Origin of the sequence: Microbacterium sp. 1.5R (assembly GCF_007667425.1) — a bacterium.
Classification (GTDB): Bacteria; Actinomycetota; Actinomycetes; order Actinomycetales; family Microbacteriaceae; genus Microbacterium.
Window position 1 is genome coordinate 620,796 of sequence record NZ_VDRC01000001.1, and the last position, 56,652, is coordinate 677,447.

Here is a 56,652-nt window from a genome sequence, read left to right on the forward strand (position 1 = left end):
GACATGCCACCGGTCGTCTTCGACCTTTGTGACGAGCGCCTCCAGACCTCTCATCGGGATCGCGAATTCCGGCGACTCCGCGAGTAAACGCTGAATGTCGAAATACTCAGTCATGGCGCACAAAATATCGAGGCGGGCGCTCGGGTGAACGCGGGTTCAGTTCTGGTGCCCGCGCGTGGTACGGTATGCGATCCACGCTCCGGAGATGCCGGAGCGGAGACGCCGGCCATACCTCCAGGCTTTCCTCGCAGTCTGGCTCCCGCGCGGGGGCGACATAGGGTGGCAGGATGCGTCAACCTCTCCTCCGCTTGTCCGTGCGGTCCCGGATGAGCATGGTGGGCGCCATCGCCGTAGTTCTCTTCTTCATCCTCTACCTGTTCTCAAACCACACGGTTGCCGGGCAATCGCTGGAGAACGGATGGGCGTGGACGTACGATCCTTTCGTCACCGTCGGCTACTGGCTTCGACAGCACGACTTGCCTCCCCTTTCCTATGACCGAGCCACGATCGTCGTCGGCACACTCCTCGCCGTCATCGTCGCCGCCGCCAGGCGGCACTGGCGTACAGCCGTCTGGGTTGCCGTAGCCACACCTGGGGCAGTGTTGGCATCCGAGGGTTTCAAGGCGGTCTTCGACCGCCCTGTGCTGGTCGAATCGCGGGACACCGCAGTCAGCTATCCGAGCGGGCACGCCGTCGCCGTACTCGCGGTAGCCGCTGCGCTGCTCATCGTGGTTCCGAAGCTCTGGACACGGTGGGTCGCTCCTGTCGTCGGGGTGTGGATGGCGCTCGCCACCTCGGCGATCACGGTGATCGGCAATCACCGCCCCAGCGAGATACTCGGCGCGACGCTGCTCACCGTCGCAGTCTTCACGCTCTCAGGCGTCGTTGCTCGCCTCGGCCGCCCGGGTCAGCCTTTGTCAACTGGGATGCACGGCCCGATGGCGGAGGAGCGGTCCCCCTCGCAGGTCTTCGACAGACCGTGGATGGCCCCTGCCTCGGTCGCCCTGGTCTTGGTAGCCGGTGTCGTCGCAGCATGGGGCGCTCCGCCCTGGGTTACAGCCATCGACGGCGTAGTGGGAGCAGTCGCATCTCTGCTCATCCTCCGCATCGTGTTCGCCATGCGATCATGGGCCACCCCTCTTCAGCACCGCGGGCCCACCGCGAATGCGCGCTCTGGCCCCTACCTCACCTGAGAGCCGGCGGAAGGCACCACGGTCGCGAACGACATCGCTAGCGCCGAATGACCACTTTGGCAACGCCCCTGGTCGACCTCGGTTGGCACCGTACCGTCAACCGGATGGACGAGCGCACCGAGGAACAGACCGAAGTGGCCGTCGACGGCACTAGCTACATACTCGCAACGACAGAGAGTGTGCAGGACCTGCAGGATCGGATCAGCGCGGCTGCTGCCACTACGGGCACGTTCGTCGACATCCAACTCAGCGGCGGGCACAGGACGAGTGTCCTGATCGGGCGCCGGAGTCGCGTGATCGTCGTGACGGAGACGGTCGACGCTGAACCCCGCATCCCTGCGCTGATCCTCAACTCAGCCGGAAGCTGGGACCTGCTGTAGCCCTAGGCGTCGACCTCGACGGGATCCAGACCCGGCTGCCCATCGGGATGCCTCCAGGACTCATGATGTGGGCAAAACGTGGGCAAGCCCCCGCCCGCATCCCCAGAAGTGAGGAGCAGACGAGGGCTTGAGGCACTCCGCAGCGCGATTCATTCGACGCTGCGGTCAGGCATTGTCAGAAGTCCCAGTCGTCGTCTTCCGTGGCCTCTGCCTTGCCGATGACGTACGACGAGCCCGACCCCGAGAAGAAGTCGTGATTCTCGTCGGCGTTCGGAGAGAGCGCCGACAGGATCGCCGGGTTCACGTTCGTCACGGTCGAGGGGAACATGGCCTCGTAGCCGAGGTTCATGAGCGCCTTGTTGGCGTTGTAGTGCAGGAACTTCTTGACGTCCTCGGTCAGGCCGACGCCGTCGTAGAGGTCCTGCGTGTACTGCACCTCGTTGTCGTAGAGCTCGAACAGCAGGTTGAAGGTGTAGTCCTTCAGCTCCTGACGGCGCTCCTCGGTCTCGGTCTCGAGACCCTTCTGGAACTTATAGCCGATGTAGTACCCGTGCACGGCCTCGTCGCGGATTATGAGGCGGATCAGGTCGGCCGTGTTGGTGAGCTTCGCCTTCGACGACCAGTAGATCGGCAGGTAGAAGCCCGAGTAGAACAGGAACGATTCGAGCAGGGTCGACGCGATCTTGCGCTTCAGGGGGTCGTCGCCCTGGTAGTAGTCCATGATGATCTGCGCCTTCTTCTGAAGGTTCGGATTCTCCGTGGACCAGCGGAACGCCTCGTCGATCTCCTTGGTCGACGCGAGCGTCGAGAAGATCGAGGAGTAGCTCTTCGCGTGCACCGACTCCATGAACGCGATGTTCGTGTAGACGGCCTCCTCGTGCGGGGTGATCGCATCGGGGATCAGCGACACGGCGCCGACGGTGCCCTGGATCGTGTCGAGCAGCGTCAGCCCGGTGAACACGCGCATCGTGAGCAGCTGCTCGTCGGGGGTGAGCGTGTTCCACGACTGGATGTCGTTCGACAGCGGCACCTTCTCGGGCAGCCAGAAGTTGTTCACCAGACGGTTCCAGACCTCGAGGTCCTTGTCGTCGATGATGCGGTTCCAGTTGATCGCCTGCACGCTGTCGACCAGCTTGATCGTGTGGGGAGTCATGTTCGTTCCTGGTTCTCGGTCACTGTCGCCGGGTCAGAGCATGCACGAGACGCACTCGGTCATGTCGGTGCCCTCGAGCGCCATCTGACGCAGACGGATGTAGTAGATCGTCTTGATGCCCTTGCGCCATGCGTAGATCTGCGCCTTGTTGATGTCGCGGGTCGTCGCGGTGTCCTTGAAGAACAGCGTCAGCGACAGGCCCTGGTCGACGTGCTGCGTCGCCGCGGCATACGTGTCGATGACCTTCTCGTAGCCGATCTCGTAGGCGTCCTGGTAGTACTCCAGGTTGTCGTTCGTCATGAACGCCGCCGGGTAGTAGACGCGACCCAGCTTGCCTTCCTTGCGGATCTCGATCTTCGACGCGATCGGGTGGATCGACGACGTCGAGTTGTTGATGTACGAGATCGAGCCGGTCGGCGGCACCGCCTGCAGGTTCTGGTTGTAGATGCCGTGCTCCTGGATCGACGCCTTCAGCGCCTTCCAGTCGTCCTGCGTCGGGATGTGCTTGCCGGCGAAGAGCTCCTTCACCTTCTCGGTGGCGGGGACCCAGGCCTGGTCGATGTACTTGTCGAAGAACTCCCCCGACGCGTAGGTCGAATCCTGGAAGCCCTCGAACGCCTGCTTGCGCTCGATCGCGAGGTTGTTCGAGGCACGCAGCGCGTGGAACAGCACGGTGTAGAAGTAGATGTTCGTGAAGTCGACGCCCTCTTCCGAGCCGTAGTACACGTGCTCGCGGGCGAGGTAGCCGTGCAGGTTCATCTGGCCGAGGCCGATCGCGTGCGACTTGTCGTTGCCGTCCTCGATCGAGCGCACCGAGCGGATGTGGCTCTGGTCGCTCACCGCGCTGAGCGCACGGATCGCCGTCTCGACGGTCTGGCCGAGGTCGTCGGCATCCATCGACAGCGCGATGTTCATCGAGCCCAGGTTGCAGGAGATGTCCTTGCCGATCTGGTCGTACGAGAGGTCGTCGTTGTACGTGGTCGGCGTGTTCACCTGCAGGATCTCGCTGCAGAGGTTCGACATGTTGATCCGACCCTTGATCGGGTTGGCCTTGTTCACCGTGTCCTCGAACATGATGTACGGGTAGCCCGACTCGAACTGGATCTCCGCGATGGTCTGGAAGAACTCGCGCGCGTTGATCTTCGTCTTCTTGATGCGCGGGTCGTCGACCATCTCGCGGTACTTCTCGGTGACCGAGATGTCGCCGAACGGCACGCCGTAGACCTTCTCGACGTCGTACGGCGAGAAGAGGTACATGTCCTCCCCGTTCTTCGCGAGCTCGAACGTGATGTCCGGCACGACGACGCCGAGCGACAGCGTCTTGATGCGGATCTTCTCGTCGGCGTTCTCACGCTTGGTGTCGAGGAAGCGCATGATGTCGGGGTGGTGCGCGTTGAGGTACACCGCGCCGGCGCCCTGACGTGCACCGAGCTGGTTCGCGTAGCTGAAGCTGTCTTCGAGGAGCTTCATGACCGGGATGATGCCGGACGACTGGTTCTCGATCTGCTTGATCGGTGCGCCCGCCTCGCGGATGTTCGAGAGCAGGAGCGCCACGCCGCCGCCGCGCTTGGAGAGCTGCAGCGCGGAGTTGATGCCGCGGGCGATCGACTCCATGTTGTCTTCGATGCGCAGCAGGAAGCAGCTGACGAGCTCGCCGCGCTGCGCCTTGCCGGCGTTGAGGAAGGTCGGGGTGGCCGGCTGGAAGCGACCCGAGATGATCTCCTCGACCAGAGCGGTCGCGAGCTTCTCGTCACCGTCGGCGAGTCCGAGGGCGGTCATGACGACACGGTCCTCGAAGCGCTCGAGGTAGCGCTTGCCGTCGAAGGTCTTGAGCGTGTAGCTCGTGTAGTACTTGAACGCCCCGAGGAAGGTCTCGAACCGGAACTTCTTCGAGTAGGCGAGGTCGTTGAGCTGCTGGATGAACTCGGGCGAGTAGGCCTCGATGACCGCCGGCTCGTAGTACTCCTTCTCGACCAGGTAGTCGAGGCGCTCCTTGAGGGAGTGGAAGAACACCGTGTTCTGGTTCACGTGCTGCAGGAAGTACTCCCGCGCCGCGCGCTTGTCGGCGTCGAACTGGATCTTCCCGTTCGCGTCGTACAGGTTCAGCATGGCGTTCAGGGCGTGATAGTCGAGCCCCTCGTAGCTGGGGTTCATCTTGAACGCCACCGTCTCGGTCACTGCCTGCTCTTCAACTGCGTTGCCCACCGTCGTTCCAATCCGTCGCTCACGCGATCCACGTCGTCCTGTGTGCCGAAGATCTCGAGCCGATACAAGTGAGGCACGTGACACTTGCGGCTGATGATGTCACCGGCGAGGCAGAAGGCGTCGCCGAAGTTGGTGTTTCCTGCGGAGATGACCCCGCGGATATGGCGTCGGTTTCGCTCGTCGTTGAGGAACCGGATCACCTGCTTGGGAACGGCTCCCCGCTCGACGCCCTTCCCCTCACCCCCGCCATAGGTGGGGGTGACCAGCACGAACGGCTCGTCGATGACGAGGTCTTCTTCCTGCCGGTGGAGCGGGATGCGCCGGGCGGGGAGACCCAGCTTCTCGATGAAGCGTGCGGTGTTTCCCGACACGCTGGAGAAGTAGACCAGGAGCGGCGCAGCGGTCGCGACGGCGCTCATGGTCCGTCACGCCAGGCGCGAGGCGAGTTCGTCGATCTTGTCGGGACGGAAACCCGACCAGTGGTCCTCGTCGGTGACGACGACGGGCGCCTGCATGTAGCCGAGCGACTTGACCTGCTCCAGGGCCGCCGGGTCTTCCGACAGGTCGTGGATCTCGTACTCGATACCCTTCGCGTCGAGTGCGCGGTAGGTGGCGTTGCACTGGACGCAGGACGGCTTGGTGTAGACCGTGATCGACATCTTTTTCGGCTTCCCCTCAAATCTCTGGCCTGACGGTGATCAGGCGATTGTCCGGCAGATCCTCACCGGGAACTCAATACTACATATGGGGACTGACATTCGGAGCGACCACAAGGGGTAGTAGTTACATCCGTGTAGTTTTCCACCGCTCTCCACTGATACAACACAGGTTCTCCACCGTTTCTTCCACAGGCGGAGTGCCGCCGGCGGAGGTCGCGAACCGCGAGAAATCGCGGCTGGGAGGAACCTGGGAGGCATCCATCCACAGGGGGCACGATACGGCCGGCCTCCGACATTCGATTTTCTGTGGAAAGAGCCGATCGGCGTGTCGCGGCGTGTCGTCCGCCGGCCGCTCTCACGAGCGTCGGCGGCTGCCGGTAGCGTGGTCGGGTGGCGGGATATCGGGACCTTCTTCGCACGCCCGGAGTGGCGCGCATGATCGCGGCGCAGCTGACCGCGCGCTTCCCCAGCGGCATGACCTCACTGGCGATCCTCCTGCACGTCGAGCAGCAGACCGGGTCGTACGGATCCGCCGGGCTCGTGCTCGCCGCGACGAGCGTCGGCCAGGCCGTCGCCGGTCCCATCACCAGCCGCTGGATGGGCGTGTGGGGCATGCGCCGCGTCCTCACGCTGACGAGCGCCGTGTGCGTGCTCGCCGTGCTCGGCCTCGCCCTGCTCCCCCTCGCCGTCCCCGGATACATGGCGTTCGGCCTGGTCGCCGGCCTCTCGACACCGCCCGTCCAGGCAGCGGTCCGCACGATCTACCCGAAGCTCGTGAACTCGCGGCAGCTCACGCCGCTGTTCTCCCTCGATGCCTCACTGCAGGAGATCATCTGGATCCTCGCCCCGGTGGTCATCACTCTCGTCTCCACCCAGGTCGGCACCACGGAGGGACTGCTGCTCGTCGCCGCCATCCTCATCGGCGGCGCGGCGTGGTTCATCCTCTCCCCCGAGGTCGGACGTGTGCGCATCCCCCGCAGCCGCAACGCACTGGGCAAGGTCGTGCTCAAGCCGCCGGTGCTCCTCGCCACCGTGGTCGGCTTCCTCCTCATCGGCGCGTGCGCCGCCGTCGAGGTCGGCGTCGTGGCGACCTTCGAGCACGGCAGCCTCTCCGCCGGTCTCGTCCTGGCGGTGTTCTCCGTCGGCAGCCTCGCGGGCGGCCTCGCCTTCGGCCACATCCCGATCGGCCCGTGGGCGATGGCGCGCCGACTCCTCATCGTGACCGTGGGGCTCGCGCTCACCATGATCTCGCTGGACATCTTCTGGCTGGGCGGCACCCTCATCGTCGCGGGCATCGGCATCGCCCCCGCACTGGCCGTGATCTTCGCGATCACCTCGGCGAGCGTCAAGTTCAGCGAGACCGCCGAGGCGTTCGGATGGACGGGAACCGGCCAGCTGATCGGCGCCGCGGCGGGGTCCGCCGTGGCCGGCTTCCTCGTCGACGCGACCGACCCCAGAGGCGCCTACCTGGCTGCGACGATCTTCGCCGCCGTGGGCCTCGTCGTCGCCGTCGTCTTCGTCCGTTCCTTCCCCGACCTGCGTCACCGAGACGCGAGCCCCCATCCCGACACCGAACCCCTGGCGGTCACACCCTCATGAGCACAGCAATCCCCCTCTCGCACCTGAGCGACGCGGCGACGCCCGTCGAGGTCGTCTGCGTCGGCGAGTCCATGGGACTCGTCACCGCCGTCGGCGCTCCCCTCGTCGAGACCGAGACGGCGTCGTTCGGCATCGCCGGCGCCGAGGGCAACGTCGCCGTCGGACTCGTCGCGGCAGGACGCAGGGCCGCCTGGGCATCGCGGCTCGGACCCGACCCGTTCGGCGACCGCATCTCCGCCGAGCTCGCGCGCCGCGGCGTCGACCTGTGGGTCACGACCGACGACGCGGCTCCGACCGGCGTGATGTTCAAAGACCCGGGCGTCGACTCGTCGTCGGTCTACTACTACCGGCGGGGGTCGGCGGCCTCCCGCATGGATCGGGGCTTCCTCAGCGTCGATGCGCTCGCGGGTGCCCGCATCGTCCACACCACGGGCATCACCCCCGCTCTCTCCGCCTCCTGCCGCGACATGGTCGACCAGCTGTACATCGACGCCCGAGCGGCGGGAGCCCTCGTCTCGTTCGACGTCAACGACCGCCGCGCGCTGTGGAGCAAAGAGGACGCCGCAGAGACCCTCGCCCGACTCGCCGACGCCGCAGACATCGCGTTCGTCGGCCGCGACGAGGCCGAGCGCATCTGGGGCACCGCGACCGCCGCCGACATCCGCGCGCACCTCCCTCAGTGCGGCCTGCTCGTGGTGAAGGACGGCGATGTGGGCGCGACCGCCTTCTCGGGCGACGACGAGCCGGTCTTCGTGCCGGCCCCACGCGTCGAGGTCGTCGAGCCCGTGGGCGCCGGCGACGCCTTCGCCTCGGGGTTCCTCGCCGCGACCCTGGAGGGAGCAGGACTCGCAGACCGGCTCACGGCCGGACACATCGCAGCCGCTCGGGTGCTCACCACCCACGGCGACCTGCCGCCGCTGGACTGACGCGCAGCCGTGCGCAGCAGGCCGCTCCCCGCGCAGCGGTCCTAGGCTGAAAGCATGGCCTCGCCGCTCACACTTCCCCGTCTCTCCTGGGGCGATCCGTCGTCCGCTCGTCGCGTCCTCCTGGTGCACGGCCTCGGGTCCTCGGGGGCGTTGATGTGGCGTCTCGGCGACGCGCTGGGTGCCGCCGGATGGCATGCGACCGCCATCGACCTGCGCGGCCACGGCGACGCACCCCGCGCTCTCGACTACTCGGTGCAGGCGTACGGCGCCGATCTCGCCGCCACCCTGCCCGCGGACGGCGGGCGATGGGATGCTGTGGTCGGCCACTCGCTGGGCGGAGCCGCGAGCACGGTCGCCGCGGCATCCTCTCCCGAGTGGACAGCGCGGCTCGTGCTGCTCGACCCCGCGATCCTCATCGGCGAGCGCGACGCCGCGATCGTGCGGAAGAGCCAGGAGCAGGCGTTCGCCGACAACCGGGTCGAGCTGGTGCGTCAGGCGCACCCCCACTGGCACCCGCAGGACTGGGAGCTCAAGGTCGACGCTGTGCACCGCACGAGCGCCTGGGCGGTCGAGCAGACCAGCGTGCAGAATACGCCGTGGGACGTCACGTCCGACGCCGCACGACTGACGGTGCCGACGCACGTGATCGGCTCCGACCCCGCGGTGTACAGCATCTTCACGGGCGAGGTCGCGAGGTCGGTGCTCGCCGCGAACTCGCGGATCACGATGTCGGTCGTCGATGGTGCCGGTCATTCGCTGCACCGCGACAGGCCCGAAGAGTCCATCCGCCAGCTGAAGGAGGCACTCTCATGAGCGCATTCGACCCGTCGACATACCTGCCGGACGACCTTCTCGACCGCATCCGCGAGCGCGCTCCTCAGTACGACCGCGACAACACCTTCCCCCAGCAGGACCTCGACGAGCTGCGCGACGCGGGCTACCTGTCGATCCTCGTCCCCACCGAACGAGGCGGCGCCGGACTCGGGCTCGCCGAGGCCGCCATCCTGCAGCAGCGCCTGGCCACGGCAGCACCGGCGACCGCCCTCGCGATCAACATGCACCTGGTCTGGACCGGCGTCGCGAAGGTCTTCAGCGACCGTGGCGTGCCCGGCCTCGAGTTCGTGCAGGACGGCGCCGTCGCCGGGGAGGTCTTCGCCTTCGGAATCAGCGAGGGCGGCAACGATCTCGTGCTCTTCGGCAGCGACACGGATGCCGTGCCGACGGCCGACGGCGGGTACGCGTTCACCGGCACGAAGATCTTCACCTCGCTGGCCCCGGTGTGGACCCGACTGGGCCTGCACGGGCTCGACACCACGAGCGAGGACGCCCCGAAGCTCGTGTTCGCGTTCGTCGAGCGGAGCGACGCGGTGGTCACGAGCGACGACTGGGACACCCTGGGCATGCGCGGCACGCAGAGCAGGACCACTCGTCTGGACGGTGCGGTGGCGGATGCCGCGCACGTGGTGCGCCGCATCGACGCGGGTCCGAGCCCGGATCCGATCGTGTTCGGCATCTTCTCGGTCTTCGAGATCCTGCTCGCCTCGGTCTACACGGGCATCGCCCGTCGTGCGCTCGAACTCGCGGTGCAGACGGCCCAGGCTCGGCGGTCGAAGCGCACCGGGACCTCGTACAGCCAGGACCCGGACATCCGCTGGCGGGTCGCCGACATGGGTCTCGCCTACGACGCCCTGCCTGTGCAGATCGCCGCGCTCGCCCGCGACGTGGACGAGTGCGCCGATCACGGCGCACGCTGGTTCACGCTCCTCTCCGGGCTCAAGCACCGTGCGGTCATGATGGCGAAGCATGTCGTCGATCAGGCGATGCTCGTGGCCGGCGGCGGATCGTACTTCTCGGCGAACGAGCTCTCCCGCCTGTACCGCGACGTGCTCGCCGGCGCCTTCCACCCGTCCGATCCCGAATCCGCGCACTCGACGGCCGCGACAGCCTGGCTCGGGCCAATCGAATCCTGACGCCGCCGACGGGGATATCTCGCGGTCGAATCGTCGCAGATCTGCGGAATCGGTTGCCGGACGCCGATCTCAGTGCGAGGATCGCATCATGCCGTCCTCGAAGAAGAACCCCACCCTCGACGATGTCTCCAAGACCATCATCGAGCTGCTGCAGGAGGACGGACGCCGCTCGTACTCCGACATCGGCCGCGCCGTCGGGCTGAGTGAGGCGGCCGTCCGCCAGCGCGTGCAGCGCCTCACCGACGCCGGCATCATGCAGATCGTGGCGGTCACGGATCCGATGCAGCTCGGCTTCCGGCGTCAGGCGATGATCGGCATCCGCGTCTCCGGCGACACCCGCGTGGTCGCCGAGGAGATCGCGGCGATCCAGGCCATCGACTACGTCGTGATCACGGTCGGCGCCTTCGACATCCTCGCCGAGGTCGTCTGCGAGGACGACGAAGACCTGCTCGCGCTGATCAACGACAGCATCCGTCCGATCGACGGGGTCCTGTCGACCGAGACCTTCATCTACGCCAAGCTGCAGAAGCAGCTCTACAACTGGGGGACCAGATGAGCACGCACCGCACCACTCCGTCCGAGCCCGAGCTGCAGGCGATGGCCAAAGACCACCTCTGGATGCACTTCACCCGGCAGTCGACGATGGAGAAGTCGGGGGTGCCGATCATCGTCAAGGGCGAGGGGCACCGCATCTGGGACGCGAAGGGCAAGGAGTACATCGACGGCCTCGCCGGGCTGTTCGTCGTGAACGCCGGCCACGGTCGGCGCCGCCTCGCCGAGGCCGCCGCCGCCCAGGCATCCGAGCTCTCGTTCTTCCCGCTGTGGTCCTATGCGCACCCGGCAGCGATCGAGCTCGCAGACAGGCTGGCCGACCAAGCCCCGGGCGACCTCAACCGCGTCTTCTTCTCCACCGGCGGCGGCGAGGCGGTCGAGACGGCGTTCAAGCTCGCCAAGCACTACTGGAAGCTGCAGGGCAAGCCGGCCAAGCACAAGGTGATCTCCCGCGCCGTCGCCTACCACGGCACCCCGCAGGGCGCCCTCGCGATCACCGGCATCCCCGCGATGAAGGCGATGTTCGAACCGATCACGCCCGGCGGGTTCCGCGTGCCGAACACGAACTTCTACCGGGCGGCCGAGATGGGCGGCCCCGGCGACGACCTCGAGGCGTTCGGCCTGTGGGCTGCGAACCGCATCGAGGAGATGATCCTGTTCGAAGGCCCCGACACCGTCGCCGCCGTCTTCCTCGAACCGGTGCAGAACTCCGGCGGATGCTTCCCCCCGCCTCCCGGCTATTTCGCCCGCGTGCGCGAGATCTGCGACAAGTACGACGTGCTGCTCGTGTCGGACGAGGTCATCTGCGCGTTCGGCCGCCTCGGGCACACGTTCGCCTGCACGGGTCTCGGGTACGTCCCCGACATGATCACGTGCGCGAAGGGCATGACCAGCGGGTACTCCCCCATCGGCGCCACCATCATCAGCGATCGCATCTACGAGCCCTTCTCGCACGGCGACCTGTCGTTCCCGCACGGCTACACGTTCGGCGGGCACCCTGTTTCCGCCGCGGTCGCCCTCGAGAACCTCGCGATCTTCGACGAGGAGGGCCTGAACGCCCACGTCCGCGAGAACTCGCCCCTCTTCCGCGCCGAGCTCGAGACGCTCCTCGACCTGCCGCTGGTCGGCGACGTGCGCGGCGACGGCTACTTCTTCGGCATCGAGCTCGTGAAGGACAAGGCCACCAAGGAGACGTTCGACGACGACGAATCAGAGCGGCTGCTGCGAGGCTTCCTGTCGGGCGCGCTGTTCGACGCCGGCCTCTACTGCCGCGCCGACGACCGCGGCGACCCCGTCATCCAGCTCGCCCCGCCGCTGACCATCGGCCCGGCGGAATTCCGCGAGATCGGACAGATCCTGCGCGGCGTGCTCACCGAGGCTCAGGGAGTGCTCTAGGTCGAGCCCCTCGACGAGCCCGCAGGCGGTTCAGGGCCCGGGGTCACAGGCTCCGGCGTCGTCGGGCGAGAAGCGCCAGATGCAGGGCGGCGAGGGTCTCCCCGTCATCGAGGTCGGCATCGAGCAGATCGCCGATCAGAGTGAGGCGCTGATAGAACACCGACCGGGACAGGTGGCTCGCAGCGGCCGCGGCCGAACGGTTACCCGGGTGCGCGACCAGCGCCGCCAGCACGGCGAGGAGGTCTCCGCGGCGCTCCTCGTCGTAGCGGATCAGCGACGCCAGCATCCGCTCGCTGTGCTCGTGCAGGCGCCGATCGTCGCGAAGGGTCGCGATGAGACGCTCGAGCGGCCGATCCCCCACCCGCCTGACCCGCACCCCACCGCCCTCTCCCTCGCTGTCTGCGAGGTCGCGCGCGGCGCGCAGCGACGACAGCAGGCCGTGCACGTCGTCGGCGGCAGGACCAACGAAGATCGGACGGCCGGCCCCGGCGATCCTCAGAAGTGTCCGGTCGTCGATCTCCGCGGATGCCGGGGCCGAGAGCAGTGCGACGTCGTGATCGCCCGCACGCGCGGCGAGCACCGCGAAGCCGGCCTGCCTGGCCCGGTACGCGAGCCCCGCGATCGAGTCCGACCCCCCGACGACGACACCGTGGCATCGACGCCCCGTCAGCTCGAAGCCCCCTGCCGCGAGCCGGGCGGCGATGTCACCGGCATCCGCGAATCGCGCCCCGAGCAGATCGTCGATCACGCTCCGCTGCGCGAGCAGCGACCATTCGGCGTCGCCGCCGTCGGCGAGGCAGCCGAACGCGAGCGCCGTCGCGCCCTGCTCCAGCACGATGTGCCGACCGGCTGCGGGCTCCGCGCCGGGAAGCGCGAGCAGCGTGCCCCACCGGGTACCGCGTGCCTGCACGGGCACGCTGTCGGCCCGCGCTCGCCCTTCGAGAGCCGCCGCCACCCCGCGGCCCAGATATTCCCCCGTGATCAGCTCCCCCGCGAGGTTCTCCAGCATGACCGGGGCGCCGATCGCCCGTGCCGTCTCCGCCACGACGACATCGGCCGGCGCGCCCTGCAGACTCAGCGCGGTGAACAGATCGTGCAGGTGGCGGCGCTCCTCGAGCGCCGCGGTCTGCGCGGCGATCAGAGCGTGATGCACCGCCTCCGTCACCGAGACGAACTTCACCTCGCGGGTGAGGACGACAAGCGCGAGGCCCTCACGGGCGCAGACCTCCGCCACCGCGGCCGGGACGGTCGGATGCCGATCGCTCAACTCGAGAACGATGCCGGCCAGGCCGACCTCGCGCAGACGGACGGCGAACTCGCGCAGCATGCGTCCGTCGTCGGGCCAGGACGCGCCCGTGGTGAGCAGCAGTTCCCCGCCGTCGAGGAGTCGGGCGACCGCCGTGCTGTCGGAGACGTGCACCCAGCGCACCGCGGCATCGAGAGCGGCCCCGCCGACGACCACCTCGGGTGCGCCGCGCTGCACGGCCGCGCTGCGCAGCACGTCCGCCACGGTCACGAAGGCGGCCGGCGCCGGACGATGTGTATGATCCGCGGAGAAGTCATGACGTTCTGACGTCTGCATGGTCCGCCGTTCTCTGTGAGCATGGACGGATACAAGCGTAACCGGTTCCGGTCAGAGTGTCCGAGAACCCCGCACGAGCATCGAGGAGCACCGTGGACATCGTCCGTCACGTCATCAACGGAGCAGACACCGCCGAGGCGGCACGATCGGGCGAGGTGTTCGATCCCGCCACCGGGCAGGTGACCAAGCACGTCGCCTTCGCCTCGACGGCCGAGGTCGACGAGGCGATCGCCGCAGCCGCCGCCGCGCTGCCCGCGTGGCGCGAGACGAGTCTGATCAAGCGTGCCGACGTGTTCTTCCGCCTCCGTCAGCTGCTCAAGGAGCGCACCCCCGAGCTCGCCGCGATCGTCACGTCCGAGCACGGCAAGGTGCTCTCGGATGCCGCGGGCGAGGTGTCGCGCGGTATCGAGAACGTCGAGTTCGCGGCCGGACTCGTGCATCTCCTCAAGGGCGAGCGCAGCGAGCAGGTCGCCCGCGGCGTGGACGTGCACTCCGTCAAGCAGCCGGTCGGCGTGGTCGCCGCCATCACCCCCTTCAACTTCCCCGTCATGGTGCCGCTGTGGATGGTCGCCTCGGCCATCGCCTGCGGCAACACCGTCATCCTCAAGCCCAGCGAGAAGGACCCCTCGGCCGCTGTGTGGCTGGCCAAGCTGTTCCAGGAGGCCGGCCTCCCCGACGGCGTGCTCAACGTCGTGCACGGCGACAAGGAGGCCGTCGACGCCCTGCTCGACTCGCCCCGCGTGAACGCCGTCAGCTTCGTCGGCTCCACCCCCATCGCCCGCTCGATCTACCAGCGCGCGTCGGCGAACGGCAAACGAGTGCAGGCGCTCGGCGGCGCGAAGAACCACATGGTCGTGATGCCGGATGCCGACATCGACGCCGCGGCGGACGCCGCCGTCTCGGCCGCCTACGGCTCGGCCGGCGAGCGCTGCATGGCCGTGTCGGTGCTCGTCGCCGTCGGCGACGTGGCCGACGATCTCGTCGCGGCGATCGCCTCACGCATCGAGGGCCTCACGATCGGTGCCGGCACCGATGAGGCGAGCGAGATGGGTCCGCTCATCACCCGCGAGCACCGTGACCGCGTCGCCTCGTACGTCACCGGGGCCGCCGCCGAGGGCGCGACCGTCGTCGTCGACGGCACCGAGAAGCAGTTCGACTCGGACGGGTTCTTCATCGGCGTGAGCCTGCTCGATCACGTGGCCCCAGGGATGAAGTCCTACGACGACGAGATCTTCGGCCCGGTGCTCGGGGTCGTCCGCGTGGAGACCTATGCCGACGCGGTCGCGCTCGTCAACGCGAACGCATACGGCAACGGCACGGCGATCTTCACGCGCGACGGCGGCACCGCCCGCCAGTACGAGTTCGACATCGAGGTAGGCATGGTCGGCGTCAACGTGCCGATCCCCGTGCCGATCGGCGCCTACTCGTTCGGCGGCTGGAAGGACTCGCTGTTCGGCGACTCGCACATCTACGGCCCCGAGTCGGTGCACTTCTACACGCGGTCGAAGGTCGTCACGACCCGCTGGCCCGACCACACCCCCTCGCAGATCGACCTCGGCTTCCCGAGCAACCACTGAGCCGCGCGGAGAGAGAAGATCATGACTGCTTTCACCGACCGTCACGGCGACTCGCACGAGCTGCCGGCACCCGATGCCGAGGCGCAGGTGCGCGCTGACGACCGCGGCCACGTGTTCCATTCCTGGAGCGCCCAGGGCCTCATCGATCCGCTGCCCGTCGCCGCCGGTGAGGGGTCGACGTTCTGGGACTACCAGGGCAACGCGTACCTCGACTTTTCCAGTCAGCTGGTGAACCTGAACCTCGGGCACCAGCATCCGGATCTCGTGTCGGCGATCCAGCAGCAGGCGGGGCGTCTCGCGACGATCCAGCCGGCGATGGCGAACGACGTGCGCGGCGAGCTCGCGCGCCTGATCGTCGAGGTGGCGCCGGAGGGCTTCCAGAAGGTGTTCTTCACCAACGGCGGCGCCGAGGCCAACGAGTACGCGGTGCGCATGGCGCGGCAGACGACCGGGCGCCGCAAGGTGCTGTCGATGTACCGCAGCTATCACGGTTCCACCTCGACCGCGATCTCGCTGACGGGCGACCCTCGCCGGTGGGCGAACGACACCGTCGACTCGGGCTCCGTCCGATTCTTCGGCCCCTACCTGTACCGCTCGCCCTTCCACGCAGAGACGCTCGAGCAGGAGTCGGAGCGCGCCCTCGCCCACCTCGAGCAGACGATCCAGCTCGAAGGACCGCAGACGATCGCGGCGATCATCATCGAGACCGTCGTCGGCACCAACGGTGTGCTCGTGCCCCCGCCGGGATACCTGCAGGGCGTCCGCGAGCTGTGCGACCGCTACGGCATCGTCTACATCGCGGACGAGGTCATGGTCGGCTTCGGCCGCCTCGGCGAGTGGTTCGGCATCGACGCGTTCGACGCGCGTCCCGACCTGATCACGTTCGCGAAGGGCGTCAACTCCGGCTACGTCCCGCTCGGCGGCGTCGTGATCTCGGAGCGCATCGCCAAGGCGTTCGAGACCACGCCGTTCGCCGGGGGGCTGACCTACTCGGGGCACCCGCTCGCCTGCGCGGCCGGGGTGGCGACGTTCGAGGTGTTCCGCCGCGACGGCATCCTGGAGCGCGTCCGCGACCTGGGCGAGCGCATCGTCGAACCGACGCTGCGCTCGTGGGTCGACACCCACCCGAGCGTCGGCGAGGTCAGAGGGCGCGGTCTGTTCTGGGCCGTCGAGCTCGTGCGCGACAAGGAGACGCGCGAGCCGCTCGTGCCGTTCAACGCCGCGGGTGCGGATGCCGCGCCGATGGGCGCCTTCGCCGCCGCGGCGAAGAAGGCGGGCGTCTGGCCGTTCACGCACTTCAACCGGATGCACGTCGCACCGCCGCTCGTGATCTCCGAGGACGAGCTCGTCCGCGGACTCGCCGTGCTCGACGACGCCCTCTCGGTCGCCGACGAGCACGCCGCACGCTAGCCGGGGCGTCAGCGCCCCGGGCCACGCGACCGCCACTTCGGTTGGCGCCTCTTGCCGTAATTCGTCCGGAATTGCGGCAAGAGGTGCCAACTCGAGCGAGGACGAGGGCACGCCGCGGGTTAGACCAGGAACCCGCGCAGCAGCGCTTCGGAGCCGGCGAGGTGGTCGTTCATCGCCTCCTCGGCGGCATCCGGCCTGCCGGCGAGGATCGCCGACACGATGCGCTCGTGCTGCTCACCCGAGTGCTGGATGTTGCGGGGCAGCAGCGGGAACGTGTCGAGCCACACGTTGACCGACGCGCGGTTCTCGGCGACCAGGGCCACGAGCGACGGGATGCCGGCGGCCTCGGCGATCGCGAGGTGCAGCAGCGTGTCGAGGCGGCGGTACTCCCCCGGCCCCGCTGGTAGCGCGGCCTCGTGCCGCGACCACAGATCGGCGCGAACGCCGGCGTCGAGCGTGCGGCCGGCGGCGGCTCGCGCGGCGCCGGTCTCGAGCACGCGCCGGAGTCCCAGGACGTCGTCGATCTCGGCCGGCGTCACGGCCTCGGCATCCGACGGGTGCGGGAGCGGGTCCGCGACGAAGGTGCCGCCGTACCTGCCGCGCTTCGGCAGGAGGTATCCGGTGTCGGCGAGCTCCCTGATCGCGTCGCGCACGGTGTCGCGGCTCACGCCGAACGATGCGGCGAGCTCGCGCTCCGGGGGAAGCGACTCCCCCGGAGCGACGACGCCGAGCCGGATGGTCTGCACGAGCCGTGACACGGCGTCCTCGAGGGCGTTGCCCCGCCGCAGAGGACGGTACACCGCGCGGCGTACCGCGACGAGGTCGCCGTCCGCCGCGTGATCGCTCATGTCCTCACCCTGTCACAGCACGTCGGGTCGGACTCACAGCGGGGTGACGTAGGCGTTGGTGATGCCGCCGTCGACGACGAAGGCGCTGGCCGTGATGAACGACGAGTCGTCTGAGGCGAGGAACGCCACGGCCGCAGCGAGCTCCTCGGGCTCGGCGAAGCGCCCCATCGGCACGTGCACGAGGCGACGCTGGGCGCGCTCCGGATCCTTCGCGAAGAGCTCCTGCAGCAGCGGCGTGTTCACCGGCCCGGGGCAGAGCGCGTTGACCCGCACCCCCTGCCTCGCGAACTGCACTCCCAGCTCGCGAGACATCGCGAGCACGCCGCCCTTCGACGCCGTGTAGCTGATCTGCGAGGTCGCCGAGCCGAGCAGCGCGACGAACGACGCGGTGTTGATGATCGACCCGCGGCCGGCCGGCACCATGTGCCGCAGCGCCGCCCGGCTGCAGAGATACACGCTCTTGAGGTTCACGTCCTGCACCCGGTCCCAGGCCGGCAGCTCGGTGGTCTCGATCGAGTCGTCGTCGGCGGGTGAGATGCCCGCGTTGTTGAAGGCGATGTCGACGCGGCCGAACTCCTCGGCGACGCCGTCGAACAGCGCGTTCACCTTGGCCTCGTCGGCAACGTCGACGGGGCGGAACGTTCCGCCCACCTCGGCCGCGGCCTTCTCTCCGGTGGCGGGGTCGACGTCGGCGATGACGACGAACGCGCCCTCGGCGGCGAAGCGGCGTGCGGTGGCGAAGCCGATGCCGCTGGCCCCTCCGGTGATGATGGCAACGCGGTCCTTGAGGCGCTGGGTCAGGTCGATGGTCATGCTCTCTCCGTTGCTGGGGTGGATCGGGGGCGGATGCCGTGGTCGGTCGTCGTCGGTCAGTCGTCGGTCGCGAAGAAGACGTTCTTCGTCTCGGTGAAGTGCTCCGCGGCGTCGGGTCCGAGCTCGCGACCGAGACCCGAGGCCTTCATCCCCCCGAAGGGAGTGGCGTAGCGCACGGACGAGTGCGAGTTCACCGACAGCACGCCGCTCTGCACGCCGCGCGAGACACGAACCGCGCGCCCGAGGTTCTGCGTCCACAGCGAGCCGGCGAGCCCGTAGACCGTGTCGTTCGCGAGGCGGATCGCGTCGGCCTCGTCATCGAACGGCATCACGGCGACGACCGGGCCGAAGACCTCCTGCTGGGCGATCCGGTCGCCGGGGTCGGCGAGCACGACGGCCGGCGCGAACCAGAACCCGTCGCCCTGCGGCGCGCTGCCGCGGAAGGCGATGTCCGCCCCGTCGAGGAACGACGCGACCGTGTCGCGGTGACCGGCGGAGATGAGCGGCCCCATGTCGGTCTCGGCGCTCGACGGATCGCCCACCCGCCAGGCGGCGACCGCCGGTTCGAGCAGTTCCAGGAACCGGTCGTACACCGAGCGCTGCACGAGCAGCCGGCTGCGCGCGCAGCAGTCCTGCCCGGCGTTGTCGAACACCGAGCCGGGCACCGCGGCGGCCGCCTTCTCGAGGTCGGCGTCGTCGAACACGATGTTGGCGCTCTTGCCGCCGAGCTCCAGGGTCACGGGCTTGAGCGCCCTGGCGCACCCGGCGGCGACCTCGATGCCCACCTCGGTCGATCCGGTGAACACGACCTTGCGGACGTCCGGATGCTCGACGAGGCGCTGCCCGACGACCGACCCCGAACCCGTGACGACCTCGAAGAGCCCTTCGGGAAGGCCCGCCTCGAGCGCGAGCTCACCGAGACGGATCGCGGTCAGCGGGGTCAGCTCGGCGGGCTTCAGCACGACCGCGTTGCCTGCGGCGAGCGCAGGGGCGAACGCCCAGGCGGCGATCGTCATCGGGAAGTTCCACGGGACGATCACGCCGACCACGCCGTACGGGTCGTGGAAGGTGACGTCGAGTCCGCCGGCGACGGGGATCTGCCTGCCGGACAGGCGCTCGGGATCGGCGGAGTAGTAGTTGAGCACCTGCGCGACGTGCGCGGCCTCCCACCGGGCGGATCCGATCGGGTGGCCGGAGTTGCGCACCTCGAGCTGGGCGAGCTCCTCGGCCGCGCCCTCGATAGTCCTGGCGAACGCACGGAGGGCGTCGGCGCGCGCCACGGGGGCGAGCGCCGCCCAGCGTCGCTGCGCGGCGACGGCGCGGGCGATCGCGGCATCCGTCTCCCCCACGTCCGCGCGAGCCACCTCGCGGATGGCGGTGCCGGTCGAGGGGTCGATCACGGTGAAGGCGCTCATCGGGCGCTCTCCTTCCTGCGCGCCGCGAACGCACGCGCCTGCGAGACGAGGTCGGCGAAGAGGCGCCGGTCCTCGGCGTTCTCCTCCGGGTGCCACTGGACGCCGACCACATGGCCGCCGTCGGTGTCGACGAACGCCTGCACGAGGCCGTCGTCGGAGTGGGCGGCGGCCACGAGACCTTCGCCGAGTCGGTCGATCCCCTGGTGGTGATAGCTGTGCACCGTCATGTCGCTCTCGCGGATGATGTCGGCGAAGGGTGTGCCGTCCGCCACCTCGACGTCGTTCTCGGCGTACACCCCGCCGCCGATGCGGTACTTCTCGGTGCCCAGCGACTCGGGCAGATGCTGCTGCAGGGTTCCGCCGCGCGCGACGTTCACGAGCTGCAGCCCTCGACAGATCGCGAGCACGGGGAGGCGGCGCCGCTCCGCCGCCTGGAACAGAGCCAGCTCCCACGCATCGCGGTCGACCCGTGCGGGGTCGGTGAGCGGATGCCGTTCCTCGCCGTACAGCTCCGGAGCCACGTCCGCTCCACCGGAGAGGACGAGGCCGTCCATCCCGGCGATCGCCGCATCCGCGGCATCCGGATCCTGCGGCGGGAGGAGCAGCGCGATGCCGCCGGACTCGGTCACGCCCGTGAGGTACTGCTCGGGGAGGAATGCGGCCCTGACGTCCCACACCCCCTGCTGCGCGCGTTCGAGGTAGGTCGTGACGCCGATGAGCGGTGCCGGGTCAGAGTCGTTCGAAGCCACGGATGCGCTCCCAGTCGGTGACGGCCGCGTCGTACGCTTCGAGCTCGATGCGCGCCTGATTCAGGTAGTGCTCGACGACGTCGTCGCCGAAGGCCTGCCGCGCGATGGTCGATTCGCGGAACAGTTGCGCGGCCTCGCGCAGCGTCGTCGGCAAGTGGTCGACGGCATCCTCGTACGCGTTGCCCGTGAAGCGGTCGGGCAGGGGCAGCTCGTTCTCGATGCCGTACAGCCCGCCGGCGATGATCGCCGAGATGCCGAGGTACGGGTTCACGTCGCCGCCGGGCACACGGTTCTCGACCCGCAGCGCCGAGCCCTGCCCCACGACGCGCAGCGCGCAGGTGCGGTTGTCGATGCCCCAGGCGACCCCGGTGGGCGCGAAGCTGCCCTTCGCGAACCGCTTGTACGAATTGATGTTCGGTGCGTAGAGCAGCGTGAACTCGCGAAGCGTCGCGAGGATGCCGGCGATCCAGTGCTCCATCACGGGGCTGAAGCCGTGCTCGCCGTCGCCGGCCATGACCGGGGCACCCTCCTTGTCGCGCAGAGACAGATGGATGTGGCAGCTGTTGCCCTCGCGCTCGTTGAACTTGGCCATGAACGTGATGGCCTGGCCGTGGTTGCCGGCGATCTCCTTCGCCCCGTTCTTGTAGATCGCGTGCTGGTCGGCGGTCTCGCGCACCTCGGCGTAGCGGAAGGCGATCTCCTGCTGCCCGAAGTTGCACTCGCCCTTCACTCCCTCGCAGTACATGCCCGCGCCGTCCATGCTGTTGCGGATGTCGCGCAGCAACGGCTCCATGCGCGTCGAGGCGAGCAGGTTGTAATCGACGTTGTAGTCGGTCGCCGGAGTGAGCCCCTCGTACTTGCGCGCCCAGGCGTCGCGGTAGGTGTTCTCGAACACGATGAACTCGAGCTCGGTGCCCGAGTAGGCGGTCCAGCCGCGCTCGGCGAGGCGGTCGCGCTGCCGGTCGAGGATCGCACGCGGCGACGGGCCGACCGGCTCGCCGTTCTGCCAGACCAGGTCGGCCATCACGAGAGCCGTGCCCTCGAGCCACGGGATGCGCCGCAGCGTCTCGGCATCGGGGCGCAGCACCATGTCACCGTAGCCGCGGTCCCAGCCGGACATCGCGTAGCCGTCGACCGTGTTCATGTCGACGTCGACCGAGAGCAGGTAGTCGCAGGCCTCAGCGCCGTGGTGCAGGATGTCCTCCTGGAACAGCCGTGCCGACACGCGCTTGCCGACGAGCCTGCCCTGCGCATCCGCGAAGGCGACGATCACCGTGTCGATCTCGCCGGCGGCGATGCCGGCGTCCAGCTGGTCGATGCTCAGATTGCCCGACATCCCACGCTCCGTTCTCCTGCGGTGAAGCGATCGGCCGATCGGCTTCGCCCTCAGAGTAGATGACCTCGTCGTTTAAAGGTAGACGAAACCACCATTGACTGTCACAATCATCCGCAAGGCGCTCACCCGGTGCCTGCACGCGAGCGAGCGGAGAGCGGATGTCTGGTCAGAGCAGTGAGTCCCGCAAGGTCGCCGGGGCGACGTATACCCGGGCGGGGAGCGACTACTTCGAGAAGCGGACCCTCAAGAGATCCGCCGGGGTCTGGGGGCTCTGGGGTCTCGCGGTCGCCGCCGTGATCTCGGGCGACTTCTCGGGGTGGAACTTCGGCATCGACTTCGCCGGATTCGGCGGGATGCTGATCGCCTTCGCGATCCTCGTGATCATGTACTACGGCATGATCTTCGCGATCGGCGAGATGGCGGCCGCCATGCCGCACACCGGCGGGGCCTACTCGTTCGCACGGTCCGCCATGGGCCCCTGGGGCGGTCTCGTCACCGGCGCCGCAGAGACGATCGAGTACGTCGCGACGACGGCGGTGATCGTCTACTTCTCGGCCTCGTACGCGAACGGCATCACGAGCGAACTCCTCGGTCTCGAGCTGCCCGGGTGGGTCTGGTATCTCATCCTCTATGTGGTCTTCATCGCACTGAACTCGGCGGGTGCCGCGATCTCGTTCCGCTTCGCGATCGTCGTCTCGGTGATCTCGATCGGCATCATCCTCGTGTTCTCGGCGATGGCGCTGTTCTCGGGCGCGTTCAGCTGGGACGCGCTGTGGGACATCGTTCCCGACGAAGGCCAGTCGACCTTCCTCCCGCACGGCGTCCTGCCGATCCTCTTCGCCCTGCCCTTCGCGATGTGGTTCTTCCTCGGCATCGAAGAGCTCCCGCTCGCCGCCGAGGAATCGCACAACCCGACCCGCGACATCCCGAAGGCCGGGTTCTGGGCCCGCGGCACCCTCATCGTCACCGGACTGCTCGTACTGTTCCTGAACACGGGGGTGATCGGCGCCGAGGCGACCGGCACCGCCGGCGAGCCCCTGCTCGACGGGTTCCGAGCCATCGTGGGCGACCAGCTCGCCGCCGTGCTCGCCCTGTTCGCGCTGATCGGTCTGCTCGCCTCGCTCCAGGGCATCATGTTCGCCTACGGACGCAACATGTACTCGCTCTCCCGCGCCGGGTACTACCCCCGTTTCCTCTCCCTCACCGGCAAGCGGCAGACCCCGTGGGTCGCCCTCGTCGTCGGCGCGGCGATCGGGTTCATCGCCCTCATCGTGCTCGATGTGCTCGCGGCGCTCGACGCCGAGGGCGCGGGAACCGTGGCGGGTGCGATCGTCCTCAACATCGCGGTCTGGGGCGCGGTGGTCGCTTACGCGCTGCAGCTGATCTCGTTCATGATCCTGCGGCGGAAGTTCCCGAACGTCGAGCGCCCGTACCGCAGTCCGTGGGGCGTGCCCGGTGCCGCGATCGCGCTGGTGATCGCCGCGCTGATCTTCCTCGGATTCCTCCTCAACCCCACCTTCGGCCCCGCGATCATCGCCATCGCGATCGTCTACGTCGTGATCCTGGTGGGCTTCGGGCTGTTCTTCCGGCATCGGCTCGTGCTCTCCCCCGAAGAGGAGTACGCACTGTCCGGCGGCTCGCACGGCGACCCCCAGGCAGAGGGCTACGACGCCATGGAGGGCGAGGTGTTCGACGGCACGCGCTGAGCCGGGGAGGGCGCCGGGGCCGTCACTTGCTGCTGAAGTCGAACGCCTTCAACAGTTCGTCGACGGCCTTGTCGCGCTCGTCGCCACCCTCCTCGAACATCTGCGTCACATGCGTACGCAGATGGTTCTCCAGCAGGAGGCGGTTGAGCGATTCCAGTGACCGCTGGATCGCCCTGGACTGCGTGATGATGTCCATGCAGTAGTCCTCGTTCTCGATCATCCGCGCGACGCCGCGCATCTGACCCTCCAGGATGCTGGTGCGGTGCAGGGCGCGCTTCTTGATGTCTTCGATCACGCTTCGAGCGTACGCGCCCCGGCGGCTGCCACGCCCGCCCCGTGAAAGGATGACGTCATGCCGCGAACTCCGATGGCGCTGCTCTCTCCCGCCGACCAGGAACGACGCTCCGCGCTGCGTCGGATGAAGGCCGTCGCGCTCGGCGCCCTGATCTTCATGGCCGTGCTGTTCGTGATCGCCTTCTGGCTGCAGGAGCGCCAGCCGTGGCTCGGGTACGTGCGCGCGGCGGCCGAGGGCGGCATGGTCGGAGCTCTCGCGGACTGGTTCGCCGTGACGGCGCTCTTCCGTCGTCCGCTCGGACTCCCCATCCCGCACACCGCGATCATCCCGAGCCGCAAGGACGAGATCGGCCGCACGCTCGGCGAGTTCGTGGAGACGAACTTCCTCGAGGGATCGGTGGTGCGCGCGAAGCTGTCGACGACGGCGATCTCGCAGCGGGCAGGCGAATGGCTGCGCGAGCCCGCGCACGCCGAGCGCGTCGGCGCCGAGGGCGCCACGATCGCCACCGCCGTGCTGAACGCTCTGAGCGACGATGACGTGCGCGACCTGATCACCGATCTCGCGCGCGAGCACCTCGTCTCCCCGGAATGGGGTCCGCCCGCTGGCGCCTGGCTCGAGAAGATCGTCGAGGCCGACGCCCACCACGGCGCTGTCGACCTCGCGGTCGACACGGTCGGCCGCTGGCTCGAGGCGAACGCCGCGTCGTTCTCGGGACTCATCTCGCGGCGCCTGCCAGGGTGGGTGCCGAAGCTCGCCCACCGCTTCGTCGACGACACGGCCTACAACGAGGCGGTCAAGTTCGTCGACGCCATGCGCGACGATCCGAAGCACCCGGCCCGCATCGCGATCGACGGCTATCTGGCTCGCCTCGCCGACAATCTGCAGAACGACCCGGCGACGCGCGAGAAGCTCGAGAACGCCAAGGCGTCCCTGTTCGACAGTCCGCGCGTCGGGGCACTCGCCGCCGAGGCGTGGAACACGGCGAAGAACGGCCTGCTCTCCGCGCTCGCCGACCCCGACAGCGGCCTACGCCGTCGGGCGGTGCAGGCGCTGCAGGAGGTGGGCGAGAGGCTGTCGACGGATGCGGCTCTGCAGCGACGCGTCGACACGTGGGTATCCGATGCCGCCGTGTTCCTCGTCGACCGCTACCGGCACGACATCGCGTCGATCATCACCGACACCGTCGAGCGCTGGGACCCCGCCGAGACGACCGAGAAGATCGAGCTGATGGTGGGGCGCGATCTGCAGTACATCCGCCTCAACGGCACAGTCGTCGGCGCCCTCGCGGGTCTCGCGATCTTCGCCATCGCGCACGCCCTCATCCCCGGCGCCTGAGAAGGAGAAGCCATGGCCCTCTCGCACGACCCCCTCTGGCCCAGGGCCGGCTCCTGGCCCGCCGCGGACGGAGAAGCGGATGCCGTGCTGCTCGGCGTCCCCACCTGGCGCACCTCGCTCTCGCCGACCGGTGCGCACGCGACGCCCGCCGCGATCCGCGACGCCCTGCCCCGCTACGGCACGACCGTGCTCGGACCGCCGGTCGTCGATCTCGACGAGGTGCTGCGCATCACGGATGCCGGAGACATCGCCGAGCCCGACGGCGACGACGGGGAGGCGGAGACCATCGCCCGCGTGCGGGAGCTCGCCGAGGCGGCGCGACTCGTGATCGCCCTCGGCGGCGACAACTCGCTCACCTACCCCGTCGCCCTCGGCGCCTCCGCGACCGGCCTCATCACGTTCGACGCCCACTTCGACCTGCGCGACGGCGTCTCGAACGGCACGCCGGTGCGACGCCTGGTCGAAGACACCCCGGCGAGCGCGACGGTCGCCACGAGTCGCATCGATCCGACGAGAATCGTCCAGATCGGGCTGGCCGACTTCGCGAACTCCGCGGCCTACGCCCGCCGGGCCGCGGACTGGGGCATCCGCGTGATCACGCTCGACGAGGTCCGGCGGCGCGGCGCAGCCGACGTCGTGGCCGAGGCTCTGGAGGTCGCCGGAGCTGGCAGTGCGGCCCGGGTGCACCTCGACATCGACGTGGATGTCTGCGACCGCTCCGTCGCCCCTGGATGCCCGGCGAGCGTCCCCGGTGGGCTCGCCGCCTGGGAGCTGCGCGCACTGACGAGGGCCGTCGCCGCCGACAGTCGCGTCGTGAGCGCGGATCTCGCCGAGGTCGATGCGACCGCCGACGCCGACGACGCGCGCACGGTGCGGCTCGCCGCCCTGTGCGTCCTCGAGCTCCTCGCCGGGCTCGCCGCGCGCTGAGGTCTTCCCGGAGTCCCGCGGACGAATCCCGATCCGGCATCCGGCTCCCGGCTTCCGGCTTCCGGTCGCAGTTCGTGACGCTTCCCGCGCCGACCGACGGCACGGACTGCGACGGGAGCGGATGCCGTCAGCGGACCGCGGCCCCGTCCTTCCAGACCCGCTGCACAAGCGGCACGCCCGGGCGGTAGGCGAGGTGGACGCGACTCGGAGCGCGCAGGAGCACGAGGTCGGCGCGAGCGCCAGGCGCGATGATCCCGATGTCGTCCCGGCGCAGTGCGCGCGCTCCCCCGGCCGTCGCCGCATGCACGGCTTCGCCGGGAGTCAGACCCATGTCGCGCACCGCGATCGCGATGCAGAACGGCATCGACGAGGTAAAGCTGGAGCCCGGGTTCGTGTCGCAGGCGATCGCGACGGTCACACCGGCGTCGATCAGCCGTCGCGCGTCGGGATAGGGCTGGCGCGTCGAGAACTCGACGCCGGGCAGCAGCGTCAGGACGGTGTCCGATGCCGCGAGCGCGGCGACGTCGGCATCCGTCAGGTAGGTGCCGTGATCCACCGACGCGGCCCCGAGTTCGACGGCGAGGCGCACTCCTTCTCCCGGCCCGAGCTGACTCGCATGCAGGCGAGGGCGCAGCCCCCGAGCGACGCCTGCGTCGAGGATGCGGCGGGACTGCGCGACCGTGAAGGCCCCCGTCTCGCAGAAGACGTCTATCCAGCGCGCGTGCGGCGCACACGCGGCGAGCATGGGCCCGCACACGAGGTCGACGTAGTCGTCGGCGTTCTCCGCGTACTCGGCGGGCACGACGTGTGCACCGAGGAAGGTGACCTCCGAGGTGACCTCGGCCGCCAGGCGCACCGCGCGCTCCTCGTCCGCCACGGTGAGGCCATACCCGCTCTTGATCTCGACGGTGGTCGTTCCCTGGGCGAGCATCTCGTCGACGAACCCCCGCAGTCGCGCGCGCAGCTCCGCATCCGACGCCGACCTCGTCGCAGCCACGGTCGAACGGATGCCGCCCGCGGCATACCTCTGCCCTGCCATGCGCGCCTCGAACTCCGCCGAGCGGTCGCCGCCGAACACGAGGTGGCTGTGACTGTCGACGAAACCGGGGATCATCGCTCGCCCCGCGGCGTCGATGACGTCATCTGCCCGGGGAGCGTCTGCGGCCGGGCCGACCCACGCGATGCGTTCACCCTCGATCAGCACGGCCGCATCGAGGACGGTGCCGCACGGGTCATCTGAGCCGGGATCGACGTTGGTCGTCAGCTCCCCGATGCCGGTGATGAGCGTGGTGCTCACAGCATCGGCACCTTCAGGCCGCGTTCCCTCGCGACGTCACGCGCGTGCTCGTACCCCGCGTCGACGTGCCGCATGACCCCGGTGCCCGGGTCGTTCGTCAGCACGCGCTCGAGCTTCTCCGCCGCGAGCGCCGACCCGTCGGCGACGGTGACCTGACCGGCGTGGATGGAACGGCCGATGCCGACTCCGCCGCCGTGGTGCAGCGACACCCAGGAGGCCCCGGACGCCGTGTTCAGCAGGGCGTTGAGCAGCGGCCAGTCGGCGATCGCGTCCGAGCCGTCCTTCATGCCTTCGGTCTCGCGGTACGGCGAGGCCACCGATCCCGAATCGAGGTGGTCGCGACCGATGACGATGGGCGCCGACAGCTCGCCAGAGGCCACCATCTCGTTGAATTTCAGCCCGGCGAGGTGCCGCTCCTTGTAGCCCAGCCAGCAGATGCGGGCGGGCAGTCCCTCGAAGTGCACGGTCGAGCCGGCCTTGTCGAGCCAGCGGTGCAGCGCGGCGTCCTCGGGGAACAGCTCGGCGACGGCCCGGTCGGTCTTGCGGATGTCCTCGGGATCTCCCGAGAGCGCGGCCCAGCGGAACGGCCCCCGGCCCTCCTCAAACTGCGGACGGATGTACGCCGGCACGAACCCCGGGAACTCGAACGCACGGGCGAAGCTGCCGAGCTGCGCCTCCGCGCGGATCGAGTTGCCGTAGTCGAAGACCGCCGCGCCGGCATCCTGGAACGCGACCATCGCCGCGACGTGGGCGGCCATCGAGGCCCTGGCCCGGTGGGTGAACCCGGCCGGGTCGCGCTCGACCTCCGCCTTCCAGTCCGCCACGGCCACCCCGACCGGAAGATACGCGAGCGGATCGTGCGCGCTGGTCTGATCGGTGACGATGTCGATCGGCACCCCGCGACGGTGGAGTTCGGGGAAGACCTCGGCCGCGTTGCCCACGACGCCCACCGACAGCGCCCGGCCGGCATCCTTCGCGGCGACGACTCGGGCCACGGCGTCATCGAGATCGGTCGTGTACTCGTCGAGGTAGCCGTGGTCGACTCGGCGCGCGAGACGCGACTCGTCGACATCGACGATCAGCACGACGCCCTCGTTGAGCGTGACGGCGAGCGGCTGCGCGCCGCCCATGCCGCCCGCACCGCCGGTGAGGGTCAGCGTGCCCTTGAGCGAGTCCCGCCCGAGGGAACGGGCGACCGCAGAGAACGTCTCGTACGTCCCCTGCAGGATCCCCTGCGTCCCGATGTAGATCCATGAGCCGGCCGTCATCTGGCCGTACATGATGAGGCCGAGTTCCTCAAGCCGGCGGAACTCGGGCCAGTTCGCCCAGTCGCCCACCAGGTTCGAGTTGGCGATGAGCACGCGGGGCGCCCACTCGTGCGTGCGGAACACGCCGACCGGCTTGCCCGACTGAACGAGCAGCGTCTCGTCGGGCTCGAGCTCGTCGAGCGTCCGCACGATCGCGTCGTACGCTTCCCAGCTGCGGGCAGCGCGGCCCGTCCCGCCGTAGACGACGAGGTCTTCAGGGTGCTCGGCGACCTCGGGATCGAGGTTGTTCATCAGCATCCGCTTCGCGGCCTCGGCGCCCCAGGTCTTGGCGGTGCGCTGGTTGCCGCGCGGCGCACGGATCGTGCGCGTGGCGTCGGTGGTGGGACGCGTGGGCGGAGTCGTCGTGCCGGTCGGGGCGGTCGTGTCCATCGGGGCGGTCGTGTCAGTCATGTGCGTGCTCCTGTGCGAGGCGGGCCACGGCGCCGGACTGCACCAGCGCGGTCACGGCCTCCATGTCGGGCGAGAGGTAGTGGTCGGGTCCGGGGCCTGCGGCGACCGTGCGCACGAGGTCGCGCACCGCGCCCGTGGCCGGCCCGGCCTGGAGCGGCGCCCGGAGGTCGAGGGCCCGCGCCCCGGTGAGGATCTCGATGGCCAGCACGCGGCCGAGCCCGTCGATCGCCCGGCGCAGCTTGCGCGCGGCCGCCCATCCCATCGAGACGTGGTCCTCCTGCATGACCGAAGAGGGAATGGAGTCGACGGATGCCGGGGCGGCGAGCCGCTTCAGTTCGGAGACGATGCCCGCGGCCGCGTACTGCGCGATCATGAGCCCGGAGTCGACGCCGACCTCATGGGCGAGGAACGGCGGGAGCCCATGGCTGCGGGCGGGGTCCAACGCGCGGTCCGTGCGCCGCTCGGAGACCGACGCGACGTCAGCCACCGAGATCGCGAGGAAGTCGAGGACGGCTGCGACCGGCGCCCCGTGGAAATTGCCGTTCGACTCGATCCGGCCGTCGACGGTGATCACGGGGTTGTCGATCACGCTCATCAGCTCACGATCAGCGATCAGCATGGCGTGCGCCATGGTGTCGCGGGCGGCGCCGTGCACCTGCGGCGAGCAGCGGAGCGAGTACGCGTCCTGCACCCGGCCGTCCTCCGGCCCCTTGTGGCTGTGCACGAGGGGCGAGGCGCCGAGGAACGAGCGGAGATTGCGGGCGGACTCAGTCTGCCCGAACTGCGGCCGCAGCATCATGAGATCCGCGGCGAATACGGCGTCCGTGCCCAGCTGCGACTCGATCGACATGGCCGCGGCGATGTCGGCCGTCAGCATCAACTGCGAGAGGTCGTGCAGCGCGAGCGACAGCATCGCCAGCATCCCGTCGGTGCCGTTGATGAGCGCAAGGCCCTCCTTCTCGACGAGCTCGAGGGGCGTGATCCCGGAGACTGTGAGCGCATCGGCCGCGGAGACGATGTCGCCGCCATGAACCCGTACGTCGCCCTCGCCCATTCCGGCGAGGGCGATGTGCGCGAGCGGCGCGAGATCGCCGGAACAGCCGAGCGAACCGTACTCCCGGACGATCGGGGCGATCCCTGCATTGAGCAGGGCGGCGTAGGTCTCGACGACCACGGGACGGACTCCGGTGCGACCGGACGCCAGCGTCTGCAGCCGCAGGAGCTGCAGCCCCCGCACGACCTCGCGCTCGACCTCGGCTCCGGTGCCCGCGGCGTGCGATCGGATGAGGCTCGCCTGCAGCTGACGACGACGGTCGGCGGCGATGAACGTCGTCGCCAGGGCGCCGAAACCCGTCGACACCCCGTAGTGCGGGTGCGGATCGGCGGCGAGTCCGTCGACCACCGCCCTGGTCTGCGTCACTCGATCAAGGGCTTCCGGGGCGAGGACGACGGGCGCATCGTGCCGGGCGACGGCGACGACGTCGGCGATCGTGAGCGGGGCGGCGCCCACGACGACGGAGGAAGAAGAACTCATGATTCGATTCCACACCCGCGCGTTGGCTCGAGACAGGGCCCTATGGCATCCTGTGTCTGTGATCCCAGACATCGGAGAAGGCCGAGGACAGAGCTCCGGCGCACAGGTGCCGGCAGCCGACAACACCCTGCGGATGCTGCGCTACCTCGCCGGGCGACCGGCGCCGGTCGCGGCCTCGGCGATCGCCCGCGATCTCGCGCTCCCCCGGTCGACGGTCTATCACCTGCTCACCACGATGGCCGAGCACGGCTTCGTCCTGCATCTCGCCGATGACCGCCGTTGGGGTCTGGGCACCTCGGCCTTCGAACTCGCGGGCGGATACACGCGGCAGCAGCCGCTCGCCCGCCTCGGTCGGCCGATCGTGGCCGCGCTGTCAGACCGCCTCGGCGAGAGCGCGCACCTCGCGGTGATGAGCGGGGGTGACGTGCTCTACATCGTGGAGGAACGAGCGCCGCGTCGCCCCGCGCTCATCACCGACGTCGGGGTGCGGCTCCCCGCCCACCTCACCGCGTCGGGGCGCGCGATGCTCGCCGCCCTGCCCCGGGAGCAGGTGCGCGCCCTCTATCCGAGCGCCTCGGCGTTCCCCGACCGCACCGGGCTCGGGCCCCGCACGCCCCGGGAACTGCGCGAGCTCTTGCGCTCAGTACGCGAGCGCGGCTACGCGTCAGAGGACAGCGAGGTCGCCGACGGGCTGCGCAGCGTCGGGGCCGTCGTGCGCGACCACGCTGGATGGCCGGTCGCCGCCGTCGCCGTCACGTGGGCGGATCCCGGTCTCGACGAGCACATGCTGGCGGATGCCGTGCACGAGACCGCGTCGGTCCTCGAATCCCGGCTGCGGCGATGAATCTGGACCGTTAACGCAGAAGAGCCACCCAACTTTGGGTGGCTCTTCTGTCTAAAAGGAGTCCGGCGGTGTCCTACTCTCCCACAGGGTCCCCCCTGCAGTACCATCGGCGCTGTGAGGCTTAGCTTCCGGGTTCGGAATGTAACCGGGCGTTTCCCTCACGCTATGGCCGCCGAAACACTATTGATGTTTCAATCGTTTGCATAACGACAAAGTCATTTATGCGGTTCTCGACCGTACATCGAGAACCACTCAGTGGACGCAAGCACCAACGAACGGTGTGTTATCAAGTCATCGGCTTATTAGTACCAGTCAGCTGCACACGTTACCGTGCTTCCACATCTGGCCTATCAACCCAGTAGTCTGGCTGGGAGCCTCTCACCCGAAGGTATGGAAGTCTCATCTTGAGGCCGGCTTCCCGCTTAGATGCTTTCAGCGGTTATCCATCCCGAACGTAGCTAATCAGCGGTGCTCCTGGCGGAACAACTGACACACCAGAGGTTCGTCCAACCCGGTCCTCTCGTACTAGGGTCAGATCCTCTCAAACTTCCTACGCGCGCAGCGGATAGGGACCGAACTGTCTCACGACGTTCTAAACCCAGCTCGCGTACCGCTTTAATGGGCGAACAGCCCAACCCTTGGGACCTACTCCAGCCCCAGGATGCGACGAGCCGACATCGAGGTGCCAAACCATGCCGTCGATATGGACTCTTGGGCAAGATCAGCCTGTTATCCCCGAGGTACCTTTTATCCGTTGAGCGACAGCGCTTCCACAAGCCACTGCCGGATCACTAGTCCCGACTTTCGTCCCTGCTCGACCTGTCAGTCTCACAGTCAAGCTCCCTTGTGCACTTACACTCGACACCTGATTGCCAACCAGGTTGAGGGAACCTTTGGGCGCCTCCGTTACTTTTTGGGAGGCAACCGCCCCAGTTAAACTACCCACCAGGCACTGTCCCTGAACCGGATTACGGTTCGAAGTTAGATATCCAGAGTGACCAGAGTGGTATTTCAACAATGACTCCACATGAACTGGCGTCCATGCTTCACAGTCTCCCACCTATCCTACACAAGCCACACCGAACACCAATACCAAGCTGTAGTAAAGGTCACGGGGTCTTTCCGTCCTGCTGCGCGTAACGAGCATCTTTACTCGTAATGCAATTTCGCCGAGTTCGCGGTTGAGACAGTTGGGAAGTCGTTACGCCATTCGTGCAGGTCGGAACTTACCCGACAAGGAATTTCGCTACCTTAGGATGGTTATAGTTACCACCGCCGTTTACTGGGGCTTAAATTCTCAGCTTCGCCTTGCGGCTAACCGGTCCTCTTAACCTTCCAGCACCGGGCAGGCGTCAGTCCGTATACATCGTCTTGCGACTTGGCACGGACCTGTGTTTTTAGTAAACAGTCGCTACCCACTAGTCTCTGCGGCCACCACACCCTTTTCGGAGCAAGTCCGTATAAGTGGATGGCCCCCCTTCTCCCGAAGTTACGGGGGCATTTTGCCGAGTTCCTTAACCACGATTCTCTCGATCTCCTTGGTATTCTCTACCTGACCACCTGAGTCGGTTTGGGGTACGGGCAGCTAGAACCTCGCGTCGATGCTTTTCTTGGCAGCATAGGATCATCCACTTTTTATCCGCATCGTGTCTCAGCCTGTATGAGTCACGGATTTGCCTATGACTCGGCCTACGCACTTGCACCAGGACAACCATCGCCTGGCTTGGACTACCTTCCTGCGTCACACCTGTTAATACGCTAACCGCACCAGCATGGGGTCGTGCGCTAGGCCCACAGCGTCACCCCGAAGGGATCAGTCAGTGGGATTCAGACACTTAGCACTACTAGATTAGTTTGGGCGGTTCTTCGCCGGTACGGGAATATCAACCCGTTGTCCATCGACTACGCCTGTCGGCCTCGCCTTAGGTCCCGACTTACCCAGGGAAGATTAGCTTGACCCTGGAACCCTTGGTCTTTCGGAGGACGTGTTTCTCACACGTCTTTCGCTACTCATGCCTGCATTCTCACTCGTGTAGCCTCCACGGCTGGTTTCCACCGCCGCTTCGCTGGCCACACGACGCTCTCCTACCCATCAACACGGCTGGACCACGAAGGCCTACCAATAATGTCAATGCCACAACTTCGGTGGCGTGCTTGAGCCCCGTTACATTGTCGGCGCGGAATCACTTGACCAGTGAGCTATTACGCACTCTTTCAAGGGTGGCTGCTTCTAAGCCAACCTCCTGGTTGTCAAAGCAACTCCACATCCTTTCCCACTTAGCACGCGCTTTGGGACCTTAGTTGGTGGTCTGGGTTGTTTCCCTCTCGACTATGAAGCTTATCCCCCACAGTCTCACTGCTGCGCTCTCACTTACCGGCATTCGGAGTTTGGCTGACGTCAGTAACCTTGTAGGGCCCATCGGCCATCCAGTAGCTCTACCTCCGGCAAGAAACACGCAACGCTGCACCTAAATGCATTTCGGAGAGAACCAGCTATCACGAAGTTTGATTGGCCTTTCACCCCTATCCACAGCTCATCCCCTCAGTTTTCAACCTAAGTGGGTTCGGTCCTCCACGACGTCTTACCGTCGCTTCAACCTGGCCATGGATAGATCACTTCGCTTCGGGTCTAGGACATGCGACTGAATCGCCCTATTCAGACTCGCTTTCGCTACGGCTACCCCACACGGGTTAACCTCGCCACATATCGCTAACTCGCAGGCTCATTCTTCAAAAGGCACGCTGTCACACCTACCAGGGGTGCTCCAACGGTTTGTAAGCAAACGGTTTCAGGTACTATTTCACTCCCCTCCCGGGGTACTTTTCACCTTTCCCTCACGGTACTTGTCCGCTATCGGTCATCTGGGAGTATTTAGGCTTATCAGGTGGTCCTGACAGATTCACACGGGATTTCACGGGCCCCGTGCTACTTGGGATACTCTTCGCGCCAAGGGAGGCATTTCGACTACGGGGTTGGCACCCTCTATGACCGGCCTTTCAAGACCGTTCGTCTATACCCTCTTGTAACGCCGCCATCTCGGCAGAGATGACTGAAAAGTCCCACAACCCCGAACGTGCAACTCCTGCCGGATATCACACACGCTCGGTTTAGCCTGATCCGGTTTCGCTCGCCACTACTAACGGAATCGCGGTTGCTTTCTCTTCCTGTGGGTACTGAGATGTTTCACTTCCCCACGTTCCCTCTACCCGCCCTATATATTCAGGCGGGAGTCACTAGGTCGGCACGCCGCCCAGCGGGGTTTCCCCATTCGGACACCCTCGGATCAAAACTTGCTTATCAGTTCCCCGAGGCTTATCGCAGATTGCTACGTCCTTCTTCGGCTCCAGATGCCAAGGCATCCACCGTTTGCTCTTAAAGACTTGAAATCACATGAGTTCGAATCAAAAACTCGACCCCACCCGAAGGCGGGATCAGAAATTGACTAATGATCTTTAAGATCATCTTGCGCAACAACCCGAAAGTTGTTGCAAGATGCTCGCGTCCACTGTGTAGTTCTCAAAGTACGGGCGGTACCCCTCATCCCCTCCCACCCGGGGAGACGACAAAAGGCCCAGAGGTCCAGTTCGACCCGAAGGCCGGCCCGGTCCCTCAGGACCCAACAGCGTGCAGGTGCGACATCCGTCACCCTCCCCGTTCCTACCGCAAGCGGTGTACTAGAGAAGACCAACATCCTTCGCACCATGTCAAATGTTCCACCCATGAGCTCCCAGCGAAGAACGTATGCCTTCGAACTGGGTTCTGGAAGTCCGAAGACTTCAGATGCTCCTTAGAAAGGAGGTGATCCAGCCGCACCTTCCGGTACGGCTACCTTGTTACGACTTAGTCCTAATTACCGATCCCACCTTCGACGGCTCCCTCCACAAGGGTTAGGCCACCGGCTTCAGGTGTTACCGACTTTCATGACTTGACGGGCGGTGTGTACAAGACCCGGGAACGTATTCACCGCAGCGTTGCTGATCTGCGATTACTAGCGACTCCGACTTCATGAGGTCGAGTTGCAGACCTCAATCCGAACTGGGACCGGCTTTTTGGGATTCGCTCCACCTCGCGGTATTGCAGCCCTTTGTACCGGCCATTGTAGCATGCGTGAAGCCCAAGACATAAGGGGCATGATGATTTGACGTCATCCCCACCTTCCTCCGAGTTGACCCCGGCAGTATCCCATGAGTTCCCACCATTACGTGCTGGCAACATAGAACGAGGGTTGCGCTCGTTGCGGGACTTAACCCAACATCTCACGACACGAGCTGACGACAACCATGCACCACCTGTTTACGAGTGTCCAAAGAGTTGACCATTTCTGGCCCGTTCTCGTATATGTCAAGCCTTGGTAAGGTTCTTCGCGTTGCATCGAATTAATCCGCATGCTCCGCCGCTTGTGCGGGTCCCCGTCAATTCCTTTGAGTTTTAGCCTTGCGGCCGTACTCCCCAGGCGGGGAACTTAATGCGTTAGCTGCGTCACGGAATCCGTGGAATGGACCCCACAACTAGTTCCCAACGTTTACGGGGTGGACTACCAGGGTATCTAAGCCTGTTTGCTCCCCACCCTTTCGCTCCTCAGCGTCAGTTACGGCCCAGAGATCTGCCTTCGCCATCGGTGTTCCTCCTGATATCTGCGCATTCCACCGCTACACCAGGAATTCCAATCTCCCCTACCGCACTCTAGTCTGCCCGTACCCACTGCAGGCCCGAGGTTGAGCCTCGGGATTTCACAGCAGACGCGACAAACCGCCTACGAGCTCTTTACGCCCAATAATTCCGGATAACGCTTGCGCCCTACGTATTACCGCGGCTGCTGGCACGTAGTTAGCCGGCGCTTTTTCTGCAGGTACCGTCACTTTCGCTTCTTCCCTGCTAAAAGAGGTTTACAACCCGAAGGCCGTCATCCCTCACGCGGCGTTGCTGCATCAGGCTTTCGCCCATTGTGCAATATTCCCCACTGCTGCCTCCCGTAGGAGTCTGGGCCGTGTCTCAGTCCCAGTGTGGCCGGTCACCCTCTCAGGCCGGCTACCCGTCGACGCCTTGGTGAGCCATTACCTCACCAACAAGCTGATAGGCCGCGAGCCCATCCCCAACCAAAAAATCTTTCCAGTAACTGACCATGCGGCCGCTACTCGTATCCAGTATTAGACGCCGTTTCCAGCGCTTATCCCAGAGTCAGGGGCAGGTTGCTCACGTGTTACTCACCCGTTCGCCACTGATCCACCCAGCAAGCTGGGCTTCACCGTTCGACTTGCATGTGTTAAGCACGCCGCCAGCGTTCATCCTGAGCCAGGATCAAACTCTCCGTAAAAAAGAAATGCATACGAACACCCGGAATAGGGCGACGCAGCGAGTTTGATGCTGACCAAAGAGATATTCATTGCTGACTATCCGTTGCCACTCCCCAAAGGAAGTGGTCTTTGATCCAAAGGAATCTCACCCTGCCGAAGCAGGATCGAGGTTATTTGGCATTTGACAAGTGCACGCTGTTGAGTTCTCAAGGATCGGACGCTCCCCCGACCCAACCATCACAGTCAGGCCCGAAGGGCAACTTCTCAATCTTACCTGGGTCTTTCCGGCTGTCAAATCGACATGCCGTGAAGATCAGGACCAGTTCCGTGCCTTGCGCTGATCGCGCTGAGGCAACTTCACTAGCTTATCCGTCTCGGAGCAGCTGTCAAATCGACCGCCGTCCCGTTCGGGAAGCCTCCATGTCACACAGAAGTGTGTCCGTGATCTGCTCCGAGGAGCTGATCGGCGTGGAAGGTGGTTCTCCGCTTGAGGGGGGTGAAGCTCTCGGCCTCTCCGCTTCCCTGTGGGGCGAACAAGTAATAAGTTACGCGGATCCCGGGGTCTCGGCAAATCGCCACGGTCGGCCGGGCGTGTCGCCCCGCTGCGCCCGGGGCTGACCCCGGGATCGTCCGCGAGCTGAACCGGGGGTGCGCGTCGCGGCGCACCCGCGGCGGAGCGGGACGTCGCCCGAAGCCTGAGAAGGATCGCCATGAGAACTCCCTGGCAAGCGCCCATCGGAACGGGCCACGGAGCGCTCCGCGAGAACGCGCTGAGGAGTCGCCCCGCCCGAACGCCCCGGGTACGACGAAACCCCCGGGGCGACCCGGGGGTTTCGGTGGTGGTGGACCTAAGGGGATTCGAACCCCTGACCTCCTCGATGCGAACGAGGCGCGCTACCAACTGCGCCATAGGCCCTTGAACCTCGACTACGTTAGCACGCCGGACGAGGTCGCTGCGTCCGGCCGGTCACCCGGCAGCGCGCTTGCTCAAGAGCTCACGAACGTGTGCCTCGATCTCGGCGTCGTCGACGAAACCCATGCGCGCGAAAGGCGACGACGCCGCAGGCTCGGTCACCGGCTTCGGGGCCGGAAGCGCCACGGGAGCCGCGGGGGCCATCCGCTCCGCACGCTCGCGGAGTTCTGCCAGACGCGCCGCTTTGCGACGCTCTTCCTGCGCATCCATCTCGGCACGTGCCGCCTGCGCACGGGACCCGGAGACCGACACCAGCGGTTCCGGCAGCTGCCGAGGAGTCCATGTGGCACGTCCCTGGTCGTGCAGCGGCGGCGATACGCGTTCACGCACGGACTCGTTCTCCTGCACGGTGCGACGGACGGCTCGACCAGCGACCGACGCCATCCGCTGCAGAAGGATGCCGCCGACGACCACGGCCGCCGCGCCCACCCAGAGCAGAAGCTGCGTCTGCGCAGCAAGGAGCTGCCACACCCCGAGGCCGACGAGCACGAGTCCAGCCAGCACGAGGGACGATGAGGCGATCCGCACGCGACGACGCGCACGCGCCTGCCGCACCGCAGGGTCCGCCTTCGCGGCTGCGAGTTGCTCCCGGAGCACCGCGAGCTCCGCGGCCTCCTTCTCGGACTGCAGACGCTTGGCGAGCTTCTGCTGCGCGAGCGCCGTGCGCGCGTTCAGCTCGAGGCGCACCTCGCCCGGCGTCTCGCTCGTTTCGGCAAGCACTCGCAGCGCCTGGTTGAGGCGAACGGCGTTGCGTTCGGCCGCGTCGTACTGAAATCGACCCCGCCATGAGGGCAGCAGATAGAGCAGCCACAGGAGCACGGCGACGAGCACGATCACTCCTCCGCTCAGCACCGGCCCGTCCATGTCGACAACGGTACGGGAACACGTGTCGCGACAGCCCTCAGTCGGGGCGCGTGTCGCGACCGGATTCCCCGCGACCCGGTGTCAGATCGACAAACGGTCCGCGGGCGGCACGTCTGCCGCGTGCAGCGGCACCTCGCCGCTCAGCCATCGCGCGAGCACCCCCTGCGGCACATCGTCGCGCGTGAGGGCGAACGCGTAGTGGTCACGCCAGTCGCCGTCGATGTGGATGTACCGGCGACGGAGGCCCTCGTAACGGAAGCCGAGCTTCTGGACGACCCGCAGGCTCGCGGCGTTCTCGGGCCGGATGCAGATCTCCATCCGGTGCAGGCCGTACTCCGTGAAGCATGCGTCCGTCGCGAGCGCGACGGCGGTGGGGGTGATCCCCCGTCCGGCGAATCGCTCGCTGACCCAGTAGCCGATGGTGGCCGAGCACAGTGAGCCACGTGCCACGCCCCACACGTTGAGCTGGCCGGCGACCTCGCCGTCGTACTCCATCACGAACGGGTACCCCCCGCCATCGCGATACTGCTGCAGGAGGCGACGGATGCTGAGGCGCATGTCGAACGACACGGATCCGTGCGGGACTGTCGCCTCCCAGGGCTGCAGCCACGTCCGATTCGAGAGCAGCTCGTTCTGCAGCGCCCTCGCGTCGCGGGATCGCACCAGGCGCAGCTCGACGGGCCCGTGCCGCATCCCCGTCGCCTGATCCATCAGAATGCCTCCGAGGCCCACGTCGCGCCTAGAGGCGTTCCGCGAATTCCTTCAGCCAGGGGCGCAGCTCCGCGCCGAGGTCATCACGATCTGATGCGAGCTGGACGATGGCCTTGATGTAGTCGACGCGGTCACCCGTGTCGTAACGGCGGCCACGGAAGATCACACCGGCGACGCCGGGCCCGTTCGGATCCGCGGCGAGCTCCTGCAGCGCATCGGTCAGCTGGATCTCCCCGCCCTTGCCGGGCTGGGTGCGCTCGAGCACCTCGAAGACGGAGGCCGGCAGCACGTAGCGGCCGATGATCGCGAGGTTCGACGGAGCGTCCTCCTGCGCGGGCTTCTCGACCAGGCCGGTGACGCGCACGGCATCCGACCCCTCGAGAGCCTCGACGGCCGCGGCTCCGTACATGTGGATGTTCGCCGGGTCGACCTCCATGAGGGCGACGATCGCCGCACCGGTGCGTTCGTGCTCGGCGATCATCTCGGTCAGCAGCGGATCGCGCTCGTCCATCAGGTCATCTCCGAGCAGGACGGCGAAGGAGCTGTCGCCCACGTGCGTGCGTGCGCGGAGGACCGCATGGCCGAGGCCCTTGGGCTCGCCCTGGCGGACGAAATGGATGTCAGCGAGGTCGCTCGACGCCATGACCCGCTCGAGTCGACCGGTGTCGCCCTTCTCCATCAGCTTCACCTCGAGCTCGGGCACCGAGTCGAAGTGGTTCGAGATGGCGTTCTTGTTCCGGCCGATGATCACGAGGATGTCGTCGATCCCGGCGTTCGCCGCCTCTTCGACGACGTACTGGATGGCCGGCTTGTCGACGACAGGCAGCATCTCCTTCGGCATCGCCTTCGTCGCCGGCAGGAATCGCGTTCCCAGTCCGGCTGCGGGAATGACGGCTTTGATCTTCTGATGACCCATCCCCTCAGCCTAGTGGGGCGCCTCGCCGTAGACTCTGAGGCATGTCGAACGACGTCGAGCACGAGAAGCGCGCACTGCGCGCCGAGCTCCGGGAGAGACGTCAGCTGCTCAGCGAGGCACAGCGCGAGAGCGCCGCGTCCGCGATAGCCGGGCGTCTGGACGAACTGGTCGCCCAGCTCGGGGCGTCGTCCGTCTCCTGCTTCCTCTCCACGACCACCGAGCCGGGCACGCGCGAGTTCGTCCGAGCGGCCGTGCGGCGCGGCATCCGCGTGCTGCTCCCGGTCACGCGCGCCGACGGTCTGCTCGACTGGGCCGTCGCGACGGACGACGACGAGATCGCCGAAGGCCTGTTCGGACTCCCCGAGCCGACCGGAGAGGTGCTCGGCCCGATCGCCGTGAACGACGTCGACCTGATGATCATCCCCGCCGCAGCCGTCGACCGCACCGGCATGCGCATGGGCTGGGGGCGCGGATACTTCGACAAGACGATCGGCTCCATGGAGAAATGCCCTCCCGTCTACGCCGTGATCTATGATTCCGAGGTGCTCGACTCCCTGCCGAGCGAGGTGCACGACCAACCGGTGAACGGTGTCGTGACGCCGACCCAGACTCTTCTCCTGTCGCCCACGCGACGCTGACCGACGAGGACCGCCATGCCCACCTACGCCTATGCCTGCCGCTCGTGCGGCCACGCCTTCGACGCCGTGCAGAGCTTCTCCGACGACGCACTCACAGTCTGCCCGGAGTGCGGAGGGGAGCTGCGCAAGCAGTACGGCTCGATCGGGGTGACCTTCAACGGCTCCGGCTTCTATCGGACCGACTCGCGGGGCGGTTCTGGAGCGAAGAAGGATGCTTCGGCATCATCGAAGTCTGAGTCGTCGTCGAGCACGGCAGCGGCACCCGCCGCGACACCTGCCTCCTCCTGACTCCTGATCGATCGGAGAACTCTCATGCTCAAAGGATTCAAGGACTTCCTGATCCGCGGGAACGTCATCGACCTGGCCGTCGCCGTCGTCATCGGCACCGCCTTCACGGCGATCGTCACCGCGATCGTCAACAGCGTCATCACCCCTCTCGTCGCCCTCTTCTTCGAGGCGGACGCCACAGGGCAGTTCGGTCCCACCGTCACCAACATCTACGGCAACGAGGTCACCTTCCCGCTGGGCGACCTCATCTCGGCGCTCATCAGCTTCCTCGCCGTCGCCGCCGTCGTCTACTTCGTCTTCGTCCTGCCGATGAACACGTTCAAGGCTCACGTCGAGGCGCGCAAGGGCACCCCCGCCGAATCGCCGGAGGAGGAGCCGGCCGCGGCGACCGAGGCCGAGCTGCTGGTCGAGATCCGCGACCTGCTCGCGCGGAACAGCGCCCGCGACTGACCTCGCTGAGCGGCCGGCCCCGGTCGGTCGCTCACCCGGTCGGTCGCTCAGTAGTGCGGCGGCACGTCTCCCAGCATCCGCTCGTCGTTCGGTCCCTTCGGCCCCTTCGGAGCGGATGCCGGAGACTGCCGCCGCTCCGGCACCTCAGGCGCCGTGTCGGAACCGCGGACGGGCGTCAGCCTCGCCCGTCGCGAGCCGGGAACGCGAACGACCTTCTGCCGCTGCTCGTCCTCGTCGGGCTCCTCAGCCATCGCGCGGGTCGACGATGTCGATCGGCTGGGTGTCGTCTTCGGCACGGGGCACCGAAGGCGAGATCCCGAGGACCCCGGCGATGCGCGTCGCGGCGGTGACCGGGTCGCTGTAGAGGTCGAAGGCGTGCACACGCACGTAGTGCCAGCCGAGCCGGCGCAGCACGTGCGGGCGCAGTCGCAGCGTCTCCCGGAGCGACTCCCCCCGCGTCTCGGGGTCGCATTCGATGACGACGGCCTTGCCGCCGTGCTGGGCGACGAGCGGCAGCAGGCCGCGGTAGTCCACGTCGACGGCCGCCCCCAGGCGGCGGAGTTCACGGGCGAGAGCCAGCGTCAACGGGTCGGCGAGGTCTTCCAGTCGTGCATCGCGTCCGCGAGTGGCGAGGCCACCGAGGATCGACATGAGCGTCGCCGCGCCGTACTCCAGACGTCCGTCGTCGAAGGCCGACGGACGGATCGACGACACGATCACCATCGAACGCCGGGCGCGGGTCATCCCGACTGTCAGCAGCCGCTCGCCGTCCGGTGTCGAGAGGTCGCCGAAATCGCTGAGCACGCGACCGTGTTTGGTGAGGCCGAAGCCCAGGGAGAGGATCACCCGGTCGCGGCTCTCGGCGACCGACTCCTCGAGGGTGAGCACGGCGAACGGCTCCGCGGTGTCGCGGCCGACGAAGTCCGCGACGTCTGTGCGCCCTGCGAAGGCGGATGTCACTGCGGCGCGCACGCGCTCGGCGTGACGCCTGCTGGCGGTGACCACCATCAGCGACTCCTCCGGACGATGCACCGCATGTTCGACCACCAGGGTGACCACTCGGGCGACCTCCGCGTCGGGGCTCTCGACCGCGCCGGAGACGGGGTCCGGGGCTCCGGTGCCGCCCTCGACGTAGTCGACGGTCAGACTGCCGCGGCCGAGGTACGAGCCGGCCCACGGCAACGACACGATCTCTCCGCCGTAGAAGGCGTCGTTGATGAGCTCGGCGAGATCCTCTCCGCCCGCCCGGTAACTGCGCGTCAGAGTGAGCACCGGCAGCAGCTCGGACAGGCGCTCGAACACCGACACCGAGTCGAAGGGGACCTCTTCCTCCCAGGCGGCGTCGGGGTCGACGGCGACGTGGAACGGCGTGGGTCGCTGCGTGACCGGATCACCGAAGGCGACCACCTGCCTGGCACGGCGGATCGCAGGCCCCGCCTCGGCCAGGTTGATCGCCGCAGCATCGACGAGGAGGAGGGTGTCAAACTCCACGGACTCGGGGATCTCCGGCACCAGGTAGGGCGACGAGATCCACACCGGGGCGAGGGCGCCGACGAGCGTGGGTGCAGCGCTCACGATCTCGGCCGTCGTCGACCCGGGCTGCTTGAGCGCGCTGCGCAGATGCTGAGACTGCTGCGGCTCGTCGACGATGGCGATCTTCCACTGATTCGCGAGCTGCCAGGCGAGCAACGGTCCGGCCATGGCGGCGTGCGCTTCGTCGACGAGGCGGAAGTCGCGTTCGAGACGATCGACCACAGCGGTGTTCGCCCCGAGCAGCGACCGGTCGTCCTGCAGCGCCCGCTCGAGGAGCGACTGCCACCAGGCGAACTCCAGCTCGTCGCCGACGCGGGTCTCCGACACGTGCCGCACAGACAGATCGGCCAGCAGCGGCTCGAGTCCGAGCTCGGCGAGGCGGTCACGCAGTCGCGCACGCTCGACGAGGTTGTCGAAGACGTCGGACTTCGCCGCGAGACCCGCCAGCATCCGCACGAGTCGAGCGACCGGGAGCGAGGCGAGGGGTTCCCGGCGTCCGAGGGCGGCGTCGAGCTCCGACAGCTCGGCGGCGACCCGCTGCCACGACGAGTACACCTCGGCCAGGCCGAGGGGGATCTCCGGGGCGACCCCGGCCTCCACGCAGCGCTGCCACTGCGTGCGCTGCGCCTGGATCCGCAACAACGCCTCGTGCATCTCGCCGATGTGCACGCCCGGACGCACATATTCCTTGGCGAGGCGGCGTAGACGCCGGCGGTTCGCGCCGGACATCCCGGGCGAATCGCGTCGGGATCCGTGCGCCTGGATGAGCTCGCCGAGTGGGCGTTCGAACACCGTGGGGCTGAACCGATCGAGCGTGTCGCGGATGCCCTGCAGGAGACGCAGGTACTCGCCCAGCTCATCGATCGTCGAGAACGGCCGCATGTGCGTCTGCGCGATCAGCGCATAACCGCGCTCGAGCAGGGCCGGCACGCTGTCGGCGTGCAGACGACCCGCGAGGTCATGTGCGGCGCGAGCCGCCTCGGTGCTCGGGAAGGTGACGCCGTACCAGGGCGAGTCGTCCGGCCCGAATCGGAACTCGCCGAGGCGCGCCGCCTGCGCGAGCGCGGACGCGGCACCAGAGCGGTCGTCGGCGAGACGCCGCAGCGTCTCGCTGCTGAAGCGTGCGGTGGTCGAGGGCGGATGCGGCAGCGACGCGAGCCTGGTGAGGTGCCGGGTCGCGTCGAGAACTGAGGCGCCGGTGCCCGACACGGGGGTGGTGAGCGACCGCCGGTAGTCGCGCAGCACTGTGCGCAGTCGCACGAGCGCGTCGTCGACGTCGCTGACCTTCGGCGCCGTGGCCTTCTCGTTGCGACCGATCGCGCGCACGAGGTCGCGGCGGACGCTCGCCGGCGACACGGCGAGGCTGTCGAGCCCGATCCCCGCGAGACGGTGACGGACCCCGTCGAGGGTGGATCGACGAGCCGACACGACGAGGACGCGCTTCCCGTTGCGGACGAGCTCCCCGAGCGCATTGATGACGGTCTGCGTTCCCCCCGTCCCGGGCAGCGTGGCGACGGTCAGCGAGTGCCCTGCCGCGATGCGGGTGAGCACGGCCTCCTGCTCGGCGTCGGCATCGAGCAGGAGGTTGTCCGAGGCGGGGGCGCGGTCATCCGGCCCGGTGTAGTGCGGATCGGGGCGACGCGCAGAGACCTGCTCGCGGTCGCCGACGTGACCGGCGAGGGCGTTCAGAACGACGTGGTCGAGATCGACGGCGTCGCGGGACATCGCTCCGCCCACGTCGGCGAACGTCGACACGACGAGGCGGGGTGTAACCGAGAAGGTGTCGATCGAGCGGGTGATACCACGCAGGCTGTCGATCACGGGCTGCGGTTTGAAGATGCCCCCTTCGTAGGCGAGGGCGGCGAGGGCTGCGGCGTCGATGGAGATGCCGAAGTGCTCACGCGCGATGCGGACGAGTTCGGGGTTGACCTCGAACGAGCCCTGCAGCTTGAGCTCGAAGTCGGAGTGGTGGCGGCGGATGGCGAGCGGACGGAGAAGGACGGGAGCGGCGAAGTCGGCTCCCCCGATGCGCCATCCGGCGACGCCGACGGCGAGGTGCACCGCCTCGATGCCGCGCACCGTTCGCAGTTCGGTGTTCTTGGCGGTGATCCGCTCGGCCGCGAGCCTGGCCGTCCGGAGGCCCACCTCGTCGCGGTAGAGATTCGAGAGGAGGGTCGACTTGCCTGTGATGAACTGCGGGAGGCTGCCCGGATGGGCCTTGGAGATGTCGATGCCCGATTCGACCGTGTCGCGGAACGTGACGAGGGGCGAGGGTCCGCCGAGATCGGCGGCTTCCGCGCGCAACCGCGTGCGTTCGGCCTCGGCGGCGTGCGCGACCTGAACTCCGGATGCCGGCGCCTGCAGGTCGCCGAGGGTCACCGAGGCGTCCTTCTCCGCGTCATCCGCCGCCTTGTCGTCTCGTCGCCACACAACTCACACATTAGGCGCGACCCGTCGCGTCGGCGGTATCCCTGGCGGGTTTCACGGCATTTGCGCTCCGCTCAACCCCCGCAGCGGTGTCCACTGCTCCTGCACCGGCGGGCGACGCGTCCGTGGATCCACGGAACCTGCTCGTCCTGCCCGTCACCCTCCTCCTTCTCGGAGCGCGCACGTCAAGATGGACGACATGACCTTCCGGTACGACTTCGTCCCCACTCCGTTCGGCGATGCCCTCGCGGTCTTCTCCGACCAGGGCATCGTGCGCTTCGATCTCTCGGAGGCGGCGGATCCATCGGTGCCCTGGCTGCTCGAGAACGTCACGACGCAGCTGGGGAGCGCCCCAGAACCCGACCCGGGTGCCGCCGACGAGGTCACTGCTCTGCTCGACGACTACTTCGACGGGGTTCCCATCCGCTTCGAGGATCACATCCACCTCGACTGGCGCCTCGCGACGGGATTCGCACGCACCGCGCTCCAGGTGATCAGCACGATCGAGTGGGGGCAGACGCTCAGCTACGGGGAGGTGGCCGTGCTGGCAGGTCATCCCGGCGCCGCGCGGGCAGTGGGTACCGCGTGCCGTCACACCCCGTTCTCCATCATCGTCCCGGTGCACAGGGTCGTGCGCTCGGACGGCTCGCCCGGTCACTACGGTGCCCACCCGGAGCGCAAGCGGTACCTGCTCGACCTCGAGTCGCCGGGCTGAGGCGGCCGGGCCGCACGACGGCGGGGACCCCCGGCGTATAGGCCGCCGGGGTCCCCGCGATCTCGCGACAGGGCGCTCGAGAGGAGTCAGTGATCGGTCGCCTTCTCCGCTCCGAAGCCGGTGAGCGAGCGCACTTCCATCTCTGCGGCGAGCGCCGGCGACTCCTTCCGCCTGCTGGTGACCGTGCCGAGCCAGCCGAGGAAGAATCCGAGCGGGATCGAGACGATGCCGGGGTTGTTCATCGGCCACAGCACGATGTCGATACCGGGGATCATCGAGGTCGGCGACCCGGAGAACACCGGGGACAGCACGATGAGGATGATCGCCGCTCCGAGGCCGCCGTACATGCTCCACACCGCACCGCGAGTGGTGAAGCGACGCCAGAACAGGGAGAACAGGATCGTCGGCAGGTTGGCCGACGCGGCGACAGCGAAGGCCAGGGCGACGAGGAACGCGATGTTCTGCCCCTGAGCACCGATGCCGCCGATGATCGCCAGGATGCCGATCACCACGACCGTGCGGCGGGCGACTCGCACCTCGCCGTTGGGATCCGGTTCGACGGGGTTGCCCGCGGCATCCTTCTTGTCCTTCTGGATGACGTTCGCGTAGATGTCGTGCGCGAACGAGGCCGCCGCGGTGATGGTGAGTCCGGCGACCACGGCGAGGATCGTGGCGAACGCCACCGCAGAGATGAAGCCGAGCAGCACCGGTCCGCCCAGGTAGAGCGCGAGCAGAGGTGCCGCGGAGTTCGGTCCGCCGGGGGCCGCGGCGATCACGTCAGCTCCCACCAGCGCGCCGGCACCGTAGCCCAGCACGAGCGTCAGCAGATAGAAGCCGCCGATGAGCCAGATCGCCCAGACGACGGACCGCCGCGCCTCCTTGGCCGTCGGCACGGTGTAGAAGCGCATGAGAACGTGCGGCAGACCGGCCGTCCCGAGCACGAGCGCCATGCCGAGCGACAGGAAGTCCCACGGGTTCGCGCCGTACTGCAGACCAGGACCGAGGATGGCGTCGCCCTTGTCGGAGTTCGCGACCGCGGCTTCGAGCAGGGTGTTGAGGTTGAAGCCGTTGATCGCCAGGACCCAGATGGTCATCGCGAGTGCGCCGCCGATGAGCAGGAACGCTTTGACGATCTGCACCCACGTCGTGCCCTTCATGCCGCCGATGAGCACGTACACGATCATCAGCACGCCCACCACCGCGATCACCACGGACTGACCCACCCGACCGTCGATGCCGAGCAGGAGCGACACGAGGCCTCCCGCCCCCGCCATCTGCGCCAGCAGGTAGAAGAAGCACACTGCGAGGGTCGTGATCGCGGCGGCCATGCGCACTGGACGCTGCTGCAGCCGGAACGAGAGCACGTCGGCCATCGTGAACTTGCCGGTGTTCCGCATCAGCTCGGCGACGAGCAGCAGGGCGACGAGCCAGGCGACGAGGAACCCGATGGAGTACAGGAACCCGTCGTATCCGTTGATCGCGATCGCTCCGCAGATGCCGAGGAAGGACGCGGCGGACAGATAGTCGCCCGCGATCGCGAAGCCGTTCTGCGGCCCGGTGAAGGATCGGCCGGCGGCGTAGTAGTCGGCCGCCGTCTTGTTGTTCCTGCTCGCCCTGATGACGATGAACAAGGTCACCGCGACGAAGGCGACGAAGATCGAGATGTTCAGGACCGGGTTGCTCTCGACCGCGAGGGATTCGCTCGCTGCACGCACGCCGCTCATGCGTCTCCCTGCGCCTTCTTCTCGAGGTCTTCCCGGATCTCGCTCGCGAGGGGATCCAATCTCCGATTCGCGAAAGCGACATATCCCATGGTGATCGCGAAGGTGGTCACGAATTGTCCGAGCCCGAAGAGCAGCCCCACCGTCACGTCTCCCCACACCCGCTGCGACATGAATTCGGTCGCGAATGCCGCGAGCAGCACGTATACGAAGTACCAGATGAGGAAGAACGCCGCGAGCGGGAAGATGAAAGATCGCTGCGTGCGTTTGAGGGTGCGGAATCGAGGTGACTGCTCGACGGCGACGTAATCGATCGCTCCCGCCGAATCGGCCGTTGTGTGGTCGCTCATGGGGCCTCCTTGCCACATGTTCGTCGGCTCGCACGGGGGCACCGGGCGAGTGGTAGGGTCGACGCTACGAAACGGGGAACGGCGCCGTCACCCCCGAAAGTAGGTAGTCGTGAGCGCTCCGGCAGGAATGGAATCCGAGACCGATCTCGTCGCCCGCGCGGTGCGCGAGTTGGCTCAGCGCACCCGTTTCCCGGTCGCGTTCGGAGGCCTCATCGACGAGGGTGTCGTGAGTGTCACGAGCATCGTCGGCAACCGTACGCACAGCCTCGACGGCCTGCGCGTGCGGCCGGAGCGCGGTCTCGGCGGACGGGCGATGATCGAACTCCGCCCGCGTATGACCAACGACTACGGCTCTTCGCAGCAGATCACGCACGACTACGACGTCTTCGTCCTGGGCGAAGGTCTGCGCACGCTCCTGGCGCTGCCGATCGTCGTGAGCGGGCGCCCACGCGGCGTGCTCTACGCCGGGGCGTGGGATCGCACACCGGAAGGCGGGGTCACGACGGCGCCCGCCATGCAGGTCGCGCAGTCGGTGGCGGACGAGCTCCGCATCCGTGACGAGATCGCGCGTCGTCTCCGGGCGGTCGATCCTGCGACCGACACCGTGGCACCCGCGCAGCGCGAGGAATTGCGGGAGACCTTCGCAGAGCTGCGGAGCATCGCGGCGGCCGTCGACGACCCCGAGCTCCGCGCCAGGATCGCGCAGGTCCAACACCGCCTGGTCACTATCGCCGGAGACGCGGCGGACACGACGACCGGGCCCGTCCCGACGGTGCACCTCTCCCGTCGCGAGACGGACGTCCTCGCGTGCGCGGCGCTCGGCGCCACCAACGCCGAGGTCGCACAGCAGCTCGGATTGCGCGAGGGGACGGTGAAGGCCTACCTCGGTACGGCGATGTCGAAACTCGACGCCTCGACTCGGCATGCCGCCGTGGCGAAAGCGCGCCGCGCCGGCCTCCTGCCCTGATCCCCCCGGTGCGGGTGAGGTGATTTCCTGCACGCCGCACAGGGAAATCCGCATTGTCGCATTTCGCATGCTGCCGGTATCGTGTGCTTTATGGCGAAAAGAATTGTGCATCAGCTGGTTGACGACATCGACGGCGGCGTCCTGGAAGCGGGCGAGGGCGAGACGGTGCATTTCTCGCTGAACGGCACCGCGTACGAGATCGACCTCAACGACGACCACGCGAAGGAATTGCGTGCCGCGCTCGAGCCGTACATCTCCGCGGGTCGCCGCGCCGGCGGCTCATCGCCCGCGCGTTCGACGAATTCGCGCAAGCGCCCCGCACGTAATCCCGAGGTCGCGGCCATCCGCGCTTGGGCGAATGACAACGGCTACAGCCTCTCGGAGCGCGGACGCATTCCCGCCCCCGTGATCGAGGCGTATAACGCGGCGCACTGACTCAGTCGGCGGTCACGCTCCGGCTTGCGCCCACGGCTCATCCCGGAGCGTGATCTCCTGTGTCATGTCGGCGAGGAATCGGATGACGACGTCACGCTCCTCGCGCGACAGCCGGGCGGCCGAGTAGAACCGCTTCGCCTGCTGCGCACCGACCGTATCCATCGCCGCCTGGCGAGTCTCCGGCGTGATCGTGATGGCGAGGGCGCGCCGATCGGACGGGTGCGGGGCACGACGGATGTGCCCGCCCCGCTCGAGACGGTCGAGCAGTTTCGTCGTCGAGGCCGTGGAGATGCCGAGGTGCGTCGCGATACCGCCCGGCGTCGCGGTCACGCTCTTATTGGCGCACACGATCAGGTAGTGCAGCGCTCGCATATCGGTGTCGTTGAGGCGCATATAGCGGCGTGAGGCGAGCGACAGCTTCTGCTCGGCATCCCGCAGCTCTCCGATCGCCCCCATCAGCGCGGCGATCTGGCGGAGATCCTCCGGAGCGACCCCGCTGCGGTCGATGAGCGAGCTGCGCGGATCGCTGGCCTCGACGTCGTAGATCGCGGCGTGCGCGAGCCCGTCGGGGGATGAGCCGGCTTCGTCGCGCACGTCCGACACGAAGCCCTCGACGGGGCTGGCGGCGGATCGGTCGTTCATGCCATCATGCTACACACCATTGGAATCATGTTATGTTGATTATTAGCTAAGCTAGCGAAATCGAGGGAGGTTTCCGCAATGGACGAGGTCACCCTCCTCTCCCCCGATGGCGTCGCCGTCGGCGTGATGGCCAAGGATGCCGTGCACACCACCGACACCCCGCTGCACCTGGCGTTCTCGTGCTACGTCGTGGATCGTGACGGGCGGCTTCTGATCACTCGTCGCGCGCTCGGTAAGCGGACATGGCCGGGCGTCTGGACCAACAGCTTCTGCGGACACCCTCGCCCCGACGAGGCGATGGAGGACGCGGTGCGCCGGCGCGCCGAGCAGGAACTCGGGCTGCGCATCACGGACGTCGCCATGGCGGTACCCGAGTACCGGTACCGCGCGATCGATGCGAGCGGCATCGTCGAGAACGAGATCTGCCCGGTGCACGTGGCAATCGCCGACGGACCTCTCTCCCCTGACCCCGACGAGGTCTCGGAATGGGCGTGGGTGGACGCCGCGGAGTTCGCGACGGCGGTCGCGGCCGCCCCCTTCGCCTTCAGCCCCTGGCTCGTGGAGCAGCTCCCGATCATGCGCGAACGAGGGGCTCTCTGACGATGGCGCCCTCGGCGGTCCACGAGGACATGGGCACGCGGATCGAAGAGGCTCTGCGCCAGCGGTTCGTGCACCACAGCACGAGCGCGGAGACCTACGGCGCGGAGTTCGCCGCGCTCTGGCGCGCGGCGGCCGACCACTCCCTCGGCGGCAAGCTCGTCCGACCACGCCTCCTGCTCGACATCCACCGAGCGCTCACGCACGACCACTCGGCGTCCCTCACCCCCGCTGCCGTGGAGATCGCCGCCCTCATCGAATTGCTGCACTACGCGTTCCTCCTTCACGACGACGTCATCGACGGCGATCTCACCCGTCGCAAGGGTCCCAACCTGATCGGCGCGCTCGCCGCGAACGCGCCAGCCGCGACGGACGAAGGCGCGCTGCACTGGGCCCGATCGAGCGCGATCCTGATGGGCGACCTCCTCCTCACCGCCGCTGTCATGGGCTTCGCGCGCGCAGACGTCCCCGCCGACGTGCGAGGCCGGCTGCTGGACCTGGTCGAAGAGACGATCATCGAGACGGTGGCGGGCGAGCACACCGATGTGGCGCTCAGCCACGGGATCATCAGACCCGACCTCAGCACCGTCCTCGACATGAGCATCTACAAGACGGCGACGTACTCGTTCTCGCTCCCGCTCCGGGCCGCTGCCCTGCTGTCGGATTCCTCTCCCGCGGCGGAGCGGACGCTGACGAGCGTGGGTCGCCACCTCGGGCTCGCCTATCAGCTGCAGGACGACCTGCTCTGCGTGTTCGGAGACCACCGCGCGCACGGCAAGGACGCGTTCTCCGATCTGCGCGAGGGCAAGGAGACCGCGATCATCGCGTACGCCCGCTCCACCGAGACCTGGGCGCAGATCGCCCCCCTGTTCGGCTCAGCCGACCTCTCACAGCGGGACGCGGAGACGCTCCGCGAGCTCCTCCGCGTTTGCGGGGCCGAGACCTTCGTCTCCGATCTGATCGGAGACCAGCTCGACGCCGTGCACGCCCTGCTCACCGAGGCGGAGCTCGCCGGGGAGATCGGCGAGGATGCCGCGCACACCGTCCTCGCCATGGTCTCCCGCCTGCAGGGGCGCCGCGCATGACCTCGACCGAGGACGCGCGGGGCGAGGAGAGTCTCGACCGGTTCAGCCGCGCCGCGGACACCGCCTCCACCGAAGTCATCCGCACCTACTCGACCTCGTTCGGTCTGGCGACGAGACTGCTCGGAGCGCGCCACCGTCAGCACGTCCGCAACATCTACGCGATGGTGCGGATCGCGGACGAGATCGTGGACGGTGTGGCCGCGCAGGCGGGTCTGGACAGTTCGGCCCAGAACGAGGCCCTCGCGTCGTACGTCGCAGCCACGCATCGCACGATGGAGGTGGGGTACAGCACGGATCTCATCCTGCACGCGTTCGCGCGGACGGCTCGCGAATGCGGCATCGGCCAGGACCTCACCCAGCCCTTCTTCGACTCCATGGCGGCCGACATCGCGAGTTCGACCGAATTCACCGCCTACGACGCCGAGGCGCACGAGCGCTACGTCTACGGTTCCGCCGAGGTCGTCGGGCTGATGTGCCTGCGCGTCTTCCTGCGCGACGAATCGCGCACCGCGGAGGAGCGCGCGGTGCTCACCCACGGCGCGCGACAGCTCGGCGCCGCCTTCCAGAACGTGAACTTCCTGCGCGACCTCGCCGACGACACCGATCGCCTGCAGCGCGGGTACCTCGGCGACGCAGGGCGCCTCACAGACTCCGACCGCGACGAATGGGTACGCACCGTGACCGCTCAACTCGACGATGCCCGCCGATCGATCCCGCTGCTCCCCCGAGACGCCCGCGCCGCCGTGCGCAGCGCGCTGGCGCTGTTCGAGGCGCTCATGCGTCGGGTTGCCACGACGCCGGCGGCGCAGCTGTACGAGCGGCGCATCCGGGTGCCCGACCCGGTCAAGGCGCTGCTCGCCGCGCGCGCGATCGCCGTGACCGCAGTGGAGCGCGACCGATGAGCCGGGTCGCTGTGATCGGAGGGGGCATCGCCGGCCTCGCGACAGCCGGGTTGCTGGCTCGTGACGGACACGAGGTGACCGTCTACGAGAAGAACTCCCGCATCGGCGGCAGAGCGGGGACCATCGAGCGCGACGGCTTCCGGTTCGATTCCGGCCCGTCGTGGTATCTGATGCCGGAGGTGTTCGATCACTTCTTCGCGATGATGGGCTCGTCGACCGAGGAACAGCTCGACCTGACGCCGCTCGATCCCGGATACCGCGTCTTCCGGGAGCCGACCGCCGAGGGCCGGTCGGAACCGGTCACGGTGCCGAGCGGACGCGCCGAGGTCGCGAAGCTCTTCGAAGCGCGCGAGCCCGGTTCGGCGGCACAGCTGAACGGCTACCTGAACTCCGCCCACCACGCACGCGACATGGCCGAACGGTACTTCCTGTACAACCCGTTCACGAAGTGGAGCACCCTCGCGACGAAGGAGGTGCTGGGCGCGGGCCCACGTCTCGCCACTCTGCTCGGCACACGCCTGCAGTCGTTCGCCGCTCGACGGTTCCGCGATCCGGTGATCCGCCAGCTCCTCGGGTATCCGGCCGTCTTCCTGGGCACCGACCCCCGCAGCGCACCGGCGATGTACCACCTGATGAGCGCGCTCGATCTCGACGAGGGAGTGAGCTACCCCCAGGGCGGATTCTGGCGTGTCGTCGAGCGCATCGGAGCGGTGGCCGAGCAGGCGGGGGCGACGATCGTGACGGATGCCGACGTCACGGCGATCCGCACCGCGAAGCGCTCGGGCAAGACGGTCGCCACGGGTATCGAATGGCGGGATGCCGACGGTACCGCGCACGCCGTCGAGGCCGACATCGTGGTATCCGCCGCCGACCTGCACCACACCGAGACCGCTCTGCTGCCGGATGAGCTCCGCACCTACCCGGAGAGCTGGTGGCAGCGCCGCACGAGCGGCCCCGGAGCCGTGCTGGTGATGCTCGGAGTCCGCGGCGAGCTCCCGCAGTTGCCGCACCACTCGCTGTTCTTCACCGACGACTGGAATGCGAACTTCGACGCCATCTTCGGCGACGACCCCGCCATCCCCTCTCCCGCGTCGACGTATGTCTGCCGCCCCAGCGCCAGCGACGACAGCGTGGCGCCGGAGGGGCACGAGAACCTGTTCGTGCTCGTTCCCATCCCCGCTGATGTCGAGTTGGGGGGCGGCGGTTCCGACGGGGCCGGGTCTCCGGCGATCGAGCGGGCGGCCGACGAGGCCATCGATCTGATCTCGCGCTGGGCCGGCATCCCCGACCTCCGCGAGCGGATCGTCGTCCGCGAGACCAGAGGGCCGGCGGATTTCCGCGACGACTACAACTCATGGCGAGGCGGGATGCTCGGACCTGCGCACATCCTCTCGCAGAGCGCGATGTTCCGGGCGCAGAACGCGTCGCGCAAGATCTCCGGTCTCTTCTACGCGGGCGGTACGACGGCGCCCGGCGTCGGCGTACCCATGTGCCTCATCAGCGCCGAGATCGTGCTGAAGAGGATCCGCGGCGATCATTCGGGCGGGCCCCTGCCGGTCCCGTCCGCCGTCCCGTCCGCGGGGGGCGCGGTGTGATGGGAGTCGTCTACCTCGCGAGCCTGCTCGTGTCGCTCGGCTGCATGCTCCTCCTCGACCGGCGGTTCCGGCTCTTCTTCTGGAAGGATGCGCTCTCGGCATCCGTCGTGACCGTCGTGGGACTGGCATTCTTCCTGATCTGGGACATCGCCGGCATCGCGGGCGGCATCTTCTTCCGCGGCGACGGCGCGATCGCCACAGGTGTCGTGCTCGCCCCGGAGCTGCCGCTCGAGGAGCCGATCTTCCTCGTCTTCCTCGTGGTGTGCACGATGATCCTCTACACGGGCGCCGTGCGGGTGCTGCGGGCCCTGCGCCGTCGACCTCGCAGGGAGCAGGCGTCGTGACCTACCTGCAGCTCGCGGCCTGGTTCCTGGGGGCGTCCGTCGTCGCAGCCGTCGTCCTCACGATGCTCACCCCACGCGCCCGCCGTCTCCACGTTCTCGCCGCCGCCACCGCAGCGGTGGCGCTGATCGTCCTCACCGCGGTGTTCGACACCGTGATGATCGCCAGCGGACTCTTCCACTACTCCCCCGACCATCTGGTGGGGGTGCGGATCGGACTGGCCCCGCTCGAGGACTTCGCCTATCCGATCGCCGGTGCGATCCTGCTGCCGGCGCTCTGGTCGTGCCTCAGGGCGCGGCGGGCGGCGCGCGACGCTCGCGCAGAGAGGGCCGAGGCATGACCTCCACCGTCGCAGGCGATATCCGCCAGATCGTGCTGTCGTCCAGGCCCATCAGCTGGATCAACACGGCGTTTCCGTTCGCCGCCGCGTATCTGCTGGCCACCCGCGAGATCGACCTCACCCTGATCCTGGGCACGCTGTACTTCCTCGTGCCGTACAACCTCGCGATGTACGGCATCAACGACGTGTTCGATTACGCGTCCGACCTGGCCAACCCGCGCAAGGGCGGGATCGAGGGAGCGTTGCTCTCTCCACGGATCCACCGCGCGACGCTGTGGGCCGCTGCTCTCACCAACCTGCCCTTCCTCGTCTATCTGTTCGCCGTGGGGAACCTCGCGTCCTGGATCTGGCTGCTCGTCAGCGTCTTCGCCGTCATCGCCTACTCCGCCCCCGGCCTGAGATTCAAGGAACGCCCGTTCCTCGACTCGACGACGTCGAGCCTGCACTTCGTGACCCCGGCGGTGGTCGGACTCGCCCTGGCCGGCGCATCCGTGACGCCGACCCTGGTGATCGTGCTCATCGGCTTCTTCCTCTGGGGCATGGCGGCGCATGCCTTCGGCGCGGTGCAGGACATCGCTCCGGACCGGGAGGCCGGCATCGGATCGATCGCGACCGTCATCGGCGCACGGCCGACCGTGCGTCTCGCGATCCTGCTCTGGGTGTTCGCGGGCGTGGCGATGCTGTTCACCACGTGGCCGGGTCCGCTCGCCGCCGTGCTCGCGGTGCCCTACATCGTGAACGCGGCGCCCTGGTGGTCGGTGACCGACGAGACATCGGCCGGGACGAATCGAGCCTGGCGCCGCTTCATCGCCCTCAACTACATCGCGGGCTTCCTGGCGACGATGATCCTGATCCTCGCCTGGGTCTCCTGAGCCTCCGTCTCGCCCCTCCTTCTCGCCGTCACCCAGATTCCTTCGAAAGGACTCCGATGTCTCGTCCCGAGCACGCCCCGAACACGACGGCTCCGGGGCGCGTGGCCCCGGAGCTCGAGGCCCCGGAGCGCGAGAGGCGTCGGCGGACCAGGCGTCGATCCGCCGCGCGTGTCCTGATCCCCGTCGCTCTGATCCTCGTGTGGCTGGTCGGTGCGGGCCTCGGCGGTCCGCTCTTCGGCAAGGTCGATGAGGTGTCGTCGAACGATCGGACGAGTTACCTGCCGGAATCGTCGGATGCCACGCAGGTGCAACGGCTGCTCGGGGAGTTCAGCGACAGCGACGCCATCCCGGCGATCGCCGTCTTCGTGGCCGATGACGAGCTCTCCGACGCGCAGCTCGCCGCGATCGCGGAGGCGGTGGCAGACGCCCCGTCGGTCGACGGCGTCAGCGATGACGTCTCGCCCGCGCTCACCTCCGACGACGGCAAGGCCGTGCAAGCGTTCATCCCGATCGACGGGGAAGCCGAGCTCGCCGATGCGGTGACCGCCCTCGGCGATGAGCTGCGTGCCGCCGCGC

51 protein-coding genes, 1 tRNA gene and 3 rRNA genes (2 of these 55 running past the window's edge) are annotated in these 56,652 nt (G+C 67.7%); 28 read left to right on the forward strand and 27 right to left on the reverse strand.

Annotated elements, in window-relative coordinates; genetic code table 11:
• Positions 1-114, reverse strand: the 5' end (the start) of a protein-coding gene (locus tag FSY98_RS03055; protein ID WP_144873871.1) for a hypothetical protein. Its footprint begins 156 nt before the window's first position; the window shows 114 of its 270 coding nt (coding positions 1-114); it begins with the start codon at positions 112-114; its stop codon lies beyond the left edge, outside the window.
• Between the two features lie 173 nt (positions 115-287).
• Between FSY98_RS03055 and FSY98_RS03060 the strand changes: the two genes are divergently transcribed.
• Positions 288-1,193 (forward strand): hypothetical protein, encoded by a 906-nt coding sequence (locus tag FSY98_RS03060; RefSeq protein ID WP_144873873.1) that lies wholly within the window; start codon positions 288-290, stop codon positions 1,191-1,193.
• Positions 1,194-1,297: 104 nt separating this feature from the next.
• Complete coding sequence (locus FSY98_RS03065) at positions 1,298-1,573, forward strand: hypothetical protein (RefSeq protein ID WP_144873875.1); 276 nt, start codon at positions 1,298-1,300, stop codon at positions 1,571-1,573.
• Positions 1,574-1,748: 175 nt separating this feature from the next.
• On the opposite strand, the gene nrdF is transcribed toward FSY98_RS03065, so the two are convergent.
• The 4 genes from nrdF to nrdH are packed head-to-tail and all read right to left on the reverse strand — an operon-like array spanning position 1,749 to position 5,590.
• Positions 1,749-2,726: a class 1b ribonucleoside-diphosphate reductase subunit beta gene (nrdF, locus tag FSY98_RS03070; RefSeq protein ID WP_144873877.1), complete on the reverse strand. Its 978-nt coding sequence runs from the start codon at positions 2,724-2,726 to the stop codon at positions 1,749-1,751.
• Between the two features lie 33 nt (positions 2,727-2,759).
• On the reverse strand, positions 2,760-4,880 hold the full coding sequence (gene nrdE, locus FSY98_RS03075) for a class 1b ribonucleoside-diphosphate reductase subunit alpha (RefSeq protein WP_144876582.1): 2,121 nt from the start codon (positions 4,878-4,880) through the stop codon (positions 2,760-2,762).
• 20 nt (positions 4,881-4,900) lie between these two features.
• Positions 4,901-5,350: a class Ib ribonucleoside-diphosphate reductase assembly flavoprotein NrdI gene (gene nrdI / locus FSY98_RS03080; RefSeq protein WP_144873879.1), complete on the reverse strand. Its 450-nt coding sequence runs from the start codon at positions 5,348-5,350 to the stop codon at positions 4,901-4,903.
• A 6-nt stretch (positions 5,351-5,356) separates the two neighbouring features.
• A complete protein-coding gene (gene nrdH, locus FSY98_RS03085; protein ID WP_067118559.1) occupies positions 5,357-5,590 on the reverse strand; it encodes a glutaredoxin-like protein NrdH in 234 nt (77 codons plus the stop codon).
• Positions 5,591-5,980: 390 nt separating this feature from the next.
• On the opposite strand from nrdH, the gene FSY98_RS03090 reads away from it, so the two are divergent.
• From FSY98_RS03090 to FSY98_RS03115, 6 genes are all read left to right on the forward strand, one after another.
• Positions 5,981-7,189, forward strand: a complete 1,209-nt coding sequence (locus FSY98_RS03090) for an MFS transporter (RefSeq protein WP_186307529.1) — start codon at positions 5,981-5,983, stop codon at positions 7,187-7,189.
• Positions 7,186-8,115 (forward strand): sugar kinase, encoded by a 930-nt coding sequence (locus FSY98_RS03095; RefSeq protein WP_144873881.1) that lies wholly within the window; start codon positions 7,186-7,188, stop codon positions 8,113-8,115. The genes FSY98_RS03090 and FSY98_RS03095 overlap by 4 nt, the downstream gene beginning before the upstream one ends.
• A gap of 54 nt (positions 8,116-8,169) precedes the next feature.
• Complete coding sequence (locus tag FSY98_RS03100; RefSeq protein ID WP_144873883.1) at positions 8,170-8,928, forward strand: alpha/beta fold hydrolase; 759 nt, start codon at positions 8,170-8,172, stop codon at positions 8,926-8,928.
• The gene (locus tag FSY98_RS03105; RefSeq protein ID WP_144873885.1) at positions 8,925-10,085 is read left to right on the forward strand and encodes an acyl-CoA dehydrogenase family protein; all 1,161 of its coding nucleotides are present in this window, start codon (positions 8,925-8,927) and stop codon (positions 10,083-10,085) included. Before FSY98_RS03100 ends, FSY98_RS03105 begins: the two co-directional genes overlap by 4 nt.
• An 88-nt stretch (positions 10,086-10,173) precedes the next feature.
• A complete protein-coding gene (locus FSY98_RS03110) occupies positions 10,174-10,641 on the forward strand; it encodes an Lrp/AsnC family transcriptional regulator (protein WP_144873887.1) in 468 nt (155 codons plus the stop codon).
• On the forward strand, positions 10,638-12,032 hold the full coding sequence (locus FSY98_RS03115; protein WP_144873889.1) for an aspartate aminotransferase family protein: 1,395 nt from the start codon (positions 10,638-10,640) through the stop codon (positions 12,030-12,032). Before FSY98_RS03110 ends, FSY98_RS03115 begins: the two co-directional genes overlap by 4 nt.
• 43 nt (positions 12,033-12,075) lie before the next feature.
• Here the strand turns inward: FSY98_RS03115 and FSY98_RS03120 are convergent, their stop codons facing one another.
• Positions 12,076-13,548: a PucR family transcriptional regulator ligand-binding domain-containing protein gene (locus tag FSY98_RS03120; RefSeq protein WP_260857243.1), complete on the reverse strand. Its 1,473-nt coding sequence runs from the start codon at positions 13,546-13,548 to the stop codon at positions 12,076-12,078.
• Positions 13,549-13,706: 158 nt separating this feature from the next.
• Here FSY98_RS03120 and FSY98_RS03125 point away from each other — a divergent pair, with 158 nt between their 5' ends.
• Entirely contained in the window at positions 13,707-15,191 is a 1,485-nt protein-coding gene (locus FSY98_RS03125) for a CoA-acylating methylmalonate-semialdehyde dehydrogenase (protein WP_144873891.1), read from the forward strand.
• A gap of 21 nt (positions 15,192-15,212) precedes the next feature.
• A complete protein-coding gene (locus FSY98_RS03130; protein WP_144873893.1) occupies positions 15,213-16,601 on the forward strand; it encodes an aspartate aminotransferase family protein in 1,389 nt (462 codons plus the stop codon).
• A gap of 119 nt (positions 16,602-16,720) precedes the next feature.
• On the opposite strand, the gene FSY98_RS03135 is transcribed toward FSY98_RS03130, so the two are convergent.
• From FSY98_RS03135 to FSY98_RS03155, 5 genes are read right to left on the reverse strand one after another with little or no spacing between them, the layout of a single operon-like run.
• Positions 16,721-17,449: a FadR/GntR family transcriptional regulator gene (locus FSY98_RS03135; RefSeq protein ID WP_144873895.1), complete on the reverse strand. Its 729-nt coding sequence runs from the start codon at positions 17,447-17,449 to the stop codon at positions 16,721-16,723.
• Between the two features lie 33 nt (positions 17,450-17,482).
• Positions 17,483-18,262, reverse strand: a complete 780-nt coding sequence (locus tag FSY98_RS03140) for a 3-oxoacyl-ACP reductase (protein WP_144873897.1) — start codon at positions 18,260-18,262, stop codon at positions 17,483-17,485.
• 56 nt (positions 18,263-18,318) lie between these two features.
• Entirely contained in the window at positions 18,319-19,677 is a 1,359-nt protein-coding gene (locus tag FSY98_RS03145) for an aldehyde dehydrogenase (RefSeq protein WP_144873899.1), read from the reverse strand.
• Positions 19,674-20,426 (reverse strand): gamma-glutamyl-gamma-aminobutyrate hydrolase family protein, encoded by a 753-nt coding sequence (locus tag FSY98_RS03150; RefSeq protein ID WP_144873901.1) that lies wholly within the window; start codon positions 20,424-20,426, stop codon positions 19,674-19,676. The genes FSY98_RS03145 and FSY98_RS03150 overlap by 4 nt, the downstream gene beginning before the upstream one ends.
• Positions 20,407-21,762 carry a glutamine synthetase family protein gene (locus FSY98_RS03155; RefSeq protein ID WP_144873903.1) on the reverse strand — a complete coding sequence of 452 codons (1,356 nt, stop codon included), beginning with the start codon at positions 21,760-21,762 and terminating at the stop codon, positions 20,407-20,409. Before FSY98_RS03155 ends, FSY98_RS03150 begins: the two co-directional genes overlap by 20 nt.
• Before the next feature lie 158 nt (positions 21,763-21,920).
• On the opposite strand from FSY98_RS03155, the gene FSY98_RS03160 reads away from it, so the two are divergent.
• Positions 21,921-23,468 (forward strand): amino acid permease, encoded by a 1,548-nt coding sequence (locus tag FSY98_RS03160; RefSeq protein WP_144873905.1) that lies wholly within the window; start codon positions 21,921-21,923, stop codon positions 23,466-23,468.
• 22 nt (positions 23,469-23,490) lie between these two features.
• Here FSY98_RS03160 and FSY98_RS03165 read toward each other — a convergent pair whose 3' ends face one another.
• The gene (locus FSY98_RS03165; protein WP_144873907.1) at positions 23,491-23,763 is read right to left on the reverse strand and encodes a metal-sensitive transcriptional regulator; all 273 of its coding nucleotides are present in this window, start codon (positions 23,761-23,763) and stop codon (positions 23,491-23,493) included.
• Positions 23,764-23,820: 57 nt separating this feature from the next.
• Here FSY98_RS03165 and FSY98_RS03170 point away from each other — a divergent pair, with 57 nt between their 5' ends.
• A complete protein-coding gene (locus FSY98_RS03170) occupies positions 23,821-25,098 on the forward strand; it encodes a DUF445 domain-containing protein (RefSeq protein ID WP_144873909.1) in 1,278 nt (425 codons plus the stop codon).
• 12 nt (positions 25,099-25,110) lie between these two features.
• The gene (locus FSY98_RS03175; RefSeq protein ID WP_144873911.1) at positions 25,111-26,025 is read left to right on the forward strand and encodes an arginase family protein; all 915 of its coding nucleotides are present in this window, start codon (positions 25,111-25,113) and stop codon (positions 26,023-26,025) included.
• A 127-nt stretch (positions 26,026-26,152) separates the two neighbouring features.
• Here the strand turns inward: FSY98_RS03175 and hutI are convergent, their stop codons facing one another.
• The 3 genes from hutI to hutH are packed head-to-tail and all read right to left on the reverse strand — an operon-like array spanning position 26,153 to position 30,574.
• Complete coding sequence (gene hutI, locus FSY98_RS03180; protein ID WP_144873913.1) at positions 26,153-27,322, reverse strand: imidazolonepropionase; 1,170 nt, start codon at positions 27,320-27,322, stop codon at positions 26,153-26,155.
• Positions 27,319-29,019: a urocanate hydratase gene (gene hutU, locus FSY98_RS03185; RefSeq protein WP_144876585.1), complete on the reverse strand. Its 1,701-nt coding sequence runs from the start codon at positions 29,017-29,019 to the stop codon at positions 27,319-27,321. The genes hutI and hutU overlap by 4 nt, the downstream gene beginning before the upstream one ends.
• 13 nt (positions 29,020-29,032) lie before the next feature.
• Complete coding sequence (gene hutH / locus FSY98_RS03190) at positions 29,033-30,574, reverse strand: histidine ammonia-lyase (RefSeq protein WP_144873915.1); 1,542 nt, start codon at positions 30,572-30,574, stop codon at positions 29,033-29,035.
• 106 nt (positions 30,575-30,680) lie between these two features.
• On the opposite strand from hutH, the gene FSY98_RS03195 reads away from it, so the two are divergent.
• Complete coding sequence (locus FSY98_RS03195; protein WP_260857364.1) at positions 30,681-31,418, forward strand: IclR family transcriptional regulator; 738 nt, start codon at positions 30,681-30,683, stop codon at positions 31,416-31,418.
• Between the two features lie 60 nt (positions 31,419-31,478).
• Here the strand turns inward: FSY98_RS03195 and rrf are convergent.
• The 7 genes from rrf to galU form a co-directional block, all read right to left on the reverse strand.
• Positions 31,479-31,595: ribosomal RNA gene (rrf, locus tag FSY98_RS03200) — 5S ribosomal RNA — on the reverse strand.
• Positions 31,596-31,700: 105 nt separating this feature from the next.
• A 23S ribosomal RNA gene (locus FSY98_RS03205) occupies positions 31,701-34,805 on the reverse strand.
• Between the two features lie 405 nt (positions 34,806-35,210).
• Positions 35,211-36,733, reverse strand: a 16S ribosomal RNA gene (locus tag FSY98_RS03210).
• Together the 16S, 23S and 5S rRNA genes form the textbook arrangement of a ribosomal RNA operon.
• Positions 36,734-37,553: 820 nt before the next feature.
• Positions 37,554-37,629 (reverse strand) — tRNA-Ala (locus tag FSY98_RS03215).
• A gap of 51 nt (positions 37,630-37,680) precedes the next feature.
• Positions 37,681-38,550: a hypothetical protein gene (locus tag FSY98_RS03220; protein ID WP_144873919.1), complete on the reverse strand. Its 870-nt coding sequence runs from the start codon at positions 38,548-38,550 to the stop codon at positions 37,681-37,683.
• An 81-nt stretch (positions 38,551-38,631) separates the two neighbouring features.
• Entirely contained in the window at positions 38,632-39,243 is a 612-nt protein-coding gene (locus FSY98_RS03225) for a GNAT family N-acetyltransferase (protein ID WP_144876586.1), read from the reverse strand.
• A gap of 46 nt (positions 39,244-39,289) precedes the next feature.
• On the reverse strand, positions 39,290-40,177 hold the full coding sequence (galU, locus tag FSY98_RS03230) for a UTP--glucose-1-phosphate uridylyltransferase GalU (protein WP_144873921.1): 888 nt from the start codon (positions 40,175-40,177) through the stop codon (positions 39,290-39,292).
• Between the two features lie 41 nt (positions 40,178-40,218).
• On the opposite strand from galU, the gene FSY98_RS03235 reads away from it, so the two are divergent.
• From FSY98_RS03235 to mscL, 3 genes are read left to right on the forward strand one after another with little or no spacing between them, the layout of a single operon-like run.
• Positions 40,219-40,815 carry a 5-formyltetrahydrofolate cyclo-ligase gene (locus tag FSY98_RS03235; RefSeq protein WP_144873923.1) on the forward strand — a complete coding sequence of 199 codons (597 nt, stop codon included), beginning with the start codon at positions 40,219-40,221 and terminating at the stop codon, positions 40,813-40,815.
• 15 nt (positions 40,816-40,830) lie between these two features.
• Complete coding sequence (locus FSY98_RS03240) at positions 40,831-41,103, forward strand: FmdB family zinc ribbon protein (protein WP_144873925.1); 273 nt, start codon at positions 40,831-40,833, stop codon at positions 41,101-41,103.
• A gap of 24 nt (positions 41,104-41,127) precedes the next feature.
• The gene (mscL, locus tag FSY98_RS03245; RefSeq protein ID WP_144873927.1) at positions 41,128-41,553 is read left to right on the forward strand and encodes a large conductance mechanosensitive channel protein MscL; all 426 of its coding nucleotides are present in this window, start codon (positions 41,128-41,130) and stop codon (positions 41,551-41,553) included.
• Between the two features lie 47 nt (positions 41,554-41,600).
• Here the strand turns inward: mscL and FSY98_RS03250 are convergent, their stop codons facing one another.
• On the reverse strand, positions 41,601-41,804 hold the full coding sequence (locus FSY98_RS03250; protein ID WP_144873929.1) for a hypothetical protein: 204 nt from the start codon (positions 41,802-41,804) through the stop codon (positions 41,601-41,603).
• Positions 41,797-45,516 (reverse strand): AAA family ATPase, encoded by a 3,720-nt coding sequence (locus FSY98_RS03255; protein ID WP_144873931.1) that lies wholly within the window; start codon positions 45,514-45,516, stop codon positions 41,797-41,799. Before FSY98_RS03255 ends, FSY98_RS03250 begins: the two co-directional genes overlap by 8 nt.
• A gap of 196 nt (positions 45,517-45,712) precedes the next feature.
• Between FSY98_RS03255 and FSY98_RS03260 the strand changes: the two genes are divergently transcribed.
• On the forward strand, positions 45,713-46,228 hold the full coding sequence (locus tag FSY98_RS03260; protein ID WP_144873933.1) for a methylated-DNA--[protein]-cysteine S-methyltransferase: 516 nt from the start codon (positions 45,713-45,715) through the stop codon (positions 46,226-46,228).
• 86 nt (positions 46,229-46,314) lie between these two features.
• Here the strand turns inward: FSY98_RS03260 and FSY98_RS03265 are convergent, their stop codons facing one another.
• Together FSY98_RS03265 and FSY98_RS03270 are read right to left on the reverse strand one after the other, a co-directional pair.
• Positions 46,315-47,952 (reverse strand): cation acetate symporter, encoded by a 1,638-nt coding sequence (locus tag FSY98_RS03265; protein ID WP_144873935.1) that lies wholly within the window; start codon positions 47,950-47,952, stop codon positions 46,315-46,317.
• Positions 47,949-48,299, reverse strand: coding sequence for a DUF485 domain-containing protein (locus FSY98_RS03270; protein WP_144873936.1), 351 nt, complete (start codon positions 48,297-48,299; stop codon positions 47,949-47,951). Before FSY98_RS03270 ends, FSY98_RS03265 begins: the two co-directional genes overlap by 4 nt.
• Positions 48,300-48,408: 109 nt before the next feature.
• On the opposite strand from FSY98_RS03270, the gene FSY98_RS03275 reads away from it, so the two are divergent.
• Positions 48,409-49,266: a LuxR C-terminal-related transcriptional regulator gene (locus tag FSY98_RS03275; protein ID WP_186307530.1), complete on the forward strand. Its 858-nt coding sequence runs from the start codon at positions 48,409-48,411 to the stop codon at positions 49,264-49,266.
• Positions 49,267-49,356: 90 nt separating this feature from the next.
• The gene (locus FSY98_RS03280; RefSeq protein ID WP_144873938.1) at positions 49,357-49,701 is read left to right on the forward strand and encodes an Lsr2 family protein; all 345 of its coding nucleotides are present in this window, start codon (positions 49,357-49,359) and stop codon (positions 49,699-49,701) included.
• A 12-nt stretch (positions 49,702-49,713) separates the two neighbouring features.
• Here FSY98_RS03280 and FSY98_RS03285 read toward each other — a convergent pair whose 3' ends face one another.
• Positions 49,714-50,343, reverse strand: a complete 630-nt coding sequence (locus tag FSY98_RS03285; RefSeq protein ID WP_144873940.1) for a MarR family winged helix-turn-helix transcriptional regulator — start codon at positions 50,341-50,343, stop codon at positions 49,714-49,716.
• Positions 50,344-50,421: 78 nt separating this feature from the next.
• Here FSY98_RS03285 and idi point away from each other — a divergent pair, with 78 nt between their 5' ends.
• The 8 genes in view from idi to FSY98_RS03325 are tightly spaced (at most 56 nt apart) and all read left to right on the forward strand, a layout consistent with a single transcriptional unit that may run on beyond the window.
• The gene (gene idi / locus FSY98_RS03290) at positions 50,422-50,943 is read left to right on the forward strand and encodes an isopentenyl-diphosphate Delta-isomerase (RefSeq protein ID WP_144873942.1); all 522 of its coding nucleotides are present in this window, start codon (positions 50,422-50,424) and stop codon (positions 50,941-50,943) included.
• 2 nt (positions 50,944-50,945) lie between these two features.
• Positions 50,946-52,025 carry a polyprenyl synthetase family protein gene (locus FSY98_RS03295; protein ID WP_144873944.1) on the forward strand — a complete coding sequence of 360 codons (1,080 nt, stop codon included), beginning with the start codon at positions 50,946-50,948 and terminating at the stop codon, positions 52,023-52,025.
• Positions 52,022-52,927, forward strand: a complete 906-nt coding sequence (locus FSY98_RS03300) for a squalene/phytoene synthase family protein (protein WP_144873946.1) — start codon at positions 52,022-52,024, stop codon at positions 52,925-52,927. Before FSY98_RS03295 ends, FSY98_RS03300 begins: the two co-directional genes overlap by 4 nt.
• Positions 52,924-54,522: a phytoene desaturase family protein gene (crtI, locus tag FSY98_RS03305; protein ID WP_144873947.1), complete on the forward strand. Its 1,599-nt coding sequence runs from the start codon at positions 52,924-52,926 to the stop codon at positions 54,520-54,522. The genes FSY98_RS03300 and crtI overlap by 4 nt, the downstream gene beginning before the upstream one ends.
• On the forward strand, positions 54,522-54,866 hold the full coding sequence (locus FSY98_RS03310) for a lycopene cyclase domain-containing protein (protein ID WP_144873949.1): 345 nt from the start codon (positions 54,522-54,524) through the stop codon (positions 54,864-54,866). Before crtI ends, FSY98_RS03310 begins: the two co-directional genes overlap by 1 nt.
• A complete protein-coding gene (locus FSY98_RS03315) occupies positions 54,863-55,204 on the forward strand; it encodes a lycopene cyclase domain-containing protein (protein WP_144873951.1) in 342 nt (113 codons plus the stop codon). The genes FSY98_RS03310 and FSY98_RS03315 overlap by 4 nt, the downstream gene beginning before the upstream one ends.
• Positions 55,201-56,076, forward strand: a complete 876-nt coding sequence (locus FSY98_RS03320) for a prenyltransferase (protein ID WP_144873953.1) — start codon at positions 55,201-55,203, stop codon at positions 56,074-56,076. The genes FSY98_RS03315 and FSY98_RS03320 overlap by 4 nt, the downstream gene beginning before the upstream one ends.
• A gap of 56 nt (positions 56,077-56,132) precedes the next feature.
• Positions 56,133-56,652 carry the 5' portion of an MMPL family transporter gene (locus FSY98_RS03325; RefSeq protein ID WP_144873955.1) on the forward strand. 1,712 nt of this gene lie beyond the right edge of the window, so the window shows 520 of its 2,232 coding nt (coding positions 1-520); it begins with the start codon at positions 56,133-56,135; its stop codon lies off the right edge, out of view.

What these genes read in the sequence shown, in the direction of transcription:
- FSY98_RS03060 (WP_144873873.1), top strand. Translation starts at nt 288, where the DNA reads ATGCGTCAACCTCTCCTCCGCTTGTCCGTGCGGTCCCGGATGAGCATG.
- FSY98_RS03065 (WP_144873875.1), top strand. Translation starts at nt 1,298, where the DNA reads ATGGACGAGCGCACCGAGGAACAGACCGAAGTGGCCGTCGACGGCACT.
- nrdF (WP_144873877.1), bottom strand. Translation starts at nt 2,726, where the DNA reads ATGACTCCCCACACGATCAAGCTGGTCGACAGCGTGCAGGCGATCAAC.
- nrdE (WP_144876582.1), bottom strand. Translation starts at nt 4,880, where the DNA reads ATGAACCCCAGCTACGAGGGGCTCGACTATCACGCCCTGAACGCCATG.
- nrdI (WP_144873879.1), bottom strand. Translation starts at nt 5,350, where the DNA reads ATGAGCGCCGTCGCGACCGCTGCGCCGCTCCTGGTCTACTTCTCCAGC.
- nrdH (WP_067118559.1), bottom strand. Translation starts at nt 5,590, where the DNA reads ATGTCGATCACGGTCTACACCAAGCCGTCCTGCGTCCAGTGCAACGCC.
- FSY98_RS03095 (WP_144873881.1), top strand. Translation starts at nt 7,186, where the DNA reads ATGAGCACAGCAATCCCCCTCTCGCACCTGAGCGACGCGGCGACGCCC.
- FSY98_RS03100 (WP_144873883.1), top strand. Translation starts at nt 8,170, where the DNA reads ATGGCCTCGCCGCTCACACTTCCCCGTCTCTCCTGGGGCGATCCGTCG.
- FSY98_RS03105 (WP_144873885.1), top strand. Translation starts at nt 8,925, where the DNA reads ATGAGCGCATTCGACCCGTCGACATACCTGCCGGACGACCTTCTCGAC.
- FSY98_RS03110 (WP_144873887.1), top strand. Translation starts at nt 10,174, where the DNA reads ATGCCGTCCTCGAAGAAGAACCCCACCCTCGACGATGTCTCCAAGACC.
- FSY98_RS03115 (WP_144873889.1), top strand. Translation starts at nt 10,638, where the DNA reads ATGAGCACGCACCGCACCACTCCGTCCGAGCCCGAGCTGCAGGCGATG.
- FSY98_RS03130 (WP_144873893.1), top strand. Translation starts at nt 15,213, where the DNA reads ATGACTGCTTTCACCGACCGTCACGGCGACTCGCACGAGCTGCCGGCA.
- FSY98_RS03135 (WP_144873895.1), bottom strand. Translation starts at nt 17,449, where the DNA reads ATGAGCGATCACGCGGCGGACGGCGACCTCGTCGCGGTACGCCGCGCG.
- FSY98_RS03140 (WP_144873897.1), bottom strand. Translation starts at nt 18,262, where the DNA reads ATGACCATCGACCTGACCCAGCGCCTCAAGGACCGCGTTGCCATCATC.
- FSY98_RS03145 (WP_144873899.1), bottom strand. Translation starts at nt 19,677, where the DNA reads ATGAGCGCCTTCACCGTGATCGACCCCTCGACCGGCACCGCCATCCGC.
- FSY98_RS03155 (WP_144873903.1), bottom strand. Translation starts at nt 21,762, where the DNA reads ATGTCGGGCAATCTGAGCATCGACCAGCTGGACGCCGGCATCGCCGCC.
- FSY98_RS03160 (WP_144873905.1), top strand. Translation starts at nt 21,921, where the DNA reads ATGTCTGGTCAGAGCAGTGAGTCCCGCAAGGTCGCCGGGGCGACGTAT.
- FSY98_RS03170 (WP_144873909.1), top strand. Translation starts at nt 23,821, where the DNA reads ATGCCGCGAACTCCGATGGCGCTGCTCTCTCCCGCCGACCAGGAACGA.
- FSY98_RS03175 (WP_144873911.1), top strand. Translation starts at nt 25,111, where the DNA reads ATGGCCCTCTCGCACGACCCCCTCTGGCCCAGGGCCGGCTCCTGGCCC.
- hutU (WP_144876585.1), bottom strand. Translation starts at nt 29,019, where the DNA reads ATGGACACGACCGCCCCGACCGGCACGACGACTCCGCCCACGCGTCCC.
- hutH (WP_144873915.1), bottom strand. Translation starts at nt 30,574, where the DNA reads ATGAGTTCTTCTTCCTCCGTCGTCGTGGGCGCCGCCCCGCTCACGATC.
- FSY98_RS03220 (WP_144873919.1), bottom strand. Translation starts at nt 38,550, where the DNA reads ATGGACGGGCCGGTGCTGAGCGGAGGAGTGATCGTGCTCGTCGCCGTG.
- FSY98_RS03225 (WP_144876586.1), bottom strand. Translation starts at nt 39,243, where the DNA reads ATGCGGCACGGGCCCGTCGAGCTGCGCCTGGTGCGATCCCGCGACGCG.
- galU (WP_144873921.1), bottom strand. Translation starts at nt 40,177, where the DNA reads ATGGGTCATCAGAAGATCAAAGCCGTCATTCCCGCAGCCGGACTGGGA.
- FSY98_RS03235 (WP_144873923.1), top strand. Translation starts at nt 40,219, where the DNA reads ATGTCGAACGACGTCGAGCACGAGAAGCGCGCACTGCGCGCCGAGCTC.
- FSY98_RS03240 (WP_144873925.1), top strand. Translation starts at nt 40,831, where the DNA reads ATGCCCACCTACGCCTATGCCTGCCGCTCGTGCGGCCACGCCTTCGAC.
- mscL (WP_144873927.1), top strand. Translation starts at nt 41,128, where the DNA reads ATGCTCAAAGGATTCAAGGACTTCCTGATCCGCGGGAACGTCATCGAC.
- FSY98_RS03250 (WP_144873929.1), bottom strand. Translation starts at nt 41,804, where the DNA reads ATGGCTGAGGAGCCCGACGAGGACGAGCAGCGGCAGAAGGTCGTTCGC.
- FSY98_RS03260 (WP_144873933.1), top strand. Translation starts at nt 45,713, where the DNA reads ATGACCTTCCGGTACGACTTCGTCCCCACTCCGTTCGGCGATGCCCTC.
- FSY98_RS03265 (WP_144873935.1), bottom strand. Translation starts at nt 47,952, where the DNA reads ATGAGCGGCGTGCGTGCAGCGAGCGAATCCCTCGCGGTCGAGAGCAAC.
- FSY98_RS03270 (WP_144873936.1), bottom strand. Translation starts at nt 48,299, where the DNA reads ATGAGCGACCACACAACGGCCGATTCGGCGGGAGCGATCGATTACGTC.
- FSY98_RS03280 (WP_144873938.1), top strand. Translation starts at nt 49,357, where the DNA reads ATGGCGAAAAGAATTGTGCATCAGCTGGTTGACGACATCGACGGCGGC.
- FSY98_RS03285 (WP_144873940.1), bottom strand. Translation starts at nt 50,343, where the DNA reads ATGAACGACCGATCCGCCGCCAGCCCCGTCGAGGGCTTCGTGTCGGAC.
- idi (WP_144873942.1), top strand. Translation starts at nt 50,422, where the DNA reads ATGGACGAGGTCACCCTCCTCTCCCCCGATGGCGTCGCCGTCGGCGTG.
- FSY98_RS03295 (WP_144873944.1), top strand. Translation starts at nt 50,946, where the DNA reads ATGGCGCCCTCGGCGGTCCACGAGGACATGGGCACGCGGATCGAAGAG.
- FSY98_RS03300 (WP_144873946.1), top strand. Translation starts at nt 52,022, where the DNA reads ATGACCTCGACCGAGGACGCGCGGGGCGAGGAGAGTCTCGACCGGTTC.
- crtI (WP_144873947.1), top strand. Translation starts at nt 52,924, where the DNA reads ATGAGCCGGGTCGCTGTGATCGGAGGGGGCATCGCCGGCCTCGCGACA.
- FSY98_RS03310 (WP_144873949.1), top strand. Translation starts at nt 54,522, where the DNA reads ATGGGAGTCGTCTACCTCGCGAGCCTGCTCGTGTCGCTCGGCTGCATG.
- FSY98_RS03320 (WP_144873953.1), top strand. Translation starts at nt 55,201, where the DNA reads ATGACCTCCACCGTCGCAGGCGATATCCGCCAGATCGTGCTGTCGTCC.